Below are 56,879 nucleotides of genomic sequence, written 5' to 3'. Positions count from 1 at the left end.
CGATAATCACCGCAAAGCTCGCCAAAATGCGTTGGCGCAATGTCCAGTTCTTCACAGTCAGTCCTCGGGGCGGTTCAAATGGAGGGGAGTATAGCCGAGGGCACGCTGCGTTTTATAAGCGGTTGCGCACTGCGTCTCATCCTGAGCGAAAAGCGTGAAACGGAGGGTAGATGATCGTTCCCACGCTCTGCGTGGGAACGATCAGCGGCTTGCGCAGATTCTGCGGGAGCAACCCGGGGCATCGATTAAAAAGATATACACTCGGGCAAATCTATAAAAACCGCCCACCGGGTATCTTCACCATGATGACCTTGCGCCAGATCCGTCACTTCATCGCCGTGGCCGAAACCGGCTCGATCTCGGCCGCCGCGCAAGCGGTGTACATCTCTCAGTCCACCTTGACCCTGGCCATCCAGCAGCTTGAGCAAGAGATTGGCGTCAACCTGTTCAATCGCCACGCCAAGGGCATGACCCTGACCCATCAGGGCCATCAGTTCCTGCGCCAGGCGCACTTGATTCTGGCCACGGTCGACAACGCCAAACGCAGCCTTCAGCAAAGCACCGATCAGGTCGCCGGCCAATTGATCATCGGCGTGACCAGTCTGGTGGCCGGTTATTACCTCGCCGATTTGCTCACCCGTTTTCAGCGCGCCTATCCCAACGTGGAGATTCGCGTGATGGAAGACGAGCGGCCTTACATCGAGCACTTGCTGGTCAGCGGCGAAATCGATGTCGGGGTGCTGATCCTCTCCAACCTTGAGGATCGCCATGCATTGCAGACCGAGGTGCTGACCCATTCGCCGCACCGCCTGTGGCTGCCGGCCCAGCACCCGCTGCTGGAACACGACAGCATCAACCTCGCCGATGTCGCCCGCGAGCCGTTGATTCAATTGAACGTCGATGAAATGGACCGCAACGCCCAACGCATGTGGTCGGCAGCCTCCTTGCAGCCGCGCATCACCTTGCGCACGGCCTCCACCGAAGCCGTTCGAAGCCTGGTGGCGGCCGGCCTTGGCGTGTCGATTCAACCCGACATGACCTACCGACCCTGGTCGCTGGAAGGCGACATCATCGAAGCGCGACCCATCGCCGACCTCAGCCAGACCCTCGACGTCGGCCTGGCCTGGCGTCGCGGCACCGCCCGCCCGGCGCTGGTCGATCCGTTCCTGACCGTCGCCCGCGAGCAACCTCACGGCGGGCGCAAGCCATCTATTTAATCGAACGCTGCATTCAGTATTTAGTATTTGTCGTCCGCAAGCCCGGCCACTAGTCTCTGGACATCAATAAGACGGTCGGGCCCCCAGTCACAGGGAGCACCATGACCACACAAGAAAAGAGAACCCGAAAAATGCCTGGCGCGCAGACCCCGTTGTTCACTGCATTGCTGATCGATGGTGAATTAGTCGCAGGCCAGGGCTTTGTCGAGCCGATCATCAATCCGGCCACCGGTGAAGTGCTGACACACATCGCCGAAGCCAGCACCGAACAAGTCGAAGCCGCCATCCTCGCCGCCCACCGCGCCTTCGCCGGCTGGTCGCGAACCACCCCGCAACAGCGCTCGAACATCCTGTTGGACATCGCCAACGCGGTGGAAAAGCACGCCGACCTCCTCGCTCGCCTCGAATCACTGAACTGCGGCAAGCCGTTGCACCTGGCCCGTCAGGACGATTTGAGCGCCACAGTCGACGTGTTTCGCTTCTTTGCTGGTGCCGTACGCTGCCAGACCGGCCAGCTCAGCGGTGAATACCTGCCGGGTTACACCAGCATGGTGCGCCGCGATCCTATCGGGGTCGTAGCGTCCATCGCGCCGTGGAACTACCCGATCATGATGGCCGCGTGGAAAATCGCCCCGGCCCTGGCCGCTGGCAACACACTGGTGTTCAAGCCGTCCGAACACACACCTCTGTCGATCCTCGCCCTCGCGCCGGCACTGGCTGAAATCCTCCCACGCGGGGTGATCAACATTATTTGCGGCGGTGGTGAAGGCGTCGGCAGCCATTTGGTCAGCCACCCGAAAGTGCGCATGGTCTCGCTGACCGGCGACATCGTGACCGGACAGAAAATCCTTCAGGCCGCTGCCAAAACCCTGAAACGCACCCACTTGGAACTCGGCGGCAAAGCGCCGGTGATCGTCTGCAACGACGCCGACATTCAAGCGGTAGTCGAAGGCGTGCGCAGTTACGGTTACTACAACGCCGGACAGGACTGCACCGCCGCCTGCCGGGTTTATGCACAGGCCGGCATTCACGACACATTGGTGGCGGAACTCGGTGCCGCCGTCAGCAGCCTGCGCTTCGCCGGTAAACGCGATGCCGACAACGAGCTCGGCCCGCTGATCAGCACTCGCCAGCGCGACCGCGTGGCCAGTTTTGTCGAACGCGCCCTTGGCCAGCCACACATCGAACGAGTGACCGGCGCGGCGGTGCATTCCGGTGCCGGTTTCTACTACCAGCCAACCCTTCTGGCCGGCTGCAAACAGAGCGATGAAATCGTCCAGCGCGAAGTGTTCGGGCCGGTGGTCACCGTGACCCGTTTCGACGAACTGGAGCAGGCAGTGGATTGGGCCAACGACTCGGAATACGGCCTGGCCTCGTCGGTCTGGACCCAGAACCTGGACAAGGCGATGCAGGTCGCGGCGCGCTTGCAATACGGCTGCACCTGGATCAACAGCCACTTCATGCTGGTCAGCGAAATGCCCCACGGCGGCTTGAAGCGCTCGGGTTACGGCAAAGACTTATCCAGCGATTCGCTCCAGGACTACAGCGTGGTGCGGCACATCATGGCGCGCCACGGCAACGATCTGAAATAACCGCACTACGCTAACAATCAGCCGAAAAGGCCAGCTACATCACGTTCAAAACTGCCCCGACCATAATTAAAGAAGAGGGAAACCCCATGTTCGTGCACAAGACCGCACTGTTCAGTGCAATCACCACCGCCTTGCTGGCCAGCGCCAGTATCCAGGCCGCCGAACCGCTGAAAGCCGTTGGCGCTGGCGAAGGCCAACTGGATATCGTCGCCTGGCCGGGCTACATCGAACGTGGCGAGAGCGACAAGAATTACGACTGGGTCACCGGTTTCGAGAAAGAAACCGGCTGCAAGGTCAGCGTCAAAACCGCCGCTACCTCTGACGAAATGGTCAGTCTGATGGCCAAGGGTGGTTACGACCTGGTGACCGCGTCTGGCGACGCCTCGTTGCGCTTGATCGGCGGCAAACGTGTGCAGCCGATCAACACCGCGCTGATCCCGAACTGGAAAAACATCGATCCGCGCCTCAAGGACGGGCCTTGGTACGTGGTCAACAAACAGGTTTACGGCACGCCTTATCAGTGGGGCCCGAACGTGCTGATGTACAACACCAACGTTTTCAAAATCGCGCCTGACAGCTGGAGCGTGGTGTTCGATCCGCAAAACCTGCCGGACGGCAAAGCCAACAAAGGTCGAGTGCAAGCATATGACGGCCCGATCTACATCGCCGACGCCGCGCTGTACCTGAAGTCGACCAAGCCGGAACTGGGCATCAAGAACCCTTATGAACTGACCGAAACCCAGTACAAGGCCGTGCTCGACCTGCTGCGTGCTCAGCAGCCGCTGGTGCACCGCTACTGGCATGACGCGACTGTGCAAATGAGTGACTTCAAGAACGAAGGCGTCGCGGCCTCCAGCACCTGGGGCTACATGGTCAACGGCCTGCAAGCCGACAAGCAGCCAGTGGCCTCGACCATTCCGAAAGAAGGCGTGACCGGCTGGGCCGACACCACCATGTTGCACGCCGACGCCAAACACCCGAACTGCGCCTACAAGTGGATGGACTGGTCGCTGCAACCCAAAGTCCAGGGTGACGTAGCCGCGTGGTTCGGCTCGCTGCCAGCCGTGCCGGCGGCCTGCAACGGAAGCGCACTGCTGGGCGCCGAAGGCTGCAAAACCAACGGTTTCGACCAGTTCGACAAGATCGCCTTCTGGAAAACCCCACAGGCTGAAGGCGGCAAGTTCGTGCCTTATAGCCGCTGGACCCAGGACTACATCGCGATCATGGGCGGCCGCTAAGCCCTCTTGGGATCAAAAGATCGCAGCCTTCGGCAGCTCCTACGCCGAGGGTATACACCGCAAATGCGGCGTCTTCTGCACATCCCGTAGGAGCTGCCGCAGGCTGCGATCTTTCCACTGCATACCCGATTAAATTTGTAGAAAGCGCGCCTTTTTGGAGCACCGCACCATGACGCTTGCAGTCCAGTTCACCAACGTTTCCCGTCAGTTCGGTGAAGTGAAAGCCGTAGACCGGGTTTCCATCGACATCCAGGACGGCGAGTTCTTTTCCATGCTCGGCCCTTCCGGCTCGGGCAAAACCACCTGCCTGCGGCTGATCGCCGGTTTCGAACAACCAAGCGCAGGCTCGATCCGCATTCACGGCTTCGAGGCCGCCGGTTTGCCACCCTATCAACGTGACGTGAACACCGTGTTCCAGGATTACGCGCTGTTCCCGCACATGAACGTCCGCGACAACGTCGCTTACGGTTTGAAGGTCAAAGGCGTCGGCAAGGCCGAGCGCATCAAACGCGCCGAGGAGGCCCTCGACATGGTCGCCCTTGGCGGATATGGCGAGCGTAAACCGGTGCAACTGTCCGGTGGCCAACGTCAGCGCGTGGCTCTGGCCCGTGCCCTGGTCAATCGCCCGCGTGTGCTGCTGCTCGATGAGCCATTGGGCGCACTCGATCTGAAGCTGCGCGAGCAAATGCAAGGCGAGTTGAAGAAGCTCCAGCGCCAACTTGGCATCACCTTCATCTTCGTGACCCACGACCAGACCGAAGCGCTGTCGATGTCCGACCGGGTGGCGGTGTTCAACAAGGGCCGCATCGAGCAGGTCGACACCCCGCGCAACCTGTACATGAAACCGGTGACCACCTTCGTCGCCGAGTTCGTCGGCACTTCCAATGTGATACGCGGCGATCTGGCCCAACAGCTGAGCGGCCATCCACAGCCGTTCTCGATTCGTCCGGAACACGTGCGCTTCGCCGAAGGCCCAAAGGCCAGCCATGAAATCGAAGTCAGCGGCCTGCTGCACGACATCCAGTATCAGGGCAGCGCCACGCGTTACGAGATGAAGCTGGAAAACGGTCAGACCCTGAATATCAGCCAGGCCAACAACCAGTGGCTGGACGTCAGCGCTCAACATCAAACCGGGCAACTTATCCGTGCACGCTGGGCTCGCGAGGCCATGATTCCGTTGCACGACATCGTTGCGGGCGGGGTCTGAGATGAACAGCGTGACCATGACCCAAACCCCGACCGGCAGCTCGCCGTTGCGCAGGTTTTCCAACCTGCTGTATCGCCGCCCCAACCTCTACCTCGCGATGTTGCTGGTGCCACCGCTGATCTGGTTCGGCGCGATCTATTTAGGTTCGCTGCTGACACTGCTGTGGCAGGGTTTCTACACCTTCGACGACTTCACCATGGCGGTCACGCCCGAGCTGACCCTGGCGAACTTCGCGGCGCTGTTCAACCCCTCGAACTTCGACATCATCCTGCGCACCTTGAGCATGGCCATCGTGGTCTCGATCGCCAGCGCCATCGTCGCGTTTCCGATTGCCTACTACATGGCGCGCTACACCACCGGCAACACCAAGGCGTTTTTCTACATCGCGGTGATGATGCCGATGTGGGCCAGTTACATCGTCAAGGCTTACGCCTGGACCCTGCTGCTGGCCAAGGGTGGCGTGGCGCAGTGGTTCGTTCAGCACTTGGGGCTGGAGCCGGTATTGCAGTTCGTGTTGGGGATTCCCGGCGTGGGCGGCAGCACCCTGTCGACCTCCCATCTGGGCCGTTTCATGGTGTTCGTCTACATCTGGCTGCCGTTCATGATCCTGCCGATCCAGGCATCGCTGGAACGCCTGCCACCCTCCTTGCTGCAAGCGTCCGCCGACCTCGGCGCCAAGCCGCACCAGACCTTCATGCAGGTGATTTTGCCGCTGTCGATTCCAGGCATCGCGGCCGGTTCGATCTTCACCTTCTCGCTGACCCTCGGTGACTTCATCGTGCCGCAACTGATCGGCCCGCCAGGTTACTTCGTCGGCAGTATGGTGTACGCCCAGCAAGGCGCCATCGGCAACATGCCAATGGCCGCTGCGTTCACGTTGGTGCCGATCGTGCTGATCGCCATCTACCTGTCCATCGTCAAACGTCTGGGGGCCTTCGATGCGCTCTGATTCTTCATCTCAAGGGCAGGCTTCTTTGGGCCTGCGCATTGCAGCCTGGGGCGGGTTGGTGTTTCTGCACTTCCCGATCCTGATCATCTTCCTGTACGCCTTCAACACTGAAGACGCAGCGTTCAGTTTTCCGCCCCAAGGCTTCACCCTGAAGTGGCTCAGTGTGGCGTTCGCGCGACCTGACGTGTTGGAAGCGATCAAGCTCTCGCTGCAGATCGCCGCGATCGCGACCTTGATCGCCATGGTCCTGGGGACGCTGGCCTCGGCGGCGTTGTACCGGCGGGAGTTCTTCGGCAAGCAGGGCATTTCGCTGATGCTGATCCTGCCGATTGCCTTGCCGGGGATCATCACCGGTATCGCGTTGCTGGCGACGTTCAAGACGCTGGGCATCGAGCCCGGGATGTTCACCATCATCGTCGGTCACGCGACCTTCTGTGTGGTGATCGTCTACAACAACGTCATCGCGCGCCTGCGCCGTACCTCGTACAGCTTGATCGAAGCGTCGATGGATCTGGGCGCCGACGGTTGGCAGACTTTCCGCTACATCGTCCTGCCGAACCTAGGCTCGGCATTGCTGGCCGGCGGCATGTTGGCGTTCGCCCTGTCGTTCGACGAAATCATCGTCACCACCTTCACCGCTGGCCACGAACGCACCTTGCCGCTATGGCTGCTCAATCAGCTCAGCCGACCACGCGACGTACCGGTGACCAACGTGGTGGCGATGCTGGTGATGCTCGTGACCATGCTGCCGATCCTCGGCGCCTATTACCTGACTCGCGGCGGCGAAAGCGTCGCGGGTAGCGGCGGTAAATAACTCAATAACTGACAACGACTATCCACTGTGGGGCCTGGCTTTTTGTGGGAGCGAGCCTGCTCGCGATGACTGACTGACATTCAACAGAGATGTCGACTGTAAGACCGCTATCGCGAGCAGGCTCGCTCCCACAGGGACCGGTTCCAGCCAGAAAAACAAGAACTGCTTCGAAGAGGACATGAATATGCAAACCAGACTGCTGATCAACGGCCAACTCATCGCCGGCGAAGGTCCCGCACAACCGGTATTCAACCCGGCTCTGGGCCGGGTGCTGGTAGAAATCAACGAAGCAAGCGAAGCCCAGGTCGACGCCGCTGTGCGAGCTGCCGATGCCGCGTTTGAAAGCTGGTCGCAGACTTCACCGAAAGACCGTTCGCTACTGTTGCTCAAACTCGCCGATGTCATCCAGGCCCACGGTGAAGAGCTGGCCAAGCTTGAGTCGGACAACTGCGGAAAACCCTACAGTGCCGCGCTGAACGACGAGATCCCGGCCATTGCCGATGTGTTCCGTTTCTTCGCTGGCGCCAGCCGTTGCATGAGCGGGATGGCTGGCGGTGAATACCTGCCGGGGCACACCTCGATGATCCGCCGCGACCCGGTGGGCGTAATCGCCTCCATCGCACCGTGGAACTACCCGCTGATGATGGTCGCCTGGAAAATCGCCCCGGCCCTGGCTGCCGGTAATACCGTGGTGCTCAAGCCGTCGGAGCAAACGCCACTGACCGCGCTGCGTCTGGCCGAACTGGCGTCGGAGATTTTCCCGGCTGGTGTGCTCAACCTGGTATTCGGCCGCGGGCATACGGTCGGTAGCCCGTTGGTCACCCACCCGAAAGTGCGCATGGTGTCGTTGACCGGCTCCATCGCCACCGGCTCAAACATCATTTCCAGCACCGCCGACAGCGTCAAACGCATGCACATGGAATTGGGTGGCAAAGCCCCGGTGATTATCTTCGACGACGCCGACATCGACGCCGCCGTGGAAGGCATCCGCACCTTCGGCTTCTACAACGCAGGCCAGGATTGCACCGCCGCCTGCCGCATCTACGCCCAGGCAGGCATCTACGAAAAATTCGTCGAGAAGCTTGGCGAGGCCGTCAGCAGCATCAAATACGGCTTGCAGGATGACCCAACCACCGAGCTGGGCCCGCTGATCACCGCCCAGCATCGCGACCGCGTCGCCGGTTTCGTCGAGCGCGCCATCGCACACCCGCACATCCGTTTGATCACGGGCGGGAAAACCGTGGAAGGCAACGGTTTCTTCTTCGAACCGACGGTGTTGGCCGACGCCCAGCAAGACGATGAAATCGTCCGCCGCGAAGTGTTCGGGCCGGTGGTCTCGGTGACCCAATTCACCGATGAAGCACAGGTGCTGGCTTGGGCCAACGATTCGGACTACGGCCTGGCATCGTCAGTGTGGACCGCCGATGTCGGCCGCGCTCACCGCCTCGCCGCCCGCTTGCAGTACGGCTGCACCTGGGTGAATACGCACTTCATGCTGGTCAGCGAAATGCCACACGGCGGTCAGAAACTGTCCGGTTATGGCAAGGACATGTCCATGTATGGGCTGGAGGACTACACCACCGTAAGGCATGTGATGTTCAAGCATTAAGGCTGCGATCTTTTTAAGCAGACGCACGGACGATGTCGGCGATTCACCCAAGGATTCCTGCAACACAAAACAATAACCACCGATCCGGGTTGAGCCGTCATGGCCCAGCCACGGTTTCGGACATCCGAAATCTGCCGATTTTCCGGAGCATCAACACCATGACTCTACCCGAACTCCCGGCAATCGCCGCCGACAGCGATGCCGAGCAGCTACGCAAGCTGGGTTACACCTCGAACTTCAATCGCAGCATGAGCCTGTGGGAAAACTTCGCCCTGGGCTTCACCTACCTCTCCCCGGTCGTAGGGGTTTATACCTTGTTCGGCCTGTGCCTGGCCGCCGGTGGCCCGCCGATGTTCTGGGCGTATTTGCTGGTCGGTTGTGGCCAATTGCTGGTCTGCCTGATCTTCGGTGAAGTGGTCTCGCAGTTCCCGATTTCCGGCGGCGTCTACCCATGGGCCCGTCGCTTGGTGGGCAAACGCTGGGCGTGGATGGTCGGCTGGATCTACTCCATCGCCCTGTGCGTGACCATCGCCGCCGTTGCCGTCGGTGCCGGTCCTTACCTGGCGGCGATGATGGGTTTTGAACCGAGCAACAACACCAACATCGTCATCGCTCTGCTGCTGACCCTGTTCGCCACTCTGGTGAACCTCAGCGGCACCAAAGTGCTGGCGCGCATCGCCATGTTCGGCTTCCTCTGCGAGCTGGTCGGTGCGGTGATAGTCGGGGTGTACCTGCTGGTGTTCGAGCGCCATCAGCCGCTCAGCGTGCTGTTCAACACCTTTGATATCCGCGTCGACGGTTCCTACCTGCCGGCGTTCCTTACTGCCTCGCTGGCGGGGATGTTTCTGTACTACGGCTTCGAGGCCTGCGGCGACGTGGCCGAAGAAACCCCGAACCCGAGCAAGCAGATTCCGGTAGCCATGCGCATGACCCTCTACATCGGTGGCATCGCAGCGATGTTCGCCTGCCTGGCGCTGATTCTGGCGGTGCCGGATATGCAAGCGGTGATCAACGGCACTGACAAGGACCCGGTGACCACCATCCTTAACAACGCCTTCGGCCCGGTTGGTTCGAAAGTGGTGATGGGTGTGGTGATGATTTCCTTCATCTCCTGCGTCATCAGCCTGCAAGCCGCAGCCAGCCGTCTGCTGTATTCCTACGCTCGTGATGAAATGGTCATCGGCAGTGCGCTGCTGAAAAAGATTTCGCCTACAACGCAGGTTCCGGTTGCCGCGCTATTCGTGTCTGGCGTCCTCCCAGCACTGATTATTGCCCTCGGCTTTTTCCTGCAAGACGCCGTCGCCACCATCGTCAGCTTCGCGGCCATCGGCATCTACCTGGCGTTCCAGATGATCGTCCTCGCCGCCCTCTACGCTCGCGCCCGCGGCTGGAAACCCAGCGGCAAGTTCACACTGGGCGCCTGGGGTCTACCGGTAAACATTGGCGCGCTGGTCTACGGCGTTGGCGCCATCATCAACATGGCCTGGCCACGCACGCCGGATGCGGCGTGGTACATCAACTACGCGATGGTGCTCAGCACCGCCATCGTCATCGGCCTGGGTCTGCTCTACATGTGGCTCGGTAAACCGTATGACCATGGCACAGCGCCTGCGGGTGATGCCTGGCAAATCAGCCGGTAACAACTAACGCCCACTGGAGGGAGCAAGCATTTGGCAACACATTGCTCACGCCCTCCAGCACCTGCCCCGCCAAGATTTCCTGACACCGCGCGCACTACGGTGGTTGACCGAAATCCAGGCAGGGCCTAGGGTGTTTATGTCGTTTACAACGTATACACACTCACAGGAGAGCCGCGATGGCCTCGCCCGTTTTGTCCTTTCGAGTCGAAGAGATTCTTGCCCGGCAGCTGGATCAGCTTGCAGCAGCGACCGATCGCGACCGTCAGTACCACCTCAAGCGTGCACTGGTGCGTTATGTAGAAGCCGAATCCTGGCATCTGCAAGCGATCGGCGAAGGTATTGCCGATGCCGATGCTGGAAAACTGACCGATCTGGACGCCGTGAAGGCTAAGTGGGTAAATCGTGCCGAGAGTCGCACTGACCGAGAAAGCCGAGAGTGAGCTGGACGCCATTCATGAACGTTATTGCGGGCTGATTGGCGCAGCCGCTGCCAACGATGTGGTGACAAGCATCCTCAACACCTTTGGTCAGCTTGAACTATTCCCCGGCTCAGGGCGTCCGTCACTGGTACCGGATGTACGTGAGCTTGTGCTGAATCAGCTTCCATTTGTTGCACCTTATCGCCTGGTACTCGGCCAAGTGCAGATCCTGCGGATATTGCATCAACGAACCGAGCGTCATCAGGAGTGGTGACATTCAATACCATCGGGGCTGATGCACAAGACAAGCAGCCCCTCCCATAAGCGAACATGGGAGAGACCGTTAACCCGCCTCAAAACTGCGATACACGGTGCATCGCATCCACCAGATAGCGCATCGCAATCCGGTCACTCTCCGATAACTCGCGATACTGCTCGACGAGTTTCACCTCCTCTGAACTGAGCCGGCGCGACCGTCGCGAGATGCTCAAGCCTGAGAAAATCCCCAAAAACCCGATGATGCCTTGCGCTTTTGCCATGGACGATGTCCCTCTGCACGTGAACTGAAACTTCAGATACTTCATCGCCCTGCTCCTTCTTCAGCAGCGACCGGCACCTGCCGGGCTGCTGCTGAACGTTTACCGGCCTCAAGGGCAAGGGCCGGTCATGAGCCTAAGAATAGGGACAAAAAAACGTTTGAGAGCGGTTTTTAGAGTAATTAGTCAAATAAATGAAAACGCTTAATTGAAACGATGCAGTGGGGCCCTTCTGAAGTGATCTGCAGGGGTTTTGTGTGAAATGAAAACTAATCAATTTTCGAGTTGTTTCGAACGCTTTATCTTATTCGGCATCTGTTTAAAATCCGATGCGTTTGGCCGAAGGCTTGTCCGAACCTCTATTTCTGATCCGTAACGCCGCCAGGAACGCCGCGGGATCGTCCAAGACAGGTTGTCTTATGCACCGCAGGAATTTGCTCAAAGCCTCCATGGCCATCGCTGCCTACACCGGCCTTTCGGCCACTGGATTGTTGGCCGCGCGTGCCTGGGCCGGGACTGCCGATGGCGAGGCCCAGGCCTTCGACTTCGAGGCCTTGCAGGCACAAGCCAAACAACTCGCCAGCAGTGGCTATATCGACACCAAGCAGGTATTGCCACCGACGCTGGCGAACATGACGCCGCAGCATTTCAACGCCATTCAGTACGACGCCAAGCATTCGCTGTGGAATGACCTGAACGGGCAACTCGATGTGCAGTTCTTCCACGTTGGCATGGGATTCAAGCAACCGGTGCGCATGTACAGCGTTGCCCCCAATACCCGTCAGGCGCGGGAAGTGCACTTCCACCCGTCATTGTTCAATTACCAGAATTCCAGCGTCGATACCGCGCAGCTCAAAGGCGACCTGGGTTTCGCCGGGTTCAAACTGTTCAAGGCCCCGGAACTGGATAAACACGACGTGGTGTCATTCCTCGGCGCCAGCTACTTCCGTGCTGTGGATAACACCGGCCAGTACGGTTTATCGGCCCGTGGTCTGGCGATCGACACCTACGCCAGGAAGCGCGAAGAGTTTCCGGACTTCACCAGGTTCTGGTTCGAAACCCCGGACAAGGACAGCACCCGCTTCGTGGTCTATGCCCTGCTCGACTCGCCCAGCGCCACCGGCGCCTACCGCTTTGATATCGACTGCCAGGCCAATCAGGTGGTGATGGCCATCGACGCGCACGTCAACGCGCGCACCGCCATCGAACAACTCGGTATCGCGCCGATGACCAGCATGTTCAGCTGCGGCACTCATGAACGGCGCATGTGCGACACCCTCCACCCGCAAATCCACGACTCGGATCGCCTCGCCATGTGGCGCGGCAACGGCGAGTGGATCTGCCGCCCGCTGAACAACCCGGCGACCCTGCAGTTCAACGCCTTCGCCGACAAGGACCCGAAAGGTTTTGGTCTGGTGCAAACCGACCATGAGTTCGACAGCTATCAGGACACCGTCGACTGGTACAGCAAGCGCCCAAGCCTGTGGGTCGAGCCGACCACCGCGTGGGGCGAAGGCTCCGTCGACCTGCTGGAGATCCCCACCACCGGCGAAACCCTGGACAACATCGTGGCCTTCTGGACCCCGAAAAAGCCGGTGGCCGCAGGCGACTCGCTGAATTATGGCTACAAGCTTTACTGGAGCGCCCTGCCACCCGTGGGGACGCCACTGGCGCGGGTCAATGCCACGCGTTCGGGCATGGGCGGCTTCACCGAGGGCTGGGCACCGGGTGAGCACTATCCGAAGGTCTGGGCACGACGCTTTGCGGTCGACTTTACCGGCGGTGGGCTGGACCGGTTACCCGCAGGCACCGGAATCGAACCAGTGGTCACGGCGTCGAGCGGTCAGGTCAAGGATTTCAACGTGCTGGTGCTCGATGACATCAAAGGCTATCGAATTACCTTTGACTGGTTCCCCACCGATGACAGCGTGGCGCCGGTCGAGCTACGGCTGTTCATCCGCACCCATGACCGGACGTTGAGCGAGACCTGGTTGTATCAGTACTTCCCGCCAGCCCCGGACAAGCGCACGTACTCGGATTGGGCGGCCTCTTGAGATAAGTGACGTCCGAGCCGGCCCCATCGCGAGCAAGCTCGCTCCCACTCTTGACCGGTGTGAACACAGATTTTGTGTACACCCGAATCCAATGTGGGAGCGAGCTTGCTCCGGGCGGCGATCCGACGATGACGGCGGCTCAGCGGCCAAGATTCCGTAAGTCAAACGAAGCCCCGGCCAGCTGCCGGGCTTTTTCGTTCTATCGTCTCGCAGCCGCAAACTCAGTCCGCCACGTTATGCAGAACCTCGTAAATCAGCCCGGTGGCGATGGTCACCAGGATCAGGTCTGTACCGACTTGCTGCCATTCATAGCCCTCATAACGGGGTAGCCTGTCCCGCATCCTGCCGTCCAGTTTTTTGGCGATGCCTGGCGGCAGAGGTTTTCCTTGGGCAATCTTCTTTTGAATGCCTGGCGGTAGCGCAGGACCCGGCGACCAATAATCACGGTTATTACCGATGATGACTCGAACACCGCCCACGTCGATCTGCGGGCCACTGTATCCATCCTCTTGTTGATAGTTCCGGGATTTGTTGCCTTTGTTCCCATGACCGTGCGGGTTCCCGTTGCCGTTGCCGGGATCTGCGTACAGAGCCGTTGAGCCAGACAAAAGCGCGATGCTTGTCAAAAAAGCTACAACTGAACGAGTCGTCATATCCGTGATCCTCTTGCCATAGTGCCTTCTGTCGGAAGCCTGAGAACTATAGACAGCTGTAGGCGTCCTATTTGATACAAACCTACCCTGATCGATGGAAGCTATCATGCTTTTAAAGAAAACGAATCTCGTCGCTGTGATGTCATGCGTAATGATGCTGGCTGCTGCGCCTTTGCTCCCCATGAGCTCCGCTTATGCAAAAGAGGGCGGAGGCCACAGTGGCGGTAACGGTGGTGCTGGCGCTGGTGCTGGCGGTAACGGCGCAGGTCACGGCGGCGGTATCGGCAGTGGCGGCCGGGGAGAAGGTCAGGCAAGCGATCATGATGGCCGAGCGGTCAGGGACCATGGCCTGAGTGGTCTTAAGGAAGGCCAGGAAAGCGATCATGACGGCCGAGCGGTCAGGGACCATGGCCTAAGTGGTCTTAAGGAAGGTCAGGAAAGCGATCATGACGGTCGCGCGGTCAGAGACCACGGCGTCAAAGGCCATCACACTGGCCGCACTCGTCATGACACTAAAGGCCATGGCGTGGCGACGTCCGGGATTGCACATTCCAAAACCACGCACGGACTGACCAAGGCCACTGCGATCTCAGCCACCACGCCAGGCGATCACAATACAAAGGGCTTGAGTAAGGCTGCCACTTCGACCACCAAACTAGACCCAGATCGGTAAACCCTGTCGTCGCGAGAGCCTTTGCGTGCTCTGGTGCGACGCACAAAACCCACCGCCCATGCGGTGCTGTTCACTCAAGAAAAAACGCCGCTTGTCCCTGAATGGGAAAGCGGCGTTTTTATTGGCTTGCACGGTGGAGCCGGATCAGTCACGCAAATCCGACTCATGGATCGGCTGATCGCGGCTCGTCGCCCGTTGATACTGTGCCGGCCAGATGGCCTTGCATCCGCCCAGATCATCGTCGGCGTGCAACGGCCAGTACGGGTCACGTAATAGTTCACGAGCCAGCAGGATAATATCGGCCTGGCAGGTGCGCAGAATGTGCTCGGCCTGCGCCGGCTCAGTGATCAATCCGACAGTGCCGGTAGCCATTCCCGACTCCTTGCGCACGCGCTCGGCAAACCGAGTCTGATAACCCGGCCCGGTAGGAATTTCCGCATTGGCCGCCGTACCGCCCGACGACACGTCGATCAAATCCACTCCTAGCGCTTTCAGACGCCGCGCCAGCTCCACGGTTTCATCCGGGTTCCAGCCATCCTCGACCCAATCGGTGGCCGATACGCGAATGAATAAGGGCAATTCTTCAGGCCAGACCGCGCGTACCGCTTCGGTCACTTGCAGCACCAGACGAATGCGATTTTCGAAAGAACCACCGTACTGATCGCGGCGCTGATTGCTCAACGGCGACAGAAACTGATGCAGCAGATAGCCGTGAGCAGCGTGCACTTCGACGACTTTAAAGCCTGCGGTCAGCGCACGTTTGGCCGACTCGACGAACGCCTGAACCACCTCGGCGATCTGCGCCTCGGTCAGTTGTGTGGGTGGTGTGTGTTCGGGGTCGAAGGCAATCGGCGAGGGGCCGACCGGGGTCCAGCCGCCATCCGCTGGTTTGACGCTGCCGTGTTTGCCCAGCCACGGCCGGTGAGTGCTGGCCTTGCGTCCGGCATGGGCCAGCTGAATACCGGCGACCGCGCCTTGGGCGGTGATGAAACGGGTGATGCGTTGCAGCGGTTCGATCTGTTCGTCGTTCCACAGACCCAGGTCCTGAGCAGTGATCCGACCGTCGGCGGTGACGGCAGTGGCTTCGGTAAATATCAGTCCGGCCCCGCCCACGGCGCGGCTACCGAGGTGTACCAGGTGCCAGTCATTGGCCAGCCCATCGACGCTGGAGTATTGGCACATCGGCGACACTGCGATACGGTTGAGCAGGGTCAATTGACGAAGAGTGTAGGGTTCAAGCAGCAGACTCATGGGGCACCTCTCAAATCAGTGGGCAGGCTCCAGGGTTCTGTTTGAATAGTCGACGAGTGACAGGAAAGGATGCAGCACCCGCCCCCGCGGGTAAAAAATTCGACAAAACGTCACAAGGCCAATCAAGCAGTGATTAGAGCCTAGTCGACATCGGTGGATCAGGCTGCGATCTTTCAGCGCGGTTCGATGTGGGCAATCATCAGCTGGACGGTTTCCTGACCGCGGAATTCATTGACGTCGAGCTTGTAGGCCAGCTCGACCCAGCGGATGGTCGGGTTCGGCCAGACGTCGCGGTCGATGCCAAAGGCAATGCCGTCGAGTTTCACCGAACCACATTCGCTTTTCAGCACCACTTTGAGGTGGCGCTCACCGACCACTCGCTGTTCGACCAACTGGAACACGCCGTGAAACAGCGGCTCCGGGAAGTGTTGGCCCCAAGGGCCGGCATGACGCAGGGCGCGGGCCAACTCCAGGTGAAACTCTTCGACCGCCAGGGTGCCATCCGACAGCAACCGCCCGGTCAGGTCTTCTTCACGCATTTGCCGGCGGACTTCAGCGTCGAAGGCCTCGGCGAACAACGGAAAATTCGCTTCCGGCAAGGTCAAGCCCGCCGCCATGGCGTGGCCACCGTACTTGCTGATCAGCGTCGGATGCTGCGCCGCCACCACACTCAAGGCGTCACGAATATGAAAGCCCTGCACTGAACGTCCCGAGCCCTTGAGCATGCCGTCACCGGCGTCGGCAAAGGCGATGGTCGGACGGAAATAGCGCTCTTTCATACGCGAAGCAAGGATCCCGATGACACCCTGGTGCCACTCGGGATCGAACAGGCACAAGCCGAACGGCATCGACTCCAGCGGCAAGTCCTTGAGCTGGGCCAACGCTTCGCGCTGCATGCCCTGTTCGATGGATTTGCGGTCCTGATTCATGCCATCCAGTTGCGCGGCCATTTCACGGGCGGCGCCTGCGTCTTCGGTGAGCAGACATTCGATGCCCAGGCTCATGTCGTCCAGACGCCCCGCCGCGTTCAGGCGTGGGCCGAGGATAAACCCCAGATCGGTGGAGGTGATGCGCGAGTGATCGCGCTTGGCTACTTCGAGAATCGCCTTGATACCCGGCCGGGCCCGGCCAGCGCGAATCCGCTCCAGGCCCTGATGCACCAGAATCCGGTTGTTGGCATCCAGTGGTACCACGTCGGCAACACTGCCCAGCGCCACCAGATCCAGCAACTCGCCGATGTTCGGCTGCGGCTTGCTCTCGTACCAGCCCAGGCTACGCAAGCGTGCACGCAACGCCATCAGCACATAGAAAATCACCCCGACACCGGCCAGCGCCTTGCTCGGAAACTCACAACCTGGCTGGTTCGGATTGACGATGGCATCGGCCACCGGCAGTTCGTCACCGGGCAAGTGGTGGTCGGTGACCAACACTTTCAGCCCGGCCTTTTTCGCCGCTACCACGCCTTCGACACTGGAAATACCGTTGTCCACGGTGATCAGCAACTGTGGCTGGCGCTCCAGCGCCACCGCGACGATTTCCGGGGTCAGGCCGTAACCGTACTCAAAACGGTTGGGCACCAGATAATCGACGTGAGAGGCGCCGAGCAAGCGCAGTCCCAACAGGCCAACGGTGCTGGCGGTCGCGCCATCGGCATCGAAGTCGCCGACGATCAGAATCCGTTGACGCTGCTCCAGCGCCACCACCAGCAAATCCACCGCCGCCTCGATACCCTTGAGCTGTTGATACGGGATCAAGCGCGCCAGGCTCTTGTCCAGCTCCGCCTCGGACTGCACGCCCCGCGCTGCATACAGGCGAGTCAGTAGCGGAGGCAAATCACCGAGAAACGGCAGAGTGGCGGGTAGCAGGCGAGGTTCGATGCGCATGAGATGACAGGTGCTTCTCTTGAAAACGTAGGATAAAACCGGGTGATGCGATCCAGCGCTGAAAAATCAGCCGCGTTCGCCGCTCAACCACTGCAACTGGACTTCATGCTGACCACGGTCGTCGGTGACGAAAATCGTCCCTTCGCTGATCATCACGTCCCACTTGATAACGCGGGGCATGTCCTTGGCCAGGGTTTCCAGCACTTCCTGAGGAACAGCCGCGATATGTACGTTTTTCAGGTTTTTGATCGCCGGGATCACTTTGGTTTCCCAGACGCGCAGGCTGCCGTAGGCCAGCAGACTGGTGCGCTCGGTACGGCGCGAGCACCAGGTCAGGCGATCGGCGTCTGGCTGGCCGACTTCGATCCAGTGCAGAACGCGGTCATCCAGGCTCTTTTCCCACAGCGCAGGTTCGTCCACGTCCGACAGACCTCGACCGAAAGACAGCTGCTCGTTGTACCAGAAGGCGTAGGCCAGCAGCCGCACGGTCATGCGTTCTTCGGTTTCCGAAGGGTGACGGGCGATGGTCTGCTTAACGCTCTCGTACACGCTACGGTCGAGGTCGGTGAGGTTCAGTTCAAACTTGTAGGTCGTGGACGGCTGGGCCATGAACGGGCTTCTTGATACGAGGAAAGGCGGCAAGTCTAACCGATGCGGGGGCCAATCAACGAATCATGACCGCCATCAACCTTGGGCGATGAGGCCCGGGCTATGTTAAAACGCTGTATTCGCTCAGCCTTTGTCCTACAGGATCGCCCATGCCGCTCACCGCCAAACCCCTTGCCGGCCTGAAAGTCATCGAACTCGGTACCTTGATCGCCGGGCCTTTTGCCTCGCGTATTTGTGCCGAGTTCGGCGCCGAAGTGATCAAGATCGAATCTCCGGATGGCGGTGATCCGCTGCGCAAGTGGCGCAAACTCTACGAAGGCACCTCGCTGTGGTGGTTCGTCCAGGCGCGCAACAAGAAGTCCCTGACGCTGAACCTCAAGCACCCCGACGGGCTGGCGATTCTCAAACAGCTGCTCAGCGAAGCCGACATTCTCATCGAAAATTTCCGTCCCGGCGTGCTGGAGAAACTGGGCCTGGGCTGGGACGTGCTGCATGCGCTGAACCCGAAACTGGTGATGGTCCGGCTGTCGGGCTTTGGGCAAACCGGGCCGATGAAGGATCAACCGGGCTTTGGTGCGGTGGGCGAATCCATGGGCGGTTTGCGTTACATCACCGGTTTCGAGGATCGACCGCCGGTGCGCACCGGGATTTCCATCGGTGATTCGATTGCCGCGCTCTGGGGCGTGATCGGCGCGCTGATGGCCTTGCGTCACCGCGAGGTCAACGGTGGTCAGGGGCAAGTGGTGGACGTGGCGTTGTACGAGGCGATCTTCGCCATGATGGAAAGCATGGTCCCGGAATTCGACGTGTTCGGGTTTATCCGCGAGCGCACTGGCAACATCATGCCCGGCATCACGCCCTCCTCCATCCACACCAGCGCCGACGGCAAACACGTGCAGATCGGCGCCAACGGCGATGCGATCTTCAAGCGCTTCATGCAAACCATCGGCCGTGACGACTTGGCCAACGATCCGCTGCTTGCCAGCAACGACGGCCGCGATAGCCGCCGCGATGAGCTGTATGGGGTCATTGATCGCTGGGTCAGTTCGTTGTCACTGGATGCCGTGATCGAGCAGTTGAACCAGGCCGAAGTGCCGGCCAGCCGGATCTTCAGTGCCGAAGACATGTTCAGCGACCCGCAATTTCTCGCGCGGGAAATGTTCCTGCAAGCCAAGCTGCCCGACGGCAAGGACTTCAAGATGCCGGGCATCGTGCCAAAACTCTCGGAGACGCCAGGCGCTTGCGAATGGGTCGGAGCAGAGTTGGGTGAGCATAACGCGCAGGTACTGAGCGAACTTGGCTATGACCCGGCACAGATCGCGCGACTGCGTGCAGATGGGGCTATTTAAACTGAAAAGGTTGTCAGCGATTCGCCGGTGTGTGGCGCCGCGCCTGCGGATTCTGAGCGTGGCTGCAACGCTGGCATACCTGCTGACAATCCCCACGGCCGCTCAAGCCAAGGACACATTGATCTGGCTGCTGCGGGATTTTCCACCGCTGACGATTTTCGAAGGGCCACAAAAGAATCAGGGCGTGGTCGATCAGTTTTTGCCGCTGTTGATCGCCAGCATGCCTGAATACCAACACAGGACGTTACGGGTCAACCGCGCGCGCGGCATGCAAATGCTCCTGGAGCCGAGCTTCACCTGCGACCCTTCGCTGCTGTGGAACCCGGAACGGGCAAAACGGCTTGCCTATTCCATTGCGGCCTATCGAGTCCGCAGCAACGGCGTTGCGATACGCCATCAAGACCGTGAGGTCCTGGCGCCCTTCATCATCGACAACACCGTCGATCTGGCACAGCTGCTGGCTCAGCAAGACAAAAAACTGGGAGTGGTCGCCGAACGCAGTTACGGTCAGGTCGTTGACCGCCTGCTACAACAGGCACCCGGCAACAGTCTGTCAGCCCATTACGGTAACGATGCCCTTGGCAGTCTGCTACAGATGCAGCGCCTGGGGCGCTTGAGCGCGTTGCTCGGGTATTGGCCGGAGATTCGCTATCAGGCGCAGCAGCAAGGCATTTCGCCCGATGATCTGGAGTTTTACGCAATTCGTGGCACGGACAAGTACCAAACCACCCACATCGCTTGCTCGGATACGCAGCAGGGTCGCGAAGCCATCAGCCACATCAATCAGACGTTGCGCCAACTGCGGCAGAACCGGCTGATCGAGCTTTACGCCCAGTGGCTCGATCCGCAAATGCGCCGTGAGTATCTGGAAGACGCCAAGACGTTTTTTCAGGATGAGGCACCCTGACCAAACGCCGGGCAAAAGAAACCCCGAGAAGTGGGGAGACGACTCGGGGTTAAACGTGGCCTACAAGGACCCGTACAACACGTGACAAGCACCGGAGCACAATGCTTGATCCTGTTGATAAAGGGTCTGACTAATCTGATTGCGGGAAGGTTCCCACAAAAAAACAATTCAGTTTCCGACAGCAAGACGCTTGTCTTGCGCAACATTGCGCAGAGCCGCAATCACGCTAGGCTCCAGTCGTCCTTCGGCGATCAACAAGTCGCGGTGCAATCCGTCGACAACATCTGTCAGCAGCCGTTTATCCGTGAACTGCGCCTGATTGAACTCACGTTCGACCATGATGGCGTCAGTGGCACTCTTCAATGTCACCAGGCATTCGCCATGGGCACCTGACGGGGTCAGTGTTACCTGATACGGGCTCAATGCCTCACCCAGCAATAGGCTGATACTTTCCATCTCGATCACCACTCAATAGTCCGAAAACAAAGTGCCAAGGGCGTGATCAATGACCACTGGCCCGAGAAGAAAGTTCTGAACTCAACTGACGGCATACCGCTTTACCCTGAGTCGTCAGAGCATGCATGGAAAAGATGACAGGAAAAAAACAGCACCTTAAGTGAGCCCCTGAGCGGCGCCCCTCTCGTCAGAATTGCGCGGGTCAGGCTCATGGCGCTGACGTCCATGGGTGTCGGTCCAGCCGCCCACCACACCTCGCAGCAAACCCTCGGCGCTATAAAACGGCACCGTCCACTGATAAACGTCCCTCACACCATTGTTGAATGTCAGCTGGCGCTCGGTAAATCGGGTTTTCCGACTGCTGAGTTGATCCATGATTTCCGCATGCAGAAGCTCGGCCGTCGAGGCAGGCAAAACGTTGATCTCTGTCAGGCGTTTTCCCTGCACCTGGTCAAAGCGGGTCGACAAGTGCTCTTCATAGCTCTTGTTGCACAGGATCAACCGCCCCTCCAGATCCCGTACAAACACCGGATCGGGCATGGCATCCATCAGGGCATGCTGGAACGCCAGTTGATCACCAAGCCCCTGTTCGGCTTTCAGTCGCTGTTTGATCTGCATGTTCAGACGCTGGTTCCACAGCAGTGAAATCAGCCCGAAGAGACCCGCGAAAAATCCCCCCCAGCAGCCCCATTGGTAAAACCGCTGCCACAGCGAGGGTGGTTGCCTGGGCACCACGCCGCTGAGCCACTTCGAACGAATCGCGCGCAACTCTGCCGGAGGAAAAGCTTCGAGCGCCTTGTTGAGAATGCTCAACAGCTCTGGCTGCGCTTTGCGCAGGGCCAGATGGTCGGCTTCCCACAGACCTTCGATCGTTGAGCCGATTGCCAGCCGACCCGCCGGGTACAGTTGGGCGCCAGTCTCGTTTTCAATGGTGACGTAGGCTTCGCCGCTTTCGACCAGGGCGCGTGCCTCGGCGTAGGTCTTGACCGAACGCAGCTCGATCTGCGGATAGTCACGGCGGATACCCGCCTCCAGCGCATGCCTGGCCGGTAGCGCCAGCACCTTGCCTGAAAGGTCTTCTAACGAATCGAGCCGAGCAACCCCGGCCCGCCCGACGAACACCCAGCCAGCCCCGCCAAAGGCATGGCTGAAATCCAGAAAGCCTTTGCGTTCGTCGTTAACGGCGAGTGTCGTGCTCATGTCGGCCCTGCCGCTTTCCAGCAGCCCGAGCAGGTGTTCGGTCGAGAACGACTCTTCATGAACAAACTCCAATCCGGTCATCCGCGAAAGGCGTTGGAGAATGTCGTTGTTCAGACCGCTCCATTGACCGTGCTCATCCTTGAACAGGAACAACGGGAACTGCACCGACGCGACGATCACTCGCCGGTGTTCGGCAATCCATTCGAGTTCCGAAGCCTCCAGCTTAAAGTTGTCATGGGTGATGGGAACCCCGATGTCCAAAGCACCGAACTGAGCCGCCAATGCACTGTGCCCCAGCCCCAGCCCCAGCCCCATGGCACTCAATAAAAACATCCAGCACAAGGCCGGCTTTAATCCATTAAAAAACCGCATGCCCACGTCCTTCACGTCCACTCACCCATCCTTGAGGGGCGAAACAACGACAAGTGTGCCATGCAGAAATGAGAAAGCCCGTCAGGAGACGGGCTTCAAAATGTGACAGGCTTTACCGGTCAGAGTGGCTTGCCGCGGTTGCCATGCTGACTGACAAAGGCCTGCACGGCTTTCAGGTCGTTTGGCAAAACGGTGCAGCGCTCATCTCGCTCAAACAAATCAGACAGATGGGCAGGCAGTTCAAGCGCTTTTCCTACGCCAGCTTTTTCGACTGCCTCGGGGAATTTGACCGGATGGGCCGTTCCCAGAATCACCATCGGAATATCGAGGCTACGACGGCACTCACGTGCGGCCTTGACGCCGATGGCCGTGTGCGGATCGAGCAGTTCTCCGGTTTGTTCGAAGACTTCAGCGATGGTCTCGCAGGTTTGCGCGTCATCCACCGCCAGCGAGTCGAAGAGCTTGCGGGCTTCGGTCCAGCGCTCTTGCTCGACGCTGAAACCGCCACCTTGCTTGAAGGTGTCCATCAGGCCGGCGATTGCTGCACCGTTGCGACCGTGCAGGTCGAACAGCAAGCGTTCGAAGTTCGACGACACCATGATGTCCATCGACGGCGACAGTGTGGCGTGCAGGGTTTCCTTGACGTACTGATTGCCGCTCATGAAGCGGTGCAGGATGTCGTTGCGGTTGGTTGCGACGATCAACTGATTGATCGGCAGGCCCATGTTGCGCGCCAGGTAGCCGGCGAAGATATCGCCGAAGTTGCCGGTTGGCACCGAGAACGATACCGAACGCGCCGGGCCGCCCAACTGCAGGGCTGCGTGGAAGTAGTAGACGATCTGGGCCATGATCCGCGCCCAGTTGATCGAGTTCACCGCCACCAGGCGCGTGCCTTTGAGGAAGCTCTGGTCGGCGAAGCTGGCCTTGACCATTTCCTGGCAGTCATCGAAGTTGCCTTCGATGGCGATGTTGTGGATGTTCTCACCAAAAAGGGTGGTCATCTGCCGACGCTGCACTTCGGACACGCGGTTGTGTGGGTGCAGGATGAAGATGTCGACGTTTTCGCAGTGCTTGCAGCCTTCGATGGCGGCCGAACCGGTATCACCCGAGGTGGCGCCAACGATCACTACGCGCTCGCCGCGCTTTTCCAGCACGTAGTCGAGCAGACGACCGAGCAGTTGCAGGGCGAAGTCCTTGAACGCCAGGGTCGGGCCGTGAAACAGCTCCAGCACCCATTCGTTACCGTTCAACTGACGCAGCGGTGCAACGGCGTTGTGGGAAAACACACCGTATGTTTCTTCGAGGATTTTTTTGAAGTCGGCATCAGGAATGCTGCCGGTAACGAACGGGCGCATTACCCGGAAGGCCAGCTCGTGGTACGGCAGGCCGGCCCAGGAAGCGATTTCTTCCTGGGTGAAACGCGGCAGGTTTTCCGGCACGTACAGGCCGCCGTCGCTGGCCAGACCTGCCAGCAGCACGTCTTCGAAATTCAGGGCCGGTGCCTGGCCGCGGGTACTGATATAACGCATGACTGGCTCCACTATTCAGAGTTCGCAAACCCGGGCCCGTGCGCGGGCCCGGTGAACAATAACGACTTAGTTCAGGTGCTCGACGCGGATCCGCACCACCGGACCGACCACGCCCTGCAAGGCTTCGAGCGCTGCAATGGCGTCGTTCATGTGCTGTTCCAGCACACGGTGGGTCAGCAGGATCATTGGCACCAGGCCGTCGTGTTCTTCGACTTCTTTTTGCATGATCGATTCGATGTTGATACCGCGCTCCGACAGGATGCTCGCCACCTGGGCCAGCACGCCCGGATGGTCCTTGGCCTGAATGCGCAGGTAGTAGGCGCTTTCGCAGGCTTCGATCGGCAGGATCGGGTGGGCCGACAGCGAATCCGGCTGGAAAGCCAGGTGCGGTACGCGGTTTTCCGGGTCGGAGGTCATGGCGCGAACCACGTCCACCAGGTCCGCGATTACCGACGAAGCCGTAGGCTCCATGCCGGCACCCGCGCCGTAGAACAGGGTCGAACCGGCGGCGTCGCCGTTGACCATGACCGCGTTCATCACACCGTTGACGTTGGCGATCAGACGATCGGCCGGGATCAGGGTCGGGTGCACACGCAGTTCGATACCGGCGGCGGTGCTGCGTGCCACGCCTAGGTGCTTGATGCGATAGCCCAGGGCTTCGGCATAGTTCACGTCAGCGGTGGTCAGCTTGGTGATGCCTTCGGTGTAGGCCTTGTCGAATTGCAGCGGGATACCAAACGCGATCGAGGCCAGGATGGTCAGCTTGTGCGCCGCATCGATACCTTCGACGTCGAAGGTCGGATCGGCTTCGGCGTAACCCAACGCCTGGGCTTCGGCGAGCACGTCTGCGAAGGTCCGGCCCTTCTCACGCATTTCGGTAAGGATGAAGTTGCCGGTGCCGTTGATGATCCCGGCGACCCAGTTGATGCGGTTGGCCGACAGGCCTTCACGAATCGCCTTGATCACCGGAATGCCACCGGCCACCGCGGCTTCGAACGCTACGATCACGCCCTTCTCGCGGGCCTTGGCGAAGATTTCGTTGCCGTGAACGGCGATCAGCGCCTTGTTCGCGGTGACTACGTGTTTTCCGTTCTCGATCGCTTTGAGTACCAGCTCACGGGCAACGGTGTAGCCGCCCATCAGCTCTACGACAATGTCGATCTCAGGGTTCGTGGCCACTTCGAAGACATCGTTGGTAATCGCAATACCGGTCGTCTGGAACTGAGGCTTTGGCGTGCGCATGGCAATTTGTGCCACTTCGATTCCACGCCCGGCACGACGAGCAATTTCCTCGGCGTTGCGCTGAAGTACGTTGAAGGTACCGCCACCGACGGTCCCTAACCCACAGATGCCTACTTTGACCGGTTTCACTGTGAACTCCCCATAAAACGGCCGACTCAAGGTCGGCCGTAAAAACAACCGCATGCTCGCGGCTCTCTATTAATGGCCCGGCGAACGCTGCCGCCGAACCATGATCGTCAATGGCTGACCGTGACGATGCGAATTTACTTCGCGCCCAGCGCCAGTTTGGCGACTTGTGGCGCAGGCTGGTAGCCCGGAATGACTTGGCCATCGGCCAAAACGATGGCCGGTGTACCGTTCACGCCGATCGACTGACCCAGGGCGAACTGCTTGGAAACCGGGTTGGCGCACTTGGCGGCCTTGATTTCCTTGCCCTCGACCATTTTGTCCATGGCGGCTTTTTTGTCAGTGGAGCACCAGACGGCTTGCAGTTGCTCATCACCCGGTGAGCCGAGGCCCTGGCGCGGGAAAGCAACATAACGCACTTCGATGCCCATTTTGTTCAATGCAGGCACTTCGGCGTGCAATTTGTGGCAATACGGGCAGGTGGTGTCGGTGAACACGGTGATGTGGGTCTTGGTTTCGCCAATCGCCGGGTAAACCACGGTTTCAGCGACCGGAATGCCGTTGATCAGCTTGGAGATACCCAGACGCTCGGCCTGCTCGGTCAGGTTGACCGGTTTGCCGTCCTTGAGCTGGAACACGTAGCCCTGAACGATGTACTGGCCGTCGGCGCTGGCGTACAGCACGCGGCTACCCTTGAGTTTGACTTCGTAGAGACCGGCCAATGGACTGGCGCTAATGGACTCGATCGGAGTGTCGAGCTGGAGGGTTTCCAGGCTTTTACGAATGGCTTTATCAGCCGCATCATCGGCGATGGCAAAGGTGCTGACCAACGCAATGGCTGCGGCGGCGAAAATCTGGGTCAGACGCATGAGAACTCCTGAAGGCGGACAAATGGATCGGTTAGAACGCCCGTACTGAAACACCGGGTCATAACCGCCCATCGTGCAAACCCGCAAAGCCTACCACATAAGGCCCGCGTGGCCGAATGGAGCTGACACAAGACATCATGGGAAACACAAACCCTTTGTGGGAGCGAGCTTGCTCGCGATAGCTATCTGTCAGTCACATCAATGCTGGATGTGCCGTCGCAATCGCGAGCAAGCTCGCTCCCACATAAAGCAAAGCAGCATTCAGCCGCGCGGGTGGTGTTTGGCGTGCAGGTCTTGCAAACGGGCGCGAGCGACGTGGGTGTAGATCTGCGTGGTCGAGAGGTCGCTATGACCGAGCAGCATCTGCACCACCCGCAAGTCAGCGCCGTGGTTAAGCAGATGGGTGGCGAAGGCGTGCCGCAAGGTGTGCGGCGACAGGGACTTGCCGATCCCGGCAACCTTGGCCTGATGCTTGATGCGATGCCAGAAGGTCTGGCGAGTCATCTGCTCGCCTCGCAGGCTCGGGAACAACACATCGCTGGGCCGCCCGCCGAGTAACTCGCCACGCGCATCGCGCATATAGCGCTCGACCCAGACAATCGCCTCCTCACCCATCGGCACCAGTCGCTCCTTGCTGCCCTTGCCCATGACGCGCAGCACGCCCTGGCGCAGATTGATCTGTTCCAGCGTCAGGCTGATCAGCTCGGTGACCCGCAAGCCGCAGGCATACAGCACTTCCAGCATGGCGCGATCGCGCTGGCCGATCGCTTCGCTCAGATCCGGTGCGGCAAGCAAGGCTTCCACGTCCGCCTCCGACAATGATTTGGGCAATGGCCTGCCGAGTTGCGGCATGTCGACGCGCAATGTCGGATCGACGGCAATCAGCTTTTCACGCAGCAAATAGCGATAGAACCCACGCACCCCCGAGAGAAACCGTGCGGTAGACCGGGGTTTGTAGTTTTGTTCAAGGCGCCAGGCCAGATGATCGAGAATCAGCTCGCGCCCGGCATTGACCAGCTCCAGACCCTTTTCCTGCAACCACCCATTGAACAGGGCCAGGTCGCTGCGATAAGCGTCACGGGTGTTATCGGACAGGCCTTTTTCCAGCCACAGGGCGTCGAGAAACTGGTCTATCAGTGGATGATCGATGGCAGGCATAAAGGCTCAAGCAAAACAGACAAAAACTGAAAGGTGGCGAACAGTCTTTCATAGCATGGCCGTTCGCGGAACCCTTGCACTTTCAGGGAACGGAATAAATGACGGGCAACAAAAAAGCAGCCCGTAGGCTGCTTTTTTCTGCATCGGAAGCTGGACTTAAGCCAGTTTTTCCTTGATGCGAGCTGCTTTACCCGACAGGTCACGCAGGTAGTACAGCTTGGCTTTACGTACGTCACCGCGACGCTTGACGGCCATGCTGTCGATTTGCGGGCTGTAGGTCTGGAAAGTACGCTCTACGCCAACACCGTTGGAGATTTTACGAACAGTGAAAGCACTGTTCACACCACGGTTACGCTTGGCGATAACGACGCCTTCGAACGCTTGCAGACGCGAACGGTCGCCTTCCTTCACTTTCACCTGAACGACAATGGTGTCGCCCGGGGCAAAGGTAGGGATCTCTTTGGTCATCTGCTCTGCTTCGAGTGCAAGGATGATTTTGTTAGTCATGCTGTGCTCCTAAGGTAAATCGTCGGATCTACCATCGATACGTTGTTAACTATCGTCCCGCTCGCGGATGTATTCCTCGAGCAGCTTCTTCTCTTCTCCAGAAAGCGAGCGGCTTTCCAGAAGATCGGCGCGTCGTTCAAAGGTCCTGCCAAGGGACTGCTGTAAACGCCAACGCCGGATATGCGCGTGATTGCCACTTAGCAACACGTCGGGAACACGCTGATCCGCATACACCTCAGGTCGGGTGTAGTGCGGGCAATCCAGCAGACCATCCGTAAAGGAATCTTCCTCGGCGGAGTCCGCATGCCCTAAAGCTCCAGGCAGCAGTCGTGTAACCGCATCGATCAGGACCATCGCCGGCAGCTCGCCGCCAGACAGTACATAGTCGCCAATCGACCACTCTTCATTGACATGAGCCTCAATAAAACGCTCGTCAATGCCTTCATAGCGGCCGGCAATCAGGATTAATGCTTCCTCATTCGCCAACTCGCGTACCGCCGACTGAGTCAGTTGACGGCCTTGGGGCGACAGGTAAATTACCTTCGCCGCCTCCCCGGCTGCTGCCTTGGCCTGAACCAGAGCATCTTCCAGGGGCTTGATCTTCATCACCATGCCCGGGCCACCGCCAAATGGGCGATCGTCCACAGTGTGATGTCGATCCGTTGTGTAGTCTCGCGGATTCCAACAGGTCAGTTGCAAGAGCCCCTGTTTCACCGCACGACTGGTGATGCCGTAGTCGCTGATGGCGGAAAACATCTCGGGAAACAAACTGATCACTTCGACGCGCAAGTTAGCCACGCTTAGAAGTCCGCGTCCCAATCCACCTTCATCTCGCCCGCTGCGAGGTCGACGGCCAACACGCATTGCTCCGTATAGGGCAACAGGCGTTCGCGATCATCCAGGCTGCCAGCGCAAGGCTTGACCACCATGACATCGTTCGAGCCAGTCTCCAGCAGGTGATCGATCTTCCCGAGCAATTGCCCGAGGTGGTCGATGACCTTCAGACCTTCCAGCTGGTACCAGTAGTACTCGCCGTCGGTCAGATCAGGAAACAGGTTACGCGGCACGCAGATTTCAAAACCGGCCAGAAGACGAGCTTCTTCACGGTCATCGAGACCTTTGAGCTTTGTGACCAGAAACTTGCCGTTATGTACACGGCCGCTGACCAGCTCTACCTGCCGTACATCGCCTTCGCGCTTGAGCGTCCAGGTTTTGTAGTCCAACAGGTTTCCAATCGGATCAGTAAAGGAAAAAACCTTCACTTCGCCGCGAACGCCATGAATAGAGTAAATCTTGCCGATAACGATCAAATCATCAGCGATTGCTGGCGTCGCGTTCATATTGCTCAGGCCGCAGCCTTAGCAGCGTCCTTCAGCAACTGAGCAACACGCTCAGAAGGTTGTGCACCAACGCTCAGCCAGTAGGCTACGCGCTCTTGGTTCACGGACAGGCGGACTTCTTGACCACGAGCGATCGGGTTGAAGAAACCAACTTGTTCTTTGTGCGAACCGTCGCGTGGGTTGCGGCTGTCGGTCACGTTCAAGTGGTAAAACGGGCGCTTTTTGGAGCCGCCAAGGGCAAGACGGATTGTTAGCATGTGAACATAGTTCCTGTAGTCGGTGCTGCAAATCTAAATGCACAGCGGGCATAGGTGCCCGAAAGGCCGCATATTCTAAGGAATATCCGGACTTTTGCAAATGTCTTTTTCCGGCACCTGTCAGTGTGCCATCCAGATTTGCTATAGAGCCGTTGCGAACAACGGCGAGTCAGCTCCCGCCAATGCGGGCTTGCTGTTGGGTCCCACGTCCGTGTGGGGCCGCGCCGACATGACTGCCGGCGCGAATCTTTTACATTTTCGGCATGCCGCCGCCGGGCAACATACCGCCCATGCCGCGCATCATTTTGGCCATTCCGCCTTTGGCGGAGAATTTCTTCATCATCTTCTGCATCTGCTTGTGTTGCTTGATCAAGCGACCGATGTCCTGCACCTGGGTGCCGGAACCCATGGCGATCCGACGTTTGCGCGAACCGCTGATCAGCTCAGGGTCGCGGCGCTCGGCCGGGGTCATGGAATTGATGATGGCTTCCATCTGTTTGAATTGCTTCTCTGCCGCACCCTGGGCATTGCCCATTTGCGCCAGATTCACCCCACCGATGTTCGGCAGTTTGTCCATGAGTCCGCCGAGGCCGCCCATGTTTTTCATTTGTTGCAGCTGATCGCGGAAGTCTTCGAGGTCGAAGCCTTTGCCTTTCTTCAGCTTTTTCGCCAGCTTGTCGGCCTTGTCCTTGTCGAGGGTCGCCTCAGCCTGTTCGATCAGGCTGAGCACGTCGCCCATGCCGAGGATGCGCGAGGCGATCCGCTCCGGGTGGAACGGCTCGAGGGCGTCGGTCTTCTCGCCCATACCGATGAACTTGATCGGCTTGCCAGTGATCGCACGCACCGACAGCGCGGCACCGCCACGAGCGTCACCGTCGACCTTGGTCAGGATCACACCGGTCAGCGGCAGCGCATCGCCAAAGGCCTTGGCCGTGTTGGCGGCATCCTGGCCGGTCATGGCATCGACCACAAACAGCGTCTCGACCGGCTTGATCGCTGCGTGCAGGGCCTTGATCTCGCCCATCATCGCTTCGTCGATGTGCAGACGACCGGCGGTATCGACGATGACCACGTCGATGAATTTCAGTCTGGCTTCTTTAATCGCCGCTTCGGCGATGTCGACCGGCTTCTGGCTCAGGTCGGACGGGAAGAACGTCACGCCGATGTCGTTGGCCAGGGTTTCCAGCTGCTTGATCGCGGCCGGACGGTAGACGTCCGCCGATACCACCATCACCGACTTCTTCTTGCGCTCTTTAAGGAAGCGCGCCAGTTTGCCAGCGGTGGTGGTTTTACCGGCACCTTGCAGACCGGCCATCAAAATGACGGCCGGCGGCACGGCGTTCAGGTTCAAATCTTCGTTGGCCGCGCCCATCAGGCTTTCGAGTTCGGCCTGGACAATCTTCACGAAGGCCTGGCCCGGCGTCAGGCTGCGCGACACCTCGGTGCCGACAGCGCGCTCCTTGACCGAATTGACGAAGTCTTTGACCACCGGCAAGGCGACGTCGGCTTCGAGCAACGCCATGCGCACTTCACGCAGGGTGTCTTTGATATTGTCCTCGGTCAGCTTGGCCTTGCCGGTGACATGGCGCAGCGTCTGCGAGAGACGGTCGGTTAAGTTTTCAAACATGCGCGATCCTTTCAGGCCCTATGGAGACCGAGGTAATGGCGGCCCAGACCGTGAAAAACATGTGCTCGGCGAGCCTGCGGCGTGGGCAGGTCGCGGATTATAGCGAAGACTGCGCCTGGCGCACACCCGCCGTCTGGTTGAGTGGTCTTTCGTGTGATGTCGGTTGTATGCCAAACTCAGCCTCTTTCGGGCTTGCCTAACAGGATTTATGCTCCCTTTGTCACCCAGTTTGCTCAGCACCCTCGCCGCCGCCTGCTTGTACGCCGCTGCGACTCTCTATCAAGGCACTCGTCTGGCCCAAAGCGCCAAGGCGAACAAACGCCTGCTGGTCTCGCTCGGCATCCTTGCCGTGCTGGCCCACAGCGCGAGCCTCTTCACCCACCTGATGACGCCGATTGGCCTGGGTCTGGACTTTTTCAGTGCCGCCAGCCTGATCGCCGCTGCCGTCATCGCACTGACGCTGCTGGCCTGCTCACGGATCCCGGTGGAAAACCTGCTGGTGTTGCTGTTCCCGCTGGGGATGGCCACGGTGCTGCTGGCGCAGTTCGCGCCCTCGGGCACCGTGCAGGTGATCGACGAAGAGCCCGGGATTCTTGCGCACATCCTGCTGTCGATCCTCGCCTACGGCATGTTCACCATCGCGGTGTTCCAGGCCTTGCTGCTGTTGGTCCAGGATCACCAGCTCAAGCACAAGCACCCGTCCGGCCTGATCAAGAACTTCCCGCCACTGCAAACCATGGAAAGCCTGCTGTTCAGCTTCCTCTGGGCCGGCTGGGCCCTGCTGTCGCTGTCGCTGATCTCCGGCTGGCTGTTCGTCGAAAACCTGTTCGCCCAGCATCTGGTGCACAAAACCCTGCTGGCGTGCCTGGCCTGGATCGTCTTCAGTGTCTTGCTGTGGGGGCGCAATCGTCTGGGCTGGCGCGGCCACAAGGCCATTCGCTGGACCCTCGGCGGTTTCTGCCTGCTGATGCTGGCCTATTTCGGCAGCAAGCTGGTCCGCGAATTCATTCTGCACATCTGACGGGCATTCGTAATGGATAACTTGCCCATAGGGCCGCTGCTCGCCGTGCTGGCCCTACTGATCTTATGGTCAGGGCTGTTCACTGCCATCGAAGCCGCACAACAACATCTGTTGGCCCAGCGCACAGCCTCGCGTTCTCGCGACAAACCCGTCGCGAAACTCGGCTTCCCGCTCAACAGCCTGATCTTCTGCAATACCCTGTGCCGCGCGCTGGTGGTGGTCATCAGTACGCTGCTGGCGATTTTCGGCTGGGCTGAAAAAGGCCCATGGCTCGCCTGCCTGAGCGCCACCGCTGCGCTACTGGTATTTGCCGACTACCTGCCACGCACCCTCGCCAGCCGTTACCCGGACGCTATCCTGACGCTGGGCAACACGCTGCTCGGGGTGCCGCTGAAAATTATTTACCCGGCCGCGTGGCTGCTCAGCAGCTTCAGCCAATTGCTGCTCAAACCCTTCGCACGCAAGGTCAAGGTCGTCCAGCAAAGCGAAGACGAGCCGACTGCCCCACAGAACAACGACACCGAACACGAACACGCGGCCTGCCGCCCGCACGCGCTGTCAGGCATTCATGCGCTGGACAACATCACCGTCAACGACATTCTGGTGCCGCGCAGCGAGGTCGACGGGATCAATCTGGACGATTCGATCGAGGACATCATCGAACAGCTGCGCGCCAACAAACGCACGCGCCTGCCGGTGTTTCACAGTGATATCAACCAGGTCGAAGCGGTACTCAATACCCGGCAGATCCGCCATTTGCTGCCCGACGCCAGCCTGACCAAAGAAGCCTTGCTGGGCGCGTGCCACGAACCTTACTTCGTCCCGGAAAGCACCCCGCTGCAGCTGCAGCTGCTGAACTTCCACAAACAGCAGCGCCGCCTGGGGATGGTGGTCGACGAATACGGTGAAGTAGAGGGCATCGTTACGCTGGAAGACATTCTCGAAGAAATCGTCGGCGAATTCGAAAGCCAGCACAGCCTCGACAACCCGCACATTCACCCGCAGGCCGACGGCCGGTTGGTGATCGAGGGTGCGGCTTCCATTCGCGAGCTGAACAAAAGCCTGGGCTGGCACCTGCCGAGCGACGGCCCGAAAACCCTCAACGGGCTGGTGACCGAGGCGCTGGAAACCATCCCCGAGAGTGCGGTGTGCCTGAAAATCGGGCGTTATCGCCTGGAAATCCTCGAAACCGAAGACAACCGTGTCAGCCGGGTGTTGATCTGGCACGTAGCAGCCGGCGAGGCCACAAGCCTGCGTTCGGCGGCGAGGCCGCTGTAAACCCACATCCCTGGGTGTTCGACCATAATAATTCGCTCCACCGGAGCACATGACTGTCAGGGATTACCGCATGACGACCAGCACGATTTACAGCGATGCTGCGCCTGCCCAACCGACGAATTCCGCCACGCGGGTTGCGACGGCCAGTTTCATCGGCACCGCCATCGAGTTCTACGACTTCTACGTCTACGCCACGGCCGCCGCACTGGTGATCGGCCCGGTGTTCTTTCCACAGACCTCCGGCACCGCCCAGATGCTTTCGGCGTTCCTGACCTTCGGTATCGCCTTCCTCGCCCGCCCCATAGGTTCGGCACTGTTCGGCCACTTCGGTGACCGCATCGGGCGTAAATCGACCCTGGTCGCGTCCTTGCTGCTGATGGGCGTCTGCACCACGTTAATCGGCATACTGCCGGGTTACGAGAGCATTGGCGCCTGGGCACCGATCCTGCTCTGTGTGTTGCGCTTCGGCCAAGGCCTTGGACTGGGTGGCGAATGGGGCGGCGCGGCCTTGCTCGCCACCGAAAACGCGCCAAAGGGCAAACGCGCCTGGTTCGGCATGTTCCCGCAACTCGGCCCTTCGATCGGCTTTCTCGCGGCTAACGGTCTGTTTCTGACCCTGGCCATGACCCTCAACGACGAGCAGTTCCGCGCCTGGGGCTGGCGGATTCCGTTCCTGCTCAGCGCCGCGCTGGTGATGGTCGGTCTGTATGTGCGCTTGAAACTGCACGAAACCCCGGTCTTCGCCAACGCGATAGCACGCCAGGAACGGGTGAAAATCCCGCTGGTCGAGCTGTTCAGCCAATACTGGGCACCGATGCTATTGGGTGCGGCGGCGATGGTGGTCTGCTACGCGCTGTTTTATATCTCGACGGTGTTTTCCCTGAGTTACGGTGTTTCGACCCTGGGTTACAGCCGCGAAACCTTCCTCGGCCTGCTGTGCTTCGCTGTGTTGTTCATGGCCGCTGCCACGCCGCTATCGGCCTGGGCCAGTGACCGTTTCGGGCGTAAACCGGTGCTGATCATCGGTGGCGTGCTGGCGATTCTCTCGGGCTTCACCATGGAACCGCTGCTGACCCACGGCACAACCTGGGGCGTGGCGCTGTTCCTGTGCATCGAGCTGTTTTTGATGGGCGTGACGTTCGCACCGATGGGTGCGCTGCTGCCAGAGCTGTTCCCCACCCGCGTGCGTTATACCGGCGCGTCGGCAGCCTACAACCTGGGCGGCATTGTTGGCGCTTCGGCGGCACCGTTCTTCGCGCAGAAGCTAGTGGCGATGGGCGGTTTGAGTTGGGTCGGCGGGTATGTGTCAGCGGCAGCGGTGATCAGCTTGATAGCTGTGCTGTGCCTGGAAGAGACAAGGAATAACGACCTGAATCAGGTCTCTTAAAGCAAATGCATCGCGAGCAAGCTCGCTCCCACAGGATTCTCGGTTGGTCACAGATTTTGTGTACACCCAAATCCAATGTGGGAGCGAGCTTGCTCGCGATAGCAGCGACTCGGTTACAGCTCTACAACGACTGCTTGCGAAGCACGGGTCGCTTTGGCGCGAGCCGCTTCGATCGACTCGTCACGAGCCAAGGCAACGCCCATACGGCGCTGACCATTGACTTCCGGCTTGCCGAACAGACGCAGCGCCGTATCCGGCTCGGCCAATGCTGCACCCAAATTGGCAAAAGCGGTCTGGGTCGACTGCCCCTCCACCAGAATCACGGCCGACGCCGATGGGCCGAACTGACGGATCAGCGGGATCGGCAAGCCGAGAATTGCCCGTGCATGCAAGGCGAACTGCGACAGGTCCTGAGAAATCAGGGTCACCAGACCGGTGTCATGCGGGCGCGGCGAGACTTCGCTGAACCACACCTGATCGCCCTTGATGAACAGCTCAACGCCGAACAGACCGCGGCCACCCAAGGCTTCGGTCACGGCTTTGGCCACGCGCTCGGATTCCGCCAGCGCGACCGGGCTCATCGCTTGTGGCTGCCAGGATTCCTGGTAGTCGCCCTTCTCCTGACGATGACCGACTGGCGCACAGAACGTGGTGCCGCCGATGTGACGAACGGTGAGCAAGGTGATTTCGTAGTCGAAGTCGATGAAGCCTTCAATGATCACCCGGCCTTTACCGGCACGACCGCCTTCCTGCGCGTACTCCCAGGCTTTCTGCACGTCTTCGACGCTGCGCAGCAGGCTCTGGCCTTTGCCCGAGGAGCTCATGACTGGCTTGACCACACACGGGAAGCCCAGGTCGTCGACCGCCTTGCGGTAATCTTCGAAGGTGTCGGCGAAGTGATACGGCGAGGTCGGCAGGTCCAGCTCTTCAGCGGCCAGACGACGGATGCCTTCACGGTTCATGGTCAGCTGCGCGGCGCGCGCGGTCGGGATCACGGTGAAGCCTTCGGCTTCCAGCTCGACCAGCGTGGCAGTGGCGATGGCTTCGATTTCCGGCACGATGAAGTGCGGCTTCTCGGCTTCGATCACCGCACGCAAGGCAGCGCCGTCGAGCATGTTGATCACGTGGCTGCGATGTGCCACCTGCATCGCCGGCGCGTTGGCGTAACGATCCACGGCAATCACTTCAACGCCCAGGCGTTGCAGCTCGATCACCACTTCCTTGCCCAACTCACCACAGCCACACAGTAAAACGCGGGTCGCGGTTGGCGACAATGGAGTTCCGATACGGGTCATCTCAGGTCCTCAAAGGAGCGGATCATCGAGGGAAGCAAGCTTCCCATAGGGAGAAAGCGCGGCATTTTACATGAACCTGAGGGTTTGGCTCAGCTTGCTGCTACGGGTTGGGCGTTTTGCCCAGCATCCACAGCAGTCCACTGGATTTGGCCCGTTCATGACACAACCCCAATACCTTGCGGCGTTCGTCATTGTCCATTCGGCTCCAGCGAGTAATCTCATCCACCGTGCGTTGGCAGCCGATGCAAATATCGTCCTCATCCAGCGCACAGATGCTCACGCACGGCGAGGGTACGGGTTTTTCGGTGGCGCTCATTCTTCCTGCTCGACCAGATCGCGGGCATAGCGCTGCGAGTTATGCACATAGTGGGCGGCGCTGGCTTCGAGCATTTTCTTCTGCGGCTCGGTCAGTTCACGCACGACTTTGCCCGGAGAGCCCATGACCAGCGAACCGTCAGGGATTTCCTTGCCTTCGCCGATCAGCGAATTGGCGCCGATAATGCAGTTCTTGCCGATTTTCGCGCCGTTGAGGATCACCGCGTTGATGCCGATCAGGCTGTAATCGCCCACCGTACAACCGTGCAGCATGGCGTTATGGCCGATGGTCACGCCGGTGCCGATGGTCAGCGGGTAGCCCATGTCGGTGTGCATCACCGTGCCATCCTGCACATTACTGTTCTTGCCGATCAGGATTAGCTCGTTGTCACCGCGCAATACCGCGTTGAACCAGACGTTGGCGCCCTCCTCCAGTTTGACCCTGCCCACCAGCACGGCGTTGGGTGCAACCCAGCTCTGCGGGTGGGTTTCGACACGGGCGTCGCCCAGGCGGTATTTCATCGTTTTATCCTCAAGGCTCAGGCAGGCTTTCACTGGCAACAACGGGTTCACGCCAGATGCGCGATGACTTTAAATATTGATAAAGCTTTTCGGGGGCTGATGCAGGCTGATTTCTGCGTCATAGAGCAGGTTAACCAGTTCGACGATCATGATCGCGGTCAGGCCCCAGATTTTGTATTCGCCGAAACGGTAGCTCGGCACATACCAACTGCGGCCCTGATAATCGATGCGGTGCGTGTGTTCACGCGGGTCTTTGCGGAAAAACTCCAGCGGCACGCTGAACACCGCGGCAATTTCAGCGTCGTTGGCCCGGTACTCGACGAAGTCCGGAATCACCCCGACATAAGGTGTGACCTTGATCCCATGCAGGGAAATCAACGGGCTCAGCGGGCCGATGACTTCCACCAAACCCGGTGGCAGGCCGATTTCTTCTTCGGCTTCGCGCAACGCGGTGAAAATCAGGTCCGGATCCTCTGGATCACGTCGCCCGCCGGGGAAGGCCACTTCACCGCCATGGGTCGAGAGCCCGCTGGCGCGCAGGGTCAGGACCAGTTCTGGCTCGTCACTGCGGGTGATAGGCACCAGGACCGCGGCCTCCGGGAAACGTCGGTCGGTTTCCAGCGTACGCGGCGTGTGGTTGCTTACCCGGTGCAGTAGCTCGTCCAGCATGAGTGATCTCGACTTGTTCACTGTCTTGCATCATGCACCAAACACATCGACCGCCCAACCCCTGAACCGTGGCATGTCGCTAAACGACAACTTGCCGACAGACACCGCCGCACGCCAAGATAGGCGCAGCATTTTCGGAATCCCAGCATGAAATTCTGCAGCCAGTGCGGCAACCCGGTCACCCAACGCATTCCCGAAGGCGATTCGCGCCTGCGGTATGTCTGCGACAAGTGCCACACCATCCATTACCAGAACCCGAATATTGTCGCCGGTTGCCTGCCAACCTGGGGTACTCAGGTACTGTTGTGCCGGCGCGCCATCGAGCCGCGCCGCGGTTACTGGACCTTGCCGGCCGGTTTCATGGAAAACGGTGAAACCGTCGAACAGGCGGCGATTCGTGAAACCGCCGAAGAAGCGTGTGCACGGGTGCGCCACCTGAACATCTATACGCTGATCGACGTGCCACACATCAGCCAGGTGCACATTTTCTTTCGTGCCGAGCTGGTGGACCTGGACTTTGCCGCGGGCGAAGAAAGCCTGGAAGTGAAGCTTTTCGAAGAAGCCGACATCCCGTGGTCGGAGCTGGCTTTCCGCACGGTCGGCCGTACCCTAGAATGTTTCTATGCAGACCGCCGGGTAGAAAATTTCCCTGTACGCTCCGAATCCATTCCTCCGCTTGCTCAGCCTGCGATCACTTAAACTATAAGTACACCGTACTCTCAGGGATATCGTTTTAATGCGCTGGTTGCTTGCCCTCTTCTGCCTATCGTTCGTCATGGTTTCCCAGGCTGCCACCACGGAAACCCTGGACGGTAAAATCATCGAAAAAGTCCTGGTGCTCAAATCCGCCCATCAGTTGCAACTGATCAACGACGGCAAACCACTGCGGACCTATCGCATTTCACTGGGCAGAAATCCCAAAGGTGCGAAGTTGATGGAGGGTGATAGACGAACGCCAGAAGGCTTGTATTGGCTGGACTGGCGCAAGGTCAGCGACCGCTTCAACCTGGCCATGCACATTTCCTACCCAAACATCAGCGACTCCGCCCGCTCGCGCCGCGAAGGCGTGGAACCCGGTGGCATGATCATGATTCACGGCACCCCCGACACTGAAGAAAACCCTGAACAGCTGTTCCACACCCTGGACTGGACCGATGGCTGCATTGCCATGCGCAACGTCGACATGCGTGAAGTCTGGGGCCTGGTGCCGGACGGCACGATGATCGAAATTCGCCCCTGATTTGACCTGCGGCGAGAGGACCAAAACCTGTGGGAGCGAGCCTGCTCGCTCCCACAGTTTTGATTGATGTACATCTGCAAAAGTTGGGTCGACTGTCAGGCCGCCATCGCGAGCAAGCTCGCTCCCACAGTGGAACAAGTACTTCAAGTAAATCCCGGGCAATAAAAAACCCGCTGAAAACACTTCAGCGGGTTTCTTATCAATGCGAAGGAAGATCAGAAATCTTCCAACCGCCACACCTCATAAGCCGGCGTCTCATAGGGATGACTCTGCTTCAGAGCCTCCACCACAGCACCAATCAATTCATCGCTGACCACCAGCTCAACCTTCCACTCCTCCACCTGCTCGACCTGACCCGCCTGCCCGATAAATGGTTGACTGCCATCCAACGGACGAAACTGACCCAACCCAAGCACCTGCCAGGAACAGTGATCATAAGCACCGATCCGCCCACCACCCGCAGCGAACACAGCACTCTTGACCACCTCAACATGGCTCTGAGGAACAAAAAAGCTGAGCTTATACACAGCGCTTAGTTCACCCACACACGAGCGTTACGGAACATACGCATCCAAGGAGCGTCTTCGTTCCAGTCTTCCGAACGCCACGAGTTCTGCACCGCGCGGAACACCCGCTCCGGGTGCGGCATCATGATGGTCACGCGACCGTCACGACTGGTCAAACCGGTGATCCCACGCGGCGAGCCGTTCGGGTTGGCCGGGTAGCTTTCAGTGACCTTGCCATGGTTGTCGACGAAACGCATCGCCACGCAACCCGACAGATCCGCTTGCAGCAACGCTTCTTCGCTGGCGAACTCGGCATGACCTTCACCGTGAGCAATGGCGATTGGCATACGCGAACCGGCCATACCCTGCAGGAAAATCGAGTTCGATTCCTGAACCTGAACCATCGCCACGCGCGCTTCGAACTGCTCGGAACGGTTACGCACGAAGTGCGGCCAGAGCTCGCTGCCCGGAATCAGCTCGTGCAGGTTGGACATCATCTGGCAACCGTTGCACACGCCGAGGGTGAAGCTGTCGGTACGCTCGAAGAAGCCCTGGAACGCATCACGAGCACGGCTGTTGAACAGCGCCGATTTCGCCCAGCCTTCACCGGCACCGAGCACGTCACCGTAGGAGAAACCACCGCACGCCACCAGACCTTTGAACTCGTTCAGGTCGACACGGCCGGCCAGAATGTCGCTCATGTGCACGTCGATCGCGTTGAAGCCGGCACGGTCGAACGCTGCGGCCATTTCCACCTGACCGTTGACGCCCTGCTCACGCAGTACGGCAACCTGTGGGCGAATGCCTTTCTTGATGTAAGGCGCAGCGACGTCCTGGTTGACGTCGTAGCTCAGCTTGACGCTCAGGCCCGGGTTGTCTTCTTCCAGCAGCACGCCGAACTCTTGGTCGGCGCAGTCGGCGTTGTCACGCAGACGCTGGATCTGGTAGCTGGTTTCAGCCCACTGACGTTGCAACAGACGACGCTGACCTTCGAACACGGTTTCGCCGTTGAAGGTGATGCTGATCTCGCCGTGGTTCATCGGCTGACCGATCACCGACACGCAATCGCCCAGGCCCGCCGCGCTGAACTGCGCGAGGATGTCCGGCGTCGAGTCCTGGCGAACCTGAATCACCGCACCCAGTTCTTCGTTGAACAGGATCGCCGCGATATCAGCCGAGGTTTCAGCCAGACCGTCGAGGTTCAGGCTCAGACCGCAGTGGCCGGCGAAGGCCATTTCCACCGCGCTGGTCAGCAGACCACCGTCGGAACGGTCATGGTAAGCCAGCAGGTGACCGTCGGCGTTGAGGCCCTGGATCACGGCGAAGAAGGCTTTCAGGTCTTCGGCGTCATCGACGTCCGGTGCCTGCTTGCCGAGCTTGCCGTGAACCTGAGCGAGGATCGAAGCGCCCATGCGGTTCTGGCCACGTCCCAGGTCGATCAGGATCAGGTCAGTGGTGCCCTTGTCCATGCGCAGCTGCGGGGTCAGGGTCTGACGGATGTCAGTCACTGGCGCGAAACCGGTGACGATCAACGACAGCGGCGAGGTCACGCTCTTGTCGACGCCTTCGTCATTCCAGCGCGTGGCCATGGACATCGAGTCCTTGCCCACCGGAATGGTGATGCCCAGCTCTGGGCACAGTTCCATGCCGACCGCTTTGACGGTGTCGTACAGACGCGCGTCTTCGCCCGGGTGACCGGCAGCCGACATCCAGTTCGCCGACAGTTTGATGTCGGATATCTTCGCGATGCGCGAGGCGGCGATGTTGGTCAGGGTTTCGCCGATGGCCATGCGGCCCGACGCCGGAGCGTCCAGCAGGGCCAGCGGAGTACGCTCGCCCATCGCCATGGCTTCACCGGTGTAGACGTCGAAGCTGGTGGCGGTGACGGCAACGTCAGCGACTGGAACCTGCCACGGGCCAACCATCTGATCACGGGCCACGAGGCCGGTGATGGTGCGGTCACCGATGGTGATCAGGAAGCTTTTGCTGGCCACGGCCGGGTGATGCAGAACGCGCTCGACGCAGTCGGCGATGGCCAGCGTGGACGGATCGAAATCATCGCCCAGCTCGGTTTCACGAACGGCCGAACGGTGCATGCGCGGGGCTTTGCCCAGCAGCACTTCGAGCGGCATGTCGACCGGACTGTTACCGAAGTGACTGTCGGTGACGGTCAGTTGCGGCTCGGCAGTGGCTTCGCCAACGACCGCAAACGGGCAACGCTCGCGTTCGCAGATCGCCTTGAAGCGTTCGAAGTCGGCCGGACCGACCGCCAGAACGTAGCGTTCCTGGGATTCGTTACTCCAGATTTCGTGCGGGGCCATGCCCGGCTCGTCGTTTGGAATGTTGCGCAGTTCGAAGCGGCCGCCACGGTCGCCATCGTTGACCAGTTCAGGGAAGGCGTTGGACAGACCGCCCGCGCCGACGTCGTGGATGAAGCTGATCGGGTTGTGTTCACCCAACTGCCAGCAACGGTCGATGACTTCCTGGCAACGGCGTTCCATTTCCGGGTTTTCGCGTTGTACCGAAGCGAAGTCCAGGTCCGCCGAGCTGGTGCCGGTGGCCATGGAGGAAGCCGCGCCGCCGCCCAGACCGATCAGCATCGCCGGGCCGCCGAGTACGATCAGCTTGGAGCCAACGAGAATTTCGCCTTTCTGTACGTGTTCGGCACGGATGTTACCCATGCCGCCGGCCAACATGATTGGCTTGTGGTAACCGCGCACTTCATCGCCACGCGGGGTGGTGATGGATTGCTCGAAGGTACGGAAGTAACCGGTCAGTGCCGGACGGCCGAATTCGTTGTTGAATGCCGCGCCGCCCAATGGGCCTTCGATCATGATGTCCAGCGCGGTAACGATGCGCTCAGGCTTGCCGTACGGCACTTCCCACGGCTGTTCGAAGCCCGGGATTTGCAGGTTGGACACGGTGAAACCGGTCAGGCCAGCCTTCGGCTTGGCGCCGCGACCGGTGGCGCCTTCGTCGCGGATCTCACCACCGGAACCGGTGGATGCACCCGGGAACGGGGCAATCGCGGTTGGGTGGTTGTGGGTCTCGACTTTCATCAGGATGTGCACCGGCTCCTGCACCGCGCCGTACTGGCGGGTTTCAGGGTCCGGGAAGAAACGGCCGGCGACGTTGCCGACGATCACCGAGGCGTTGTCCTTGTAAGCCGACAGAACGCCTTCGCTGTGCATCACGTAGGTGTTCTTGATCATGCCGAACAGGCTTTTTTCCTGGCTCTGGCCGTCAATGTCCCAACTGGCATTGAAGATTTTGTGACGGCAATGCTCGGAGTTCGCCTGGGCGAACATCATCAGTTCGATGTCGTGCGGGTTGCGCTTCAAGCCGATGAAGGCGTTGACCAGGTAGTCGATCTCGTCTTCCGCCAGGGCCAGGCCCAACTCGACGTTAGCGGTTTCGAGTGCGGCGCGACCGCCACCCAGAACGTCGATCGCCGTCAGCGGCTTCGGTTCGGAGTGACTGAACAGACCCGAGGCCTGTTCGAGGTTTTCCAGCACGATCTGGGTCATGCGGTCGTGCAGCGCATCAGCAATAAGCTGTGCCTGGGCGTCGGTAAATTCACCGGCGACGTAGAAAGCGATGCCGCGCTCCAGGCGCTGGATTTTCGCCAGGCCACAGTTGCGGGCGATGTCGCTGGCCTTGCTCGACCATGGCGAGATGGTGCCGAAACGCGGCAACACCAGGAACAGACGGCCGGTCGGCTCTTGAACCGGAACGCTAGGACCGTACTTCAGAAGGCGCGCAAGCACCTGCTGTTCGTCGCCGGTCAGGACGCCGGTAACTTCGGCGAAGTGAGCGAATTCAGCATACAAGCCGCTGACAGCCGGGACCTTCTGGCTCAGTTGCTCAAGGAGTTTGCTGTGGCGAAAGGCAGAAAGGGCAGGAGCGCCGCGCAGGATCAACATCTTCGGGACAGCCTCGGGAAGGGGTGTGCTTTGAGGCCGTGCATTCTAGCCTAAACCGCCCGCGACAGCACCCGAAACGCTACACCCGGTATTGTCCGAACGTCGGTCCGGGGTTTGGAGCCCGTAACCCATGCTCATCAAGCGACATGCAGGGGGTTTTTTCAGTGCTCACATTCAGGTGTTAGCGCCTGTTCTTGAGGGCTTGCGCCGGGTTTGCCAATGGCTAGCAGACAACCCTCTTGCTGTCGAGATATGGCGGCCGTGGTCCTTTGCGTATACTGCGCAGATGTTTTCCCCAACGGCTTTGCGTCCGCGATTCGCCAAATGGCTCATCGCAACCGGACTCTTCCTGATGCTCAGTGGCTGTGTTGATAAACCCAACACACTGGAGCGCGTAAAGGAGGATGGTGTGCTGCGGGTGGTTACCCGTAACAGCCCCGCCACCTACTTTCAGGATCGCAACGGTGAAACCGGCTTCGAATACGAGCTGGTGAAGCGCTTCGCCGACGATCTGGGGGTGACACTCAAGATCGAAACCGCGGATAACCTTGACGACCTGTTCGGTCAGTTAGGCAAACCTGGCGGCCCGGTGCTGGCTGCTGCCGGTCTGGTCAGCAGCGACAAACGCAAACAGCAAGTCCGGTTTTCCCACTCGTATCTGGAAGTCACCCCGCAGATCATTTACCGCAACGGTCAATCGCGGCCGACCTCGGCAGCCGATCTGGTCGGCAAGACAATCATGGTGCTCAAGGGCAGCACCCACGCCGATCAACTGGCCGCGCTGAAACAGAAATACCCCGGCATTGAATACGAAGAATCCGACGCGGTTGAGGTCGTTGACCTGCTGCGCATGGTTGATGAAGGTCAGATCGATCTGACACTGGTCGACTCCAACGAAGTCGCAATGAACCAGGTGTACTTCCCTAACGCGCGGGTCGCCTTCGACCTGGGCGATGCCAGCAACCAGAGCTGGGCGGTCGCCGCCGGCGATGACAACAGTCTGCTCAACGAGATCAACGACTTCCTCGACAAGGCGCAGAAGAACGGCACCCTGCAACGCCTGAAGGACCGCTATTACGGGCACGTCGATGTGCTCGGTTACATGGGCGCCTACACCTTCGCCCAGCACTTGCAGCAACGGCTGCCCAAGTACGAGAAACACTTCAAGTCTTCGGCCAAGGAAGAGAAAGTCGACTGGCGGCTGCTCGCGGCGATCGGTTATCAGGAATCGCTGTGGCAACCAGCGGTCACCTCGAAAACCGGTGTTCGCGGCCTGATGATGCTGACCCAGAACACCGCGCAGGCCATGGGCGTATCCAATCGCCTGGACGCCAAGCAAAGCATCATGGGCGGCGCGAAATACCTGGCTTACATGAAGGATCAACTGGACGACTCGATCCAGGAGCCGGATCGCACATGGTTTGCGCTGGCGGCCTACAACGTCGGCAGCGGTCACCTGGATGACGCACGCAAACTCGCGGCCAAGGAAGGGCTGAATCCGGACAAGTGGCTGGACGTAAAAAAGATCCTGCCGCGCCTGTCACAGAAACAGTGGTACAGCAAGACTCGCTATGGCTACGCCCGTGGCGGCGAGCCGGTGCATTTTGTGGCGAACATCCGACGTTACTATGACATCCTGACGTGGGTCACGCAGCCGCAGCTTGAGGGCGACCAGGTTGCCCAAGGCAACCTGCATGTGCCGGGCATCGACAAGACCAAGCCGCCTGAAGAAAACCCACCGCTTTAATCCCCCCCAATCAAATGTGGGAGCGAGCTTGCTCGCGATGGCGTCTTAACATTCAACGAAGATGTTGACTGCATGACTGCTATCGCGAGCAAGCTCGCTCCCACATGGACTTTGTGTTCTGCGCTTAAGCCTTGGCAGCCGCCAGAATCAGCGCTTTCATCTCCGAAACAGCCGACTTGAACCCGACGAACAATGCATGCGCCACCAGCGCGTGGCCGATGTTCAGTTCGTTGATGCCTTTGATCGCCGCAACCGCTTCGACGTTGTGGTAGTGCAAACCGTGACCGGCGTTGACGATCAGGCCTTGAGTCAGGCCAAACGCCACGCCATCCGCCACACGTTTCAGTTCTTCAGCAACCGAAGTCGGCGTCTCGGCGTCCGCGTAACGGCCGGTGTGCAATTCGATGGCCGGTGCGCCAACGCGTTTCGACGCTTCGATCTGGCGCTCGTCGGCGTCGATGAACAGCGACACTTCGCAGCCGATTTTCGCCAGACGATCCACCGCCGCCTTGATCCGCGCTTCCTGCCCCGCCACATCCAGACCGCCTTCGGTGGTCAGTTCCTGACGGGTTTCCGGGACCAGGCAAATGTGCGCCGGACGGATGCGCTCGGCGAACGCCATCATTTCCTCGGTCACGCCCATCTCGAAGTTCATGCGGGTTTGCAGCACGTCCTTGAGCAACAACACATCACGCTCCTGAATGTGCCGACGGTCTTCACGCAGGTGCACAGTGATGCCATCAGCGCCCGCCTCTTCCGCGTCCAGCGCTGCCTTCACGGGATCAGGGTAACGAGTCCCCCGGGCCTGACGCAGGGTGGCAACGTGGTCGATGTTCACGCCAAGAAGAATGCGATTGCTGGTGGTCACGGAAGCGCTCCAGAAGAAGAGAAAGTTCGGTGCACAGCATACACGTCGGGCTTACGGCTTTCGAAACAACTCGCGACTCACAAGAGGGCGACCGCCCAGATGAATGGCCAACGCCTGACGCATCAAGCGTTTGGCGGCAGACAAGGCACCCGGCGCGCTCCAGTCAGCATCAGCCATGGCCAGCAGTTCGGTGCCATTGAACAGACCGGGTTGCAACAGGTAGACCCGTTCCAGACCCGCATCGACCTGCAAGCGGTACAGGCCGTCGGGCGCGATAGGTTCGCCATGGATATCCGCGTTCAGCGCAAAGCCGTAGCCCAAATCATCCAGCAACCGCCACTCGAACGAACGCAGCAAGGGTTCCAGCGGACGCCCTTCGGCGAGGGCCAGCACGGTCGCGGCGTAGTGATCGAATACCGCGGGATGAGGATCTTCGGACGGCAGCAGGCGGATCAGCAGCTCATTGAGGTAGAGACCACTGAACAGCGCTTCGCCATTGAGCCAGGTGGAGACGCCGGCGCTTTCCATGCGTCCGACGTTCTTCAATTCGCCCCGACCACGAAACTCGACTTCCAGCGGCACGAATGGCCGCGCCAGCGTCCCGGCCTTGCCCCGCGCACTGCGCAACACCGCCCGCAGCCGACCTTGCGGCGTGAGGAAATCCACCAACGCGCTGTTTTCGCGGTAGGCGCGGCTATGGAGCACGTAGGCGGGTTGGCCGGTTGGTGGCGATTGGGACATGGGGATCGGAGTTCTCAATGAGGGAGCGCGGTTTTATTAACAGCCCCAAACCACTGTGGGAGCGAGCTTGCTCGCGATAGCGGTCTGTCAGTCAACATCAATGTTGAATATCAGGCCCTCATCGCGAGCAAGCTCGCTCCCACAGTTGGATCTTTGTGTATCCAGGTGAAGCGATTACAGGTCGCCGTAACCCAGCGAACGCAAGGCGCGTTCATCGTCGGACCAGCCGCCTTTCACTTTGACCCACAGGTTGAGCATGATCTTGGAGTCGAACAGCAGCTCCATGTCCTTGCGCGCTTCGGTGCCGATGCGTTTGATCCGCTCGCCCTTGTCGCCAATGATGATTTTCTTCTGACCGTCACGTTCGACGAGGATCAACGCGTGGATGTGCAGGGTTTTCCCCTGTTGCTTGAACTCTTCGATTTCCACGGTGATCTGGTACGGCAGCTCGGCGCCCATCTGGCGCATGATTTTCTCGCGTACCAGTTCGGCGGCGAGGAAACGGCTGCTGCGGTCGGTGATCTGGTCTTCCGGGAAGAAGTGATCGTTTTCCGGCAGGTGACCGGCGATCACCCGCTCCAGCGCATCGAGGTTGTGCCCGTGCTGCGCTGAAATCGGAATGATCTGCGCGTTCGGCAGCTGTTCCTGCAACCAGCTCAGGTGCGGCATCAGCTCGGCTTTGTCTTCGATGCGGTCGGTCTTGTTCAGGGCCACGATCAGGGGACCGGTCACGTACTGAACGCGCTCGAGGACCATCTGGTCTTCTTCGGTCCACTTGGTGCGGTCAACCACGAAGATCACCACGTCGACGTCTTTCAACGCCGCCGAAGCGGTCTTGTTCATGTAGCGGTTCAGGGCTTTCTCGCCACCTTTGTGCATGCCGGGGGTGTCGACGTAGACCGCCTGCACGGAGCCTTCGGTCTTGATCCCGAGCATGTTGTGACGAGTGGTTTGCGGTTTGCGCGAGGTGATTGCCAGCTTCTGACCCAGGATGTGGTTCAGCAGCGTGGATTTGCCCACGTTCGGGCGGCCGACGATGGCGACATAGCCACAGCGAGTTGCAGTTGAATCAGTCATGGCCATTCTCCACGCCCAGGGCTATCAGTGCTGCGGCGGCCGCTACCTGTTCGGCAATACGACGACTCACACCCTGACCTCGGCTTTTTTCGTTCAGTAAGGTGATTTCGCATTCGACGAAGAACGTCCGGCAATGCGGCTCACCCTGGATATCCACCACTTCGTAACGCGGCAGCTCACAGGCACGCGACTGCAAGAACTCTTGCAGACGGGTCTTTGGATCTTTGTTGGTGTCGACCAGCGTCAGGCTGTCGAACTCGGACGTCAGCCAGGCCAGCACGCGTTCGCGCGCCATGTCCATGCCGGCATCCAGGTAGATCGCACCGATCAGCGCTTCGAGGGCATCGGCGAGGATCGATTCACGGCGAAAACCACCGCTCTTCAGCTCACCGGAGCCCAGGCGCAGGTATTCGCCCAGATCGAAACCACGGGCCAGTACTGCCAGCGTCTCTCCTTTGACCAAGCGTGCGCGCAAACGCGACAACTGGCCTTCGCGGGCCAGCGGAAAGCGGTCGAACAGCGCTTCACCGGCGACGAAGTTGAGAATGGCATCACCGAGAAATTCCAGGCGTTCGTTGTTGCGCCCGGCAAAGCTGCGGTGTGTCAGGGCCAGAACCATCAGTTCCTGGTCCTTGAAGGTATAACCGAGCTGACGCTCGAGACGGCTTAAAGAGACGCTCACGGTTGACCCACGCTGAGTTCGTGGTCGACATCCATCACAGCGACGCTGCTAGGTTCTTTGACAATTAACGCTGTGTTCAAAAATTACATCCTGAATATCGTTGGCTTCATGCTTTTCGGCGACCTTCTACAGGCTCCAGAAATGCATTCGGCGCTGTGTTCAACAGCGCCGCGTGTGATTACTTGATCAGGCCAACCCGCGAGAAGTTCGGCAGGTGACTGAGTTTCGGTTCCGGCCAGCTCATCCAGACTGCGAAGGCCTTGCCGACGATATTCTTGTCGGGAACCATGCCCAGCAGATCCTTGGGAATACTTGGATCATCCCAGTAGCGACTGTCGTTGGAGTTGTCACGGTTGTCGCCCATCATGAAGTAGTGCCCGGCAGGCACGGTCCACTGACGGTCCGGCGTTGCGCGGTAGCGGCTCATTTCCTTGCGGATCAGGTGCTCGGCTACGCCGAGTTTTTCCTTGTAGAGCTCGGCACTGCCCAACGTGCCCGGCTCGGAGCCGACCAGCAGTTCAGCGATCGACTCACCGTTGACGAACAGACGCTTGTCGGCGGTGTAACGAATCTTGTCGCCCGGCAGCCCCACTACACGCTTGATGTAGTTGACGTTCGGGTCGCTTGGGTAGCGGAACACCATCACATCGCCGCGCTGCGGATCACCCACCTCGATGACTTTCGAATCGAGCACCGGCAGACGGATCCCGTATGAAAACTTGTTCACCAGAATGAAGTCGCCAACGTCCAGGGTCGGTTTCATCGAACCCGATGGAATCTGGAACGGCTCCACCAGGAACGAACGCAACACCAGCACGATGAACAGCACCGGAAAGAACGATTTGCCGTATTCAACCAGCATCGGTTCTTTGTTCAGTTTCTCGACCACCCCCCTATCCGGCTCGCCAACGCTGCCCTGATAAGAGCTAATGGCGGCACGCCGACGCGGCGCCAGAATAATCAGATCGAGCAACCCCAACAGACCGCAAACGAAGACGGCGATGACCAACAACAGCGGGAAATTTAGTGACATAGGACCTAACTATCCAACCTGAGCACAGCAAGGAAGGCTTCTTGTGGAATTTCCACGTTACCGACCTGCTTCATGCGTTTTTTACCGGCCTTCTGCTTTTCCAACAGCTTGCGCTTACGACTAACGTCACCGCCGTAGCATTTGGCCAATACGTTCTTTCTGAGTGCCTTGACGGAGGTTCGCGCAATGATCTGCCCGCCAATGGCGGCCTGGATCGCGACGTCGAACATCTGGCGCGGAATCAGTTCTTTCATCTTCTCGGTCAACTGGCGACCTTTGTAGTGCGCGTTATCCTTGTGCACGATCAGCGCCAGGGCGTCGACCTTGTCACCGTTGATCAGCACATCCAGTTTCACCAGATTAGCTGATTGATAACGATCGAAATGGTAATCCAGCGAAGCATAGCCGCGACTGGTGGATTTCAGACGATCGAAGAAGTCCAGGACCACTTCGTTCATCGGCAAATCGTAGGTCACCTGGACCTGGCTACCGAGGAACAGCATGTCGTGCTGAATGCCACGCTTCTCGATGCACAGGGTAATGACGTTGCCCAGGTGCTCTTGCGGCACAAGAATGTTTGCCCGAACGATTGGCTCGCGCATGTCTTCAATGGACGACAGATCCGGTAGCTTGGACGGGTTGTCGACGTAAATCGTTTCACCGGTTTTCAGCAACAGCTCAAAAATAACCGTCGGCGCCGTGGTGATCAGGTCCAGGTCGTACTCACGCTCGAGGCGTTCCTGGATGATTTCCATGTGCAGCATGCCGAGGAACCCGCAACGGAAGCCGAAGCCCAGGGCGTCGGAGCTTTCCGGGGTGTACTGCAGGGACGAATCGTTGAGCGTGAGCTTTTGCAGGGCTTCACGGAAATCTTCGAAATCGTCGGAGCTGACCGGAAACAGGCCGGCGTAAACCTGCGGCTGAATGCGTTTGAAGCCGGGCAGCACGTCAACATCGGGGGTGGAGCTCAAGGTCAGGGTGTCACCGACCGGTGCACCGTGAATGTCCTTGATACCGGCGATGATGAAGCCCACTTCGCCGGCCTTAAGGTCAACGGTGGCGGTGTGTTTCGGGTTGAAGACACCGACGCTGTCCACGAGGTGGACCTTGCCGGTGGACTTGACCAGAATTTTGTCGCCCTTCTTCACGCAACCGTGGCGCACGCGTACCAGGGAAACAACGCCCAGGTAGTTGTCGAACCAGGAGTCGATGATCAACGCTTGCAGCGGATCTTCGATGTTGCCGGTTGGCGCAGGAATGGTCTTGACCAGACGCTCGAGCACCTCGTCGACGCCCAGGCCAGTCTTGGCACTGCACTCGACCGCATCAGTGGCGTCGATGCCGATGATTTTTTCGATTTCTTCTTTGACGCGGTCCGGATCGGCCTGTGGCAGGTCGATCTTGTTCAGGACCGGCATGACTTCCAGGCCCTGCTCGATCGCCGTGTAGCAGTTGGCAACCGATTGCGCTTCAACGCCCTGACCGGCATCGACCACCAGCAACGCACCTTCACAGGCCGCCAGCGACCGGCTGACTTCATAGGTGAAGTCGACGTGGCCCGGGGTGTCAATGAAGTTCAGTTGGTACTTGATGCCGTCTTTGGCGATGTAATAAAGGGTGACGCTGTGGGCCTTGATGGTGATCCCGCGTTCACGTTCCAGGTCCATGGAGTCCAGTACCTGGGCTTCCATTTCGCGCTCGGCCAGGCCGCCACACATCTGGATGAAGCGATCGGCCAGCGTCGACTTGCCATGGTCAATGTGGGCGATGATGGAGAAATTGCGGATATGACTCAAATCACTCACGGATCAACACTCAAAAAGGCTGCAGGCATAGCCCGCCGAAAAATAGCCGGGAATTGTACCTGATACACGACGCAAGCGTCACGTTCACAGGTCAACGGTATTGGATACAAAAACGCCCCGCTCTTGCGAACGGGGCGTTTGAGTGTCAGTCAGGGCAGGAAATACCTGCGATCAACCCGCTCGACGCAGCAACCAGAGACCGGCCACCGCACAGATACCGGCCGGAACCAGCACCGCGAACAACGGCGAGAAGCCGAAGACCAGGCTTGAAGGCCCAAGCAAATCCTGAGCGATACGGAAGGTGAAACCGACCAGTACCCCCGTGAACACGCGCTGCCCCAGGGTTACCGAACGCAGCGGGCCGAAGATAAAGGAGATCGCCATCAACACCAGCGCAACGGTGACCAATGGCTGCAACACCTTGACCCAAAAGGCCAGCCAGTAACGGCCATTGTTAAGACCCTGATCCGCCAGATAGTGGATATAGCCCCACAAACCGCTGATCGACAACGACTCCGGCGCCATGATCACGGTGTTCAGCAGTTGCGGGCTCAGCGGTACTTCCCAGCGCTCTTGCGGCGTCGTGAGCACTTCGGTGCTGCCCTCATGGAACACCGTGGTAGTGACGTCGCTCAGTTGCCAATGGTCCGTTTCGAACTGCGCACGCTTGGAGAAACTCGAGGTGAGCATGTGGCGCTGGTTGTCAAAGCGATAGCGGGTCACGCCATACAGAATGCCATCCGGCTGCACCGAGTTGATGTGAATGAACTCATCACCCTGACGGTGCCACATACCGTGTTTGGCACTCTGCGCATCACCACTGCCCTGGGCCAGGGACCGATTGGCCTGGGCGATGTTTTCCGCAGATGGCGCCACGTACTCGCCGACCAGCACGCCTGCCAGCATCAGCACCAGCATGGGCTTCATCACCGCCCAGACGATCCGACCGATGGACACGCCAGCGGCGCGCATGATGGTCAACTCACTGCTGCTGGCCAGACTGCCCAGGCCGATCAGGCAGCCGATCAGTGCCGCCATCGGCAGCATGTCATAAACCCGGCGCGGCGCTGTCAGCGCCACATAGCTCAATACGTCGGTGAGGGTGTAGGTATCAGTGACGTCACTCATCTCGTCGATGAAGGCAAACAAGGTCGCCAGACCCAGAATGATCCCCAGTACCGCCAGGATCGCCATGAAAACACTGCTACCAATGTAGCGATCGAGCTTAACCACGGGCCACCTCCAGCGCACTGCGGCGACTCGCCATTTTCAATCGCAACGGCTCCCAGTAGAGCAGTCCCAGGCCAATGGCCAGGAATATCGCGTGAACCCACCACAAGCCCAGCGCCGGGGGGATCTTGCCTTTATCCAGCGCGCCGCGTGCGGCGATCAGGATTGTCAGATAAGCCATATAAAGAAGAATCGCCGGCAGCAACTTGAGGAAACGTCCCTGACGCGGATTGACCCGCGACAGCGGCACCGCCATCAGCGTCACGATGAACACCAGCAACGGCAACGACAGACGCCACTCGAGCTCGGCGCGTGCACTCATATCTTCCGGTTTGCTCAACAGCGTGCTGGTCGGCATCGCATCGCGATCCGTCACTTCGTCACTGACATCCGGTTTGGGCAGCAGCACACCGTAGGTGTCGTACTTGATGGCACGGTAGTCGGCCAGCCCCGGATTACCGTCGTAACGGTAGCCATTGTCGAGAATCAGGTAACGGTTGCCGTCCTCCTTGATTTCCTGACGGCCCTTTTCGGCCACCAGCACGGAAATACCGCGATCCTTCTGGTCGGCGGAAAGACGCTTTTCCGAAATGAATACGCCGCCCAGGTTGATCCGGTCATCGGACAGCTGCTCGGTGTACGTCACCCGCGAACCGTCGCGCAAGGCCTGAAAACGGCCCGGCACCAGCGTGTCGAACTCGGTCATCGCGTCCTGCTTGTTCAGCAGCAACTGAAACTGATTGGCGCCTTGCGGTGCCAGGCTCAGGCTCAACCAGGCCACTACCACGGCAACCAGCGCAGCCGGAAACAGGGTCATGCCCAGCAGACGCTGCTGGCTCATGCCAGTCGCCGAGAGCACGGTCATTTCGCTATCAAGGTAAAGGCGACCGTAGGCCAGCAGGATCCCGAGAAACAGCCCCAAAGGCAGAATCAGTTGCAGGAAGCCCGGCAGACGAAAACCCATGATCAGGAACAGCGAGCCTGGGTCCAGGGCGCCCGAGGCGGCCTGGGCCAGGAACTTGATGAAGCGCCCACTCATGATGATGACCAGCAGCACGGCGCTGACGGCGCTCAAGGTCAACAGGACTTCGCGGGATAGATAACGGAAGACGATCAAACCAGACACTCCAGGGTTGTCAGGCTAAGGCGGCCAAACAAGCAAACGTATCGGGCGGCCCGCAGGGCTGAGCCGCCGAAAAAGATGGCGCATTATCCTGTGATTGACCGCGCCTGTCACTGCGCACGCTCAAGCAGGCGCGTAATGGCGTAAAGATCACCCGCACAAGGGTTGTCAGGCGCAGTGAGCGAGGTTCAAACTGCGGCCTTTGTCGCTGGCCTCTACCAGCGTCTTTCTTCAGCCTTTCTATATAGAGAGGCAAACGTGTGCGCGTACCGCGTGCCACGCTGCACTTTGACCATTTATTCAGGGACCCGGACATGGAACTGGTTGTAAAAAGCGTTAGCCCGGAAACGTTGAAAACCGCCACTCTGGTGGTCGCCGTCGGCGAAGGCCGCACACTCGGCAACGTCGCCAAACAGCTCGACGAACTCAGCGGCGGCGCGATCAGCGCTGTTCTCAAGCGTGGCGACCTGGCCGGCAAGGTTGGCCAAAGCCTGCTGCTGCACAGCCTGCCAAACCTCAAAGCCGAACGCGTGCTGCTGGTTGGCGTGGGCAAAGACGCCGAACTGGGCGACCGCCCGTTCCGCAAAATCATCGCTGGCGTACTGAACACCCTCAAAGGCCTGGGCGGCACCGATGCCGTGCTGGCGCTGGACGAAATCGTGGTCAAAGGGCGTGACAGCTACGGCAAGACTCGCCTGCTGGCCGAAACCCTGGTGGACGGCGAATACACCTTCGAGCAGTTCAAGAGCCAGAAGTCCGACCCTCGCGCGCTGAAAAAAATCACCTTGCTGACCATCAAGGCCGCCCAGGCTGAAGTCGAACGCGCCGTGACTCACGCCACTGCGATCGCCAATGGTATGTCCTTCACCCGCGACCTGGGCAACCTGCCACCGAACATCTGCCACCCAAGCTTCCTCGCCGAGCAGGCGAAGAACCTGGGCAAGGAATTCAAGGGCCTGAAAGTCGAGATCTTTGATGAGAAGCAAATCAAGGATCTGGGCATGGGTTCGTTCTACGCCGTCGGCCAGGGCAGCGCCCAGCCACCGCGCCTGATCGTCATGCAATACAACGGCGGCAAGAAATCCGAGAAGCCGTACGCACTGGTCGGCAAGGGCATCACCTTCGACACCGGCGGCATCAGCCTCAAGCCGGGCGCCGGCATGGACGAGATGAAGTACGACATGGGCGGCGCAGCCAGCGTGTTCGGTACCTTGCGTGCCGTGCTCGAACTGAAACTGCCGATCAACCTGGTGTGCATCCTCGCCTGTGCCGAGAACATGCCGAGCGGCAAGGCTTCGCGTCCTGGCGATATCGTCACGACCCTGAGCGGCCAGACCGTGGAAATCCTCAACACCGACGCCGAAGGCCGTCTGGTGCTGTGCGACGCACTGACCTACTCCGAACGCTTCAAGCCACAAGCGGTGATCGACATCGCCACCCTGACCGGTGCCTGCGTCGTCGCCCTCGGCTCCCATACCTCGGGCCTGCTGGGCAACAACGACGAGCTGATCGGCCAACTGCTGAGCGCAGGCCAACAGGCTGACGACCGCGCCTGGCAACTGCCGCTGTTCGATGAATATCAGGAACAGCTGGACAGCCCGTTCGCCGACATCGCCAACATTGGTGGCCCGAAAGCCGGCACCATCACTGCGGCCTGCTTCCTGTCGCGCTTCACCAAGAACCTGAACTGGGCGCACCTGGACATCGCCGGTACCGCCTGGACCAGCGGCGGCAAGGACAAGGGCGCCACTGGCCGCCCGGTTCCACTGCTGACCCAATACCTGCTGGACCGCGCCAAAGCCTGAAACTGAAACCCCTGCGCGGCGTCGTCGATGAATGACGCCGCGCAGGCATCAGGAACCGCAATGACCAAAGTCGATTTCTATATCCTGCCCAGCGCCGATCCTTCTGCGCGGCTGGATTTTGCCTGCAAGCTCACCGAAAAAGCCTGGCGCATGGGCCACCGCATCTACCTGCATTGCAGCGATGTTGCCCAGCGTGATGATCTTGATGCGCGCCTGTGGGCGTTCAAAGGTGAAAGCTTCGTACCTCACGGCCCCGCCGAAAGCGAACCGGACGGTTTGATTGTGCTCGGCCTGGGAGACGATCCAGGACAACACCAGGACTTGCTGGTCAATCTTGACCTCAAAGTCCCGTCTTTTGCCCAGCGCTTTGCCCGTGTGGCCGAAGTGGTGGTTGAAGACCCGACTATTCGTCAGGCCGCGCGGGAGAGTTTCCGTTTCTACCGCGAACAGGGCTATCCTCTGCAAGATCACCGTTTACAGCGACTCTGAGCACATGATGGACACGTCCAACCCGCTGCAAAAGTCCGCACACCTGCTGGACGACCTCGAGTCGATCCGCCAGTTGCTCGGCGATGACAACCTGCAACCGCCCCTGCTGACCGACACTGTCGAGCAAGGCAGTGATGAAGGCCAGATACCAATGTTGTTCGATCAGGTCGGCGGCAAACCGCGGGCTGAAATCATCGAACCACCGACTCCCGCGCCAACGCCCGCGCCTGTCGCGACTCCGGCATCTTCTGTCCAGCAAGGCGCCGACGTCATGCTGCACCTGAACGACGAACTGCGCGCCGCCGCGCAATTGATCATGCAAGACGTGATCGACGACTTCGCCCCGCACATCGAAACCGAAATCAAACGCCGCCTGGATGCGCGGATGGAGCGGCTCCTCAGCCAGTACGAATAACCCCAGCCCCCTGTGGGAGCGAGCCTGCTCGCGATAGCATCGCCTCGCCCCTCCCTGAAAGACCGCGTCGCCTGCATCGCGAGCAGGCTCGCTCCCACACTGGATCAGCGCTGAATTTGATGATGCGCCCTGTCCGCCCCTGCTCGCCCTTCGCCCCATGCCCCGCTATACTTGCCGGCTTTTCCTGAATAAATGCCAATAGGGTCCCGCCGCGCATGGATAAGACCTACCAGCCGCACGCCATTGAAACTTCCTGGTACAACACCTGGGAGTCCGAGAATTATTTCGCCCCGCAAGGCGCGGGCGATTCCTACACCATCATGATCCCGCCGCCGAACGTCACTGGCAGCCTGCACATGGGCCATGGCTTCAATAACGCGATCATGGACGCCTTGATCCGCTTCCGCCGCATGCAGGGTCGCAAC

The 56,879-nt window shown here is 59.6% G+C and carries 54 protein-coding genes (1 of these 54 running past the window's edge); 24 read left to right on the top strand and 30 right to left on the bottom strand.

Translation table 11 applies throughout. From position 1 onward, the window contains the following. Positions 1–302: 302 nt before the first annotated feature. The 10 genes from AC1RPZ_RS09460 to AC1RPZ_RS09415 all read left to right on the top strand — a co-directional run bounded on the left by AC1RPZ_RS09460 (position 303) and on the right by AC1RPZ_RS09415 (position 10,959). Positions 303–1,217: a LysR family transcriptional regulator gene (locus tag AC1RPZ_RS09460; RefSeq protein WP_493136784.1), complete on the top strand. Its 915-nt coding sequence runs from the start codon at positions 303–305 to the stop codon at positions 1,215–1,217. 101 nt (positions 1,218–1,318) lie between these two features. Beyond that, positions 1,319–2,809: a gamma-aminobutyraldehyde dehydrogenase gene (locus tag AC1RPZ_RS09455; RefSeq protein WP_493136783.1), complete on the top strand. Its 1,491-nt coding sequence runs from the start codon at positions 1,319–1,321 to the stop codon at positions 2,807–2,809. An 86-nt stretch (positions 2,810–2,895) separates the two neighbouring features. After that, positions 2,896–4,047 (top strand): putative ABC transporter substrate-binding protein YdcS, encoded by a 1,152-nt coding sequence (gene ydcS, locus AC1RPZ_RS09450; protein WP_493136782.1) that lies wholly within the window; start codon positions 2,896–2,898, stop codon positions 4,045–4,047. Positions 4,048–4,216: 169 nt separating this feature from the next. Then, a complete protein-coding gene (locus AC1RPZ_RS09445; protein ID WP_493136781.1) occupies positions 4,217–5,254 on the top strand; it encodes an ABC transporter ATP-binding protein in 1,038 nt (345 codons plus the stop codon). A gap of 1 nt (position 5,255) precedes the next feature. Continuing rightward, the gene (locus tag AC1RPZ_RS09440; RefSeq protein WP_493136780.1) at positions 5,256–6,203 is read left to right on the top strand and encodes an ABC transporter permease; all 948 of its coding nucleotides are present in this window, start codon (positions 5,256–5,258) and stop codon (positions 6,201–6,203) included. Then, positions 6,193–7,017 (top strand): ABC transporter permease, encoded by an 825-nt coding sequence (locus AC1RPZ_RS09435; RefSeq protein WP_493136779.1) that lies wholly within the window; start codon positions 6,193–6,195, stop codon positions 7,015–7,017. The genes AC1RPZ_RS09440 and AC1RPZ_RS09435 overlap by 11 nt, the downstream gene beginning before the upstream one ends. A 184-nt stretch (positions 7,018–7,201) precedes the next feature. Beyond that, on the top strand, positions 7,202–8,626 hold the full coding sequence (locus tag AC1RPZ_RS09430; RefSeq protein ID WP_493136778.1) for a gamma-aminobutyraldehyde dehydrogenase: 1,425 nt from the start codon (positions 7,202–7,204) through the stop codon (positions 8,624–8,626). A gap of 158 nt (positions 8,627–8,784) precedes the next feature. After that, positions 8,785–10,266, top strand: a complete 1,482-nt coding sequence (locus tag AC1RPZ_RS09425) for an APC family permease (protein WP_493136777.1) — start codon at positions 8,785–8,787, stop codon at positions 10,264–10,266. A gap of 176 nt (positions 10,267–10,442) precedes the next feature. Next, positions 10,443–10,706 carry a CopG family ribbon-helix-helix protein gene (locus AC1RPZ_RS09420; protein ID WP_493136776.1) on the top strand — a complete coding sequence of 88 codons (264 nt, stop codon included), beginning with the start codon at positions 10,443–10,445 and terminating at the stop codon, positions 10,704–10,706. Next, complete coding sequence (locus AC1RPZ_RS09415; RefSeq protein ID WP_493136775.1) at positions 10,669–10,959, top strand: type II toxin-antitoxin system RelE/ParE family toxin; 291 nt, start codon at positions 10,669–10,671, stop codon at positions 10,957–10,959. Before AC1RPZ_RS09420 ends, AC1RPZ_RS09415 begins: the two co-directional genes overlap by 38 nt. Positions 10,960–11,038: 79 nt before the next feature. Here the strand turns inward: AC1RPZ_RS09415 and AC1RPZ_RS09410 are convergent, their stop codons facing one another. Next, a complete protein-coding gene (locus AC1RPZ_RS09410; protein ID WP_493136842.1) occupies positions 11,039–11,224 on the bottom strand; it encodes a hypothetical protein in 186 nt (61 codons plus the stop codon). Positions 11,225–11,640: 416 nt separating this feature from the next. Between AC1RPZ_RS09410 and AC1RPZ_RS09405 the strand changes: the two genes are divergently transcribed. Further along, positions 11,641–13,275 (top strand): glucan biosynthesis protein D, encoded by a 1,635-nt coding sequence (locus AC1RPZ_RS09405; protein ID WP_493136774.1) that lies wholly within the window; start codon positions 11,641–11,643, stop codon positions 13,273–13,275. 221 nt (positions 13,276–13,496) lie between these two features. Here the strand turns inward: AC1RPZ_RS09405 and AC1RPZ_RS09400 are convergent, their stop codons facing one another. Beyond that, positions 13,497–13,928 carry an anti-virulence regulator CigR family protein gene (locus AC1RPZ_RS09400; protein WP_493136773.1) on the bottom strand — a complete coding sequence of 144 codons (432 nt, stop codon included), beginning with the start codon at positions 13,926–13,928 and terminating at the stop codon, positions 13,497–13,499. A 106-nt stretch (positions 13,929–14,034) separates the two neighbouring features. On the opposite strand from AC1RPZ_RS09400, the gene AC1RPZ_RS09395 reads away from it, so the two are divergent. Then, a complete protein-coding gene (locus AC1RPZ_RS09395; protein ID WP_493136772.1) occupies positions 14,035–14,601 on the top strand; it encodes a hypothetical protein in 567 nt (188 codons plus the stop codon). 144 nt (positions 14,602–14,745) lie between these two features. Here AC1RPZ_RS09395 and AC1RPZ_RS09390 read toward each other — a convergent pair whose 3' ends face one another. From AC1RPZ_RS09390 to AC1RPZ_RS09380, 3 genes are all read right to left on the bottom strand, one after another. Next, positions 14,746–15,852, bottom strand: a complete 1,107-nt coding sequence (locus AC1RPZ_RS09390) for an NADH:flavin oxidoreductase/NADH oxidase (protein WP_493136771.1) — start codon at positions 15,850–15,852, stop codon at positions 14,746–14,748. 173 nt (positions 15,853–16,025) lie between these two features. Further along, positions 16,026–17,735 carry a single-stranded-DNA-specific exonuclease RecJ gene (recJ, locus tag AC1RPZ_RS09385; RefSeq protein WP_493136770.1) on the bottom strand — a complete coding sequence of 570 codons (1,710 nt, stop codon included), beginning with the start codon at positions 17,733–17,735 and terminating at the stop codon, positions 16,026–16,028. Positions 17,736–17,801: 66 nt separating this feature from the next. Next, the gene (locus AC1RPZ_RS09380; protein WP_007897614.1) at positions 17,802–18,344 is read right to left on the bottom strand and encodes a YaeQ family protein; all 543 of its coding nucleotides are present in this window, start codon (positions 18,342–18,344) and stop codon (positions 17,802–17,804) included. A gap of 149 nt (positions 18,345–18,493) precedes the next feature. Here AC1RPZ_RS09380 and AC1RPZ_RS09375 point away from each other — a divergent pair, with 149 nt between their 5' ends. Together AC1RPZ_RS09375 and AC1RPZ_RS09370 are read left to right on the top strand one after the other, a co-directional pair. After that, complete coding sequence (locus AC1RPZ_RS09375) at positions 18,494–19,693, top strand: CaiB/BaiF CoA transferase family protein (RefSeq protein WP_493136769.1); 1,200 nt, start codon at positions 18,494–18,496, stop codon at positions 19,691–19,693. After that, the gene (locus AC1RPZ_RS09370; protein WP_493136768.1) at positions 19,647–20,600 is read left to right on the top strand and encodes a TIGR02285 family protein; all 954 of its coding nucleotides are present in this window, start codon (positions 19,647–19,649) and stop codon (positions 20,598–20,600) included. Before AC1RPZ_RS09375 ends, AC1RPZ_RS09370 begins: the two co-directional genes overlap by 47 nt. Positions 20,601–20,768: 168 nt before the next feature. Here AC1RPZ_RS09370 and AC1RPZ_RS09365 read toward each other — a convergent pair whose 3' ends face one another. The 11 genes from AC1RPZ_RS09365 to ffh all read right to left on the bottom strand — a co-directional run bounded on the left by AC1RPZ_RS09365 (position 20,769) and on the right by ffh (position 31,283). Further along, positions 20,769–21,056 (bottom strand): DUF3509 domain-containing protein, encoded by a 288-nt coding sequence (locus AC1RPZ_RS09365; protein WP_493136767.1) that lies wholly within the window; start codon positions 21,054–21,056, stop codon positions 20,769–20,771. A 156-nt stretch (positions 21,057–21,212) separates the two neighbouring features. Then, complete coding sequence (locus tag AC1RPZ_RS09360; RefSeq protein ID WP_493136766.1) at positions 21,213–22,628, bottom strand: transporter substrate-binding domain-containing protein; 1,416 nt, start codon at positions 22,626–22,628, stop codon at positions 21,213–21,215. Between the two features lie 119 nt (positions 22,629–22,747). Beyond that, positions 22,748–24,157: a threonine synthase gene (gene thrC, locus AC1RPZ_RS09355; RefSeq protein WP_493136765.1), complete on the bottom strand. Its 1,410-nt coding sequence runs from the start codon at positions 24,155–24,157 to the stop codon at positions 22,748–22,750. 66 nt (positions 24,158–24,223) lie between these two features. Next, positions 24,224–25,528 (bottom strand): homoserine dehydrogenase, encoded by a 1,305-nt coding sequence (locus AC1RPZ_RS09350; protein ID WP_493136841.1) that lies wholly within the window; start codon positions 25,526–25,528, stop codon positions 24,224–24,226. 134 nt (positions 25,529–25,662) lie between these two features. Beyond that, complete coding sequence (locus tag AC1RPZ_RS09345) at positions 25,663–26,394, bottom strand: DsbC family protein (RefSeq protein WP_493136764.1); 732 nt, start codon at positions 26,392–26,394, stop codon at positions 25,663–25,665. Between the two features lie 261 nt (positions 26,395–26,655). Next, the gene (gene xerD, locus AC1RPZ_RS09340) at positions 26,656–27,552 is read right to left on the bottom strand and encodes a site-specific tyrosine recombinase XerD (protein WP_493136763.1); all 897 of its coding nucleotides are present in this window, start codon (positions 27,550–27,552) and stop codon (positions 26,656–26,658) included. A gap of 156 nt (positions 27,553–27,708) precedes the next feature. Further along, a complete protein-coding gene (rplS, locus tag AC1RPZ_RS09335; protein ID WP_003175895.1) occupies positions 27,709–28,059 on the bottom strand; it encodes a 50S ribosomal protein L19 in 351 nt (116 codons plus the stop codon). Between the two features lie 45 nt (positions 28,060–28,104). Further along, positions 28,105–28,857 carry a tRNA (guanosine(37)-N1)-methyltransferase TrmD gene (gene trmD / locus AC1RPZ_RS09330; RefSeq protein ID WP_493136762.1) on the bottom strand — a complete coding sequence of 251 codons (753 nt, stop codon included), beginning with the start codon at positions 28,855–28,857 and terminating at the stop codon, positions 28,105–28,107. A 2-nt stretch (positions 28,858–28,859) separates the two neighbouring features. Further along, positions 28,860–29,399, bottom strand: a complete 540-nt coding sequence (gene rimM / locus AC1RPZ_RS09325) for a ribosome maturation factor RimM (RefSeq protein ID WP_123580957.1) — start codon at positions 29,397–29,399, stop codon at positions 28,860–28,862. A 5-nt stretch (positions 29,400–29,404) separates the two neighbouring features. Continuing rightward, complete coding sequence (gene rpsP, locus AC1RPZ_RS09320; RefSeq protein ID WP_145019047.1) at positions 29,405–29,656, bottom strand: 30S ribosomal protein S16; 252 nt, start codon at positions 29,654–29,656, stop codon at positions 29,405–29,407. Between the two features lie 250 nt (positions 29,657–29,906). Next, positions 29,907–31,283 (bottom strand): signal recognition particle protein, encoded by a 1,377-nt coding sequence (ffh, locus tag AC1RPZ_RS09315; RefSeq protein WP_493136761.1) that lies wholly within the window; start codon positions 31,281–31,283, stop codon positions 29,907–29,909. Between the two features lie 208 nt (positions 31,284–31,491). Between ffh and AC1RPZ_RS09310 the strand changes: the two genes are divergently transcribed. From AC1RPZ_RS09310 to AC1RPZ_RS09300, 3 genes are all read left to right on the top strand, one after another. Next, complete coding sequence (locus tag AC1RPZ_RS09310; protein ID WP_493136760.1) at positions 31,492–32,304, top strand: cytochrome C assembly family protein; 813 nt, start codon at positions 31,492–31,494, stop codon at positions 32,302–32,304. Between the two features lie 12 nt (positions 32,305–32,316). Next, positions 32,317–33,582 (top strand): transporter associated domain-containing protein, encoded by a 1,266-nt coding sequence (locus AC1RPZ_RS09305; protein WP_493136759.1) that lies wholly within the window; start codon positions 32,317–32,319, stop codon positions 33,580–33,582. A gap of 70 nt (positions 33,583–33,652) precedes the next feature. Continuing rightward, on the top strand, positions 33,653–34,969 hold the full coding sequence (locus AC1RPZ_RS09300) for an MFS transporter (protein ID WP_493136758.1): 1,317 nt from the start codon (positions 33,653–33,655) through the stop codon (positions 34,967–34,969). Positions 34,970–35,082: 113 nt separating this feature from the next. On the opposite strand, the gene purT is transcribed toward AC1RPZ_RS09300, so the two are convergent. The 4 genes from purT to AC1RPZ_RS09280 form a co-directional block, all read right to left on the bottom strand. After that, complete coding sequence (gene purT, locus AC1RPZ_RS09295; RefSeq protein WP_493136757.1) at positions 35,083–36,264, bottom strand: formate-dependent phosphoribosylglycinamide formyltransferase; 1,182 nt, start codon at positions 36,262–36,264, stop codon at positions 35,083–35,085. A gap of 100 nt (positions 36,265–36,364) precedes the next feature. Beyond that, entirely contained in the window at positions 36,365–36,580 is a 216-nt protein-coding gene (locus AC1RPZ_RS09290) for a DUF1289 domain-containing protein (RefSeq protein WP_493136756.1), read from the bottom strand. After that, a complete protein-coding gene (locus AC1RPZ_RS09285; protein WP_401118174.1) occupies positions 36,577–37,101 on the bottom strand; it encodes a gamma carbonic anhydrase family protein in 525 nt (174 codons plus the stop codon). Before AC1RPZ_RS09285 ends, AC1RPZ_RS09290 begins: the two co-directional genes overlap by 4 nt. Before the next feature lie 69 nt (positions 37,102–37,170). Beyond that, on the bottom strand, positions 37,171–37,770 hold the full coding sequence (locus tag AC1RPZ_RS09280) for a CoA pyrophosphatase (RefSeq protein ID WP_493136755.1): 600 nt from the start codon (positions 37,768–37,770) through the stop codon (positions 37,171–37,173). A 147-nt stretch (positions 37,771–37,917) separates the two neighbouring features. Here AC1RPZ_RS09280 and AC1RPZ_RS09275 point away from each other — a divergent pair, with 147 nt between their 5' ends. Both AC1RPZ_RS09275 and AC1RPZ_RS09270 read left to right on the top strand, forming a co-directional pair. Then, the gene (locus tag AC1RPZ_RS09275; protein ID WP_493136754.1) at positions 37,918–38,469 is read left to right on the top strand and encodes an NUDIX hydrolase; all 552 of its coding nucleotides are present in this window, start codon (positions 37,918–37,920) and stop codon (positions 38,467–38,469) included. Between the two features lie 37 nt (positions 38,470–38,506). Further along, complete coding sequence (locus AC1RPZ_RS09270) at positions 38,507–39,010, top strand: L,D-transpeptidase family protein (RefSeq protein ID WP_493136753.1); 504 nt, start codon at positions 38,507–38,509, stop codon at positions 39,008–39,010. 215 nt (positions 39,011–39,225) lie between these two features. On the opposite strand, the gene AC1RPZ_RS09265 is transcribed toward AC1RPZ_RS09270, so the two are convergent. Both AC1RPZ_RS09265 and purL read right to left on the bottom strand, forming a co-directional pair. Continuing rightward, positions 39,226–39,537 (bottom strand): NGG1p interacting factor NIF3, encoded by a 312-nt coding sequence (locus tag AC1RPZ_RS09265; protein WP_493136752.1) that lies wholly within the window; start codon positions 39,535–39,537, stop codon positions 39,226–39,228. 5 nt (positions 39,538–39,542) lie between these two features. Next, complete coding sequence (gene purL / locus AC1RPZ_RS09260) at positions 39,543–43,439, bottom strand: phosphoribosylformylglycinamidine synthase (RefSeq protein WP_493136751.1); 3,897 nt, start codon at positions 43,437–43,439, stop codon at positions 39,543–39,545. 286 nt (positions 43,440–43,725) lie between these two features. Between purL and mltF the strand changes: the two genes are divergently transcribed. Beyond that, the gene (mltF, locus tag AC1RPZ_RS09255; protein WP_493136750.1) at positions 43,726–45,186 is read left to right on the top strand and encodes a membrane-bound lytic murein transglycosylase MltF; all 1,461 of its coding nucleotides are present in this window, start codon (positions 43,726–43,728) and stop codon (positions 45,184–45,186) included. A 124-nt stretch (positions 45,187–45,310) separates the two neighbouring features. Here the strand turns inward: mltF and pdxJ are convergent, their stop codons facing one another. From pdxJ to lptF, 8 genes are all read right to left on the bottom strand, one after another. Next, the gene (pdxJ, locus tag AC1RPZ_RS09250) at positions 45,311–46,054 is read right to left on the bottom strand and encodes a pyridoxine 5'-phosphate synthase (RefSeq protein WP_401118196.1); all 744 of its coding nucleotides are present in this window, start codon (positions 46,052–46,054) and stop codon (positions 45,311–45,313) included. Positions 46,055–46,105: 51 nt separating this feature from the next. Further along, entirely contained in the window at positions 46,106–46,795 is a 690-nt protein-coding gene (gene recO, locus AC1RPZ_RS09245) for a DNA repair protein RecO (RefSeq protein WP_493136749.1), read from the bottom strand. 174 nt (positions 46,796–46,969) lie between these two features. Further along, positions 46,970–47,872, bottom strand: coding sequence for a GTPase Era (gene era / locus AC1RPZ_RS09240; RefSeq protein ID WP_493136748.1), 903 nt, complete (start codon positions 47,870–47,872; stop codon positions 46,970–46,972). Next, complete coding sequence (rnc, locus tag AC1RPZ_RS09235) at positions 47,865–48,554, bottom strand: ribonuclease III (RefSeq protein ID WP_019691997.1); 690 nt, start codon at positions 48,552–48,554, stop codon at positions 47,865–47,867. Before rnc ends, era begins: the two co-directional genes overlap by 8 nt. Positions 48,555–48,732: 178 nt before the next feature. Continuing rightward, positions 48,733–49,587: a signal peptidase I gene (gene lepB, locus AC1RPZ_RS09230; RefSeq protein ID WP_493136747.1), complete on the bottom strand. Its 855-nt coding sequence runs from the start codon at positions 49,585–49,587 to the stop codon at positions 48,733–48,735. Positions 49,588–49,592: 5 nt separating this feature from the next. Then, positions 49,593–51,392 carry a translation elongation factor 4 gene (gene lepA, locus AC1RPZ_RS09225; RefSeq protein ID WP_493136746.1) on the bottom strand — a complete coding sequence of 600 codons (1,800 nt, stop codon included), beginning with the start codon at positions 51,390–51,392 and terminating at the stop codon, positions 49,593–49,595. A 171-nt stretch (positions 51,393–51,563) separates the two neighbouring features. Further along, positions 51,564–52,625 (bottom strand): LPS export ABC transporter permease LptG, encoded by a 1,062-nt coding sequence (gene lptG, locus AC1RPZ_RS09220; RefSeq protein WP_493136745.1) that lies wholly within the window; start codon positions 52,623–52,625, stop codon positions 51,564–51,566. Beyond that, positions 52,618–53,739: an LPS export ABC transporter permease LptF gene (lptF, locus tag AC1RPZ_RS09215; protein WP_493136744.1), complete on the bottom strand. Its 1,122-nt coding sequence runs from the start codon at positions 53,737–53,739 to the stop codon at positions 52,618–52,620. The genes lptG and lptF overlap by 8 nt, the downstream gene beginning before the upstream one ends. Before the next feature lie 320 nt (positions 53,740–54,059). On the opposite strand from lptF, the gene AC1RPZ_RS09210 reads away from it, so the two are divergent. The 4 genes from AC1RPZ_RS09210 to AC1RPZ_RS09195 all read left to right on the top strand — a co-directional run. Continuing rightward, complete coding sequence (locus AC1RPZ_RS09210; protein ID WP_493136743.1) at positions 54,060–55,550, top strand: leucyl aminopeptidase; 1,491 nt, start codon at positions 54,060–54,062, stop codon at positions 55,548–55,550. 60 nt (positions 55,551–55,610) lie between these two features. Next, positions 55,611–56,039, top strand: coding sequence for a DNA polymerase III subunit chi (locus AC1RPZ_RS09205; protein WP_493136742.1), 429 nt, complete (start codon positions 55,611–55,613; stop codon positions 56,037–56,039). A gap of 7 nt (positions 56,040–56,046) precedes the next feature. Beyond that, the gene (locus AC1RPZ_RS09200; RefSeq protein WP_493136741.1) at positions 56,047–56,454 is read left to right on the top strand and encodes a DNA polymerase III subunit chi; all 408 of its coding nucleotides are present in this window, start codon (positions 56,047–56,049) and stop codon (positions 56,452–56,454) included. A gap of 215 nt (positions 56,455–56,669) precedes the next feature. Then, positions 56,670–56,879, top strand: the 5' end (the start) of a protein-coding gene (locus AC1RPZ_RS09195; protein ID WP_493136740.1) for a valine--tRNA ligase. Its footprint extends 2,637 nt past the window's final position; only the first 210 of its 2,847 coding nucleotides appear in the window; it begins with the start codon at positions 56,670–56,672; its stop codon lies beyond the right edge, outside the window.

Source organism: Pseudomonas sp. GW822-FHT02D10, assembly GCF_058802345.1.
Note: the sequence above shows the minus strand (reverse complement) of the source record. Positions and strands in the feature narration are given on the sequence as shown.

Bases quoted from the DNA above. Each gene is read 5' to 3' on its own strand.
- lepB (WP_493136747.1), bottom strand. From the start codon at position 49,587: ATGTCACTAAATTTCCCGCTGTTGTTGGTCATCGCCGTCTTCGTTTGC.
- AC1RPZ_RS09275 (WP_493136754.1), top strand. From the start codon at position 37,918: ATGAAATTCTGCAGCCAGTGCGGCAACCCGGTCACCCAACGCATTCCC.
- AC1RPZ_RS09280 (WP_493136755.1), bottom strand. From the start codon at position 37,770: ATGCTGGACGAGCTACTGCACCGGGTAAGCAACCACACGCCGCGTACG.
- AC1RPZ_RS09360 (WP_493136766.1), bottom strand. From the start codon at position 22,628: ATGCGGTTTTTTAATGGATTAAAGCCGGCCTTGTGCTGGATGTTTTTA.
- AC1RPZ_RS09210 (WP_493136743.1), top strand. From the start codon at position 54,060: ATGGAACTGGTTGTAAAAAGCGTTAGCCCGGAAACGTTGAAAACCGCC.
- AC1RPZ_RS09390 (WP_493136771.1), bottom strand. From the start codon at position 15,852: ATGAGTCTGCTGCTTGAACCCTACACTCTTCGTCAATTGACCCTGCTC.
- AC1RPZ_RS09445 (WP_493136781.1), top strand. From the start codon at position 4,217: ATGACGCTTGCAGTCCAGTTCACCAACGTTTCCCGTCAGTTCGGTGAA.
- AC1RPZ_RS09460 (WP_493136784.1), top strand. From the start codon at position 303: ATGATGACCTTGCGCCAGATCCGTCACTTCATCGCCGTGGCCGAAACC.
- AC1RPZ_RS09440 (WP_493136780.1), top strand. From the start codon at position 5,256: ATGAACAGCGTGACCATGACCCAAACCCCGACCGGCAGCTCGCCGTTG.
- AC1RPZ_RS09425 (WP_493136777.1), top strand. From the start codon at position 8,785: ATGACTCTACCCGAACTCCCGGCAATCGCCGCCGACAGCGATGCCGAG.
- thrC (WP_493136765.1), bottom strand. From the start codon at position 24,157: ATGCGTTATATCAGTACCCGCGGCCAGGCACCGGCCCTGAATTTCGAA.
- AC1RPZ_RS09430 (WP_493136778.1), top strand. From the start codon at position 7,202: ATGCAAACCAGACTGCTGATCAACGGCCAACTCATCGCCGGCGAAGGT.
- AC1RPZ_RS09405 (WP_493136774.1), top strand. From the start codon at position 11,641: ATGCACCGCAGGAATTTGCTCAAAGCCTCCATGGCCATCGCTGCCTAC.
- ffh (WP_493136761.1), bottom strand. From the start codon at position 31,283: ATGTTTGAAAACTTAACCGACCGTCTCTCGCAGACGCTGCGCCATGTC.
- AC1RPZ_RS09305 (WP_493136759.1), top strand. From the start codon at position 32,317: ATGGATAACTTGCCCATAGGGCCGCTGCTCGCCGTGCTGGCCCTACTG.
- rimM (WP_123580957.1), bottom strand. From the start codon at position 29,399: ATGAACGCGACGCCAGCAATCGCTGATGATTTGATCGTTATCGGCAAG.
- AC1RPZ_RS09400 (WP_493136773.1), bottom strand. From the start codon at position 13,928: ATGACGACTCGTTCAGTTGTAGCTTTTTTGACAAGCATCGCGCTTTTG.
- AC1RPZ_RS09345 (WP_493136764.1), bottom strand. From the start codon at position 26,394: ATGCGTCTGACCCAGATTTTCGCCGCCGCAGCCATTGCGTTGGTCAGC.
- AC1RPZ_RS09200 (WP_493136741.1), top strand. From the start codon at position 56,047: ATGGACACGTCCAACCCGCTGCAAAAGTCCGCACACCTGCTGGACGAC.
- xerD (WP_493136763.1), bottom strand. From the start codon at position 27,552: ATGCCTGCCATCGATCATCCACTGATAGACCAGTTTCTCGACGCCCTG.
- era (WP_493136748.1), bottom strand. From the start codon at position 47,872: ATGACTGATTCAACTGCAACTCGCTGTGGCTATGTCGCCATCGTCGGC.
- AC1RPZ_RS09435 (WP_493136779.1), top strand. From the start codon at position 6,193: ATGCGCTCTGATTCTTCATCTCAAGGGCAGGCTTCTTTGGGCCTGCGC.
- AC1RPZ_RS09410 (WP_493136842.1), bottom strand. From the start codon at position 11,224: ATGGCAAAAGCGCAAGGCATCATCGGGTTTTTGGGGATTTTCTCAGGC.
- rpsP (WP_145019047.1), bottom strand. From the start codon at position 29,656: ATGCTAACAATCCGTCTTGCCCTTGGCGGCTCCAAAAAGCGCCCGTTT.
- AC1RPZ_RS09205 (WP_493136742.1), top strand. From the start codon at position 55,611: ATGACCAAAGTCGATTTCTATATCCTGCCCAGCGCCGATCCTTCTGCG.
- AC1RPZ_RS09270 (WP_493136753.1), top strand. From the start codon at position 38,507: ATGCGCTGGTTGCTTGCCCTCTTCTGCCTATCGTTCGTCATGGTTTCC.
- AC1RPZ_RS09290 (WP_493136756.1), bottom strand. From the start codon at position 36,580: ATGAGCGCCACCGAAAAACCCGTACCCTCGCCGTGCGTGAGCATCTGT.
- purT (WP_493136757.1), bottom strand. From the start codon at position 36,264: ATGACCCGTATCGGAACTCCATTGTCGCCAACCGCGACCCGCGTTTTA.
- rplS (WP_003175895.1), bottom strand. From the start codon at position 28,059: ATGACTAACAAAATCATCCTTGCACTCGAAGCAGAGCAGATGACCAAA.
- AC1RPZ_RS09375 (WP_493136769.1), top strand. From the start codon at position 18,494: ATGCCGCTCACCGCCAAACCCCTTGCCGGCCTGAAAGTCATCGAACTC.
- recJ (WP_493136770.1), bottom strand. From the start codon at position 17,735: ATGCGCATCGAACCTCGCCTGCTACCCGCCACTCTGCCGTTTCTCGGT.
- AC1RPZ_RS09365 (WP_493136767.1), bottom strand. From the start codon at position 21,056: ATGGAAAGTATCAGCCTATTGCTGGGTGAGGCATTGAGCCCGTATCAG.
- AC1RPZ_RS09285 (WP_401118174.1), bottom strand. From the start codon at position 37,101: ATGAAATACCGCCTGGGCGACGCCCGTGTCGAAACCCACCCGCAGAGC.
- AC1RPZ_RS09300 (WP_493136758.1), top strand. From the start codon at position 33,653: ATGACGACCAGCACGATTTACAGCGATGCTGCGCCTGCCCAACCGACG.
- mltF (WP_493136750.1), top strand. From the start codon at position 43,726: ATGTTTTCCCCAACGGCTTTGCGTCCGCGATTCGCCAAATGGCTCATC.
- AC1RPZ_RS09370 (WP_493136768.1), top strand. From the start codon at position 19,647: ATGACCCGGCACAGATCGCGCGACTGCGTGCAGATGGGGCTATTTAAA.
- AC1RPZ_RS09310 (WP_493136760.1), top strand. From the start codon at position 31,492: ATGCTCCCTTTGTCACCCAGTTTGCTCAGCACCCTCGCCGCCGCCTGC.
- ydcS (WP_493136782.1), top strand. From the start codon at position 2,896: ATGTTCGTGCACAAGACCGCACTGTTCAGTGCAATCACCACCGCCTTG.
- purL (WP_493136751.1), bottom strand. From the start codon at position 43,439: ATGTTGATCCTGCGCGGCGCTCCTGCCCTTTCTGCCTTTCGCCACAGC.
- recO (WP_493136749.1), bottom strand. From the start codon at position 46,795: ATGTCCCAATCGCCACCAACCGGCCAACCCGCCTACGTGCTCCATAGC.
- AC1RPZ_RS09455 (WP_493136783.1), top strand. From the start codon at position 1,319: ATGACCACACAAGAAAAGAGAACCCGAAAAATGCCTGGCGCGCAGACC.
- AC1RPZ_RS09395 (WP_493136772.1), top strand. From the start codon at position 14,035: ATGCTTTTAAAGAAAACGAATCTCGTCGCTGTGATGTCATGCGTAATG.
- AC1RPZ_RS09420 (WP_493136776.1), top strand. From the start codon at position 10,443: ATGGCCTCGCCCGTTTTGTCCTTTCGAGTCGAAGAGATTCTTGCCCGG.
- AC1RPZ_RS09380 (WP_007897614.1), bottom strand. From the start codon at position 18,344: ATGGCCCAGCCGTCCACGACCTACAAGTTTGAACTGAACCTCACCGAC.